Annotated in this window: 43 protein-coding genes, 1 other RNA gene and 2 pseudogenes; 10 read left to right on the top strand and 36 right to left on the bottom strand. The window is 55.3% G+C overall.

Annotation, left to right across the window (positions count from 1 at the left end; translation table 11 throughout):
* Positions 1–157: 157 nt before the first annotated feature.
* From ACSZO1_RS07985 to ACSZO1_RS08010, 6 genes are all read right to left on the bottom strand, one after another.
* Positions 158–790 carry a YitT family protein gene (locus tag ACSZO1_RS07985; RefSeq protein ID WP_437611280.1) on the bottom strand — a complete coding sequence of 211 codons (633 nt, stop codon included), beginning with the start codon at positions 788–790 and terminating at the stop codon, positions 158–160.
* A 5-nt stretch (positions 791–795) separates the two neighbouring features.
* Positions 796–1,272 carry a GNAT family N-acetyltransferase gene (locus ACSZO1_RS07990; protein ID WP_437611282.1) on the bottom strand — a complete coding sequence of 159 codons (477 nt, stop codon included), beginning with the start codon at positions 1,270–1,272 and terminating at the stop codon, positions 796–798.
* Positions 1,272–2,045, bottom strand: a complete 774-nt coding sequence (locus ACSZO1_RS07995; RefSeq protein ID WP_437611284.1) for an FCD domain-containing protein — start codon at positions 2,043–2,045, stop codon at positions 1,272–1,274. The genes ACSZO1_RS07990 and ACSZO1_RS07995 overlap by 1 nt, the downstream gene beginning before the upstream one ends.
* A 118-nt stretch (positions 2,046–2,163) precedes the next feature.
* Positions 2,164–2,481 (bottom strand): PTS sugar transporter subunit IIB, encoded by a 318-nt coding sequence (locus ACSZO1_RS08000; RefSeq protein WP_437611286.1) that lies wholly within the window; start codon positions 2,479–2,481, stop codon positions 2,164–2,166.
* 11 nt (positions 2,482–2,492) lie between these two features.
* Positions 2,493–3,920, bottom strand: coding sequence for a glycoside hydrolase family 1 protein (locus tag ACSZO1_RS08005; RefSeq protein ID WP_437611288.1), 1,428 nt, complete (start codon positions 3,918–3,920; stop codon positions 2,493–2,495).
* Between the two features lie 11 nt (positions 3,921–3,931).
* Positions 3,932–5,266: a PTS sugar transporter subunit IIC gene (locus ACSZO1_RS08010; protein WP_437611290.1), complete on the bottom strand. Its 1,335-nt coding sequence runs from the start codon at positions 5,264–5,266 to the stop codon at positions 3,932–3,934.
* 184 nt (positions 5,267–5,450) lie between these two features.
* On the opposite strand from ACSZO1_RS08010, the gene ACSZO1_RS08015 reads away from it, so the two are divergent.
* On the top strand, positions 5,451–5,777 hold the full coding sequence (locus ACSZO1_RS08015; protein WP_437611292.1) for a PTS lactose/cellobiose transporter subunit IIA: 327 nt from the start codon (positions 5,451–5,453) through the stop codon (positions 5,775–5,777).
* Positions 5,778–5,826: 49 nt separating this feature from the next.
* On the opposite strand, the gene lysA is transcribed toward ACSZO1_RS08015, so the two are convergent.
* On the bottom strand, positions 5,827–7,080 hold the full coding sequence (gene lysA / locus ACSZO1_RS08020; protein WP_437611294.1) for a diaminopimelate decarboxylase: 1,254 nt from the start codon (positions 7,078–7,080) through the stop codon (positions 5,827–5,829).
* A gap of 115 nt (positions 7,081–7,195) precedes the next feature.
* On the opposite strand from lysA, the gene ACSZO1_RS08025 reads away from it, so the two are divergent.
* Positions 7,196–8,116 carry a LysR family transcriptional regulator gene (locus ACSZO1_RS08025; protein WP_437611297.1) on the top strand — a complete coding sequence of 307 codons (921 nt, stop codon included), beginning with the start codon at positions 7,196–7,198 and terminating at the stop codon, positions 8,114–8,116.
* Here ACSZO1_RS08025 and ACSZO1_RS08030 read toward each other — a convergent pair.
* A complete protein-coding gene (locus ACSZO1_RS08030) occupies positions 8,113–9,276 on the bottom strand; it encodes an MFS transporter (RefSeq protein WP_437611300.1) in 1,164 nt (387 codons plus the stop codon). The genes ACSZO1_RS08025 and ACSZO1_RS08030 overlap by 4 nt on opposite strands.
* 498 nt (positions 9,277–9,774) lie before the next feature.
* Between ACSZO1_RS08030 and ACSZO1_RS08035 the strand changes: the two genes are divergently transcribed.
* A complete protein-coding gene (locus ACSZO1_RS08035) occupies positions 9,775–10,401 on the top strand; it encodes a serine protease (RefSeq protein ID WP_437611302.1) in 627 nt (208 codons plus the stop codon).
* Positions 10,402–10,438: 37 nt separating this feature from the next.
* Here the strand turns inward: ACSZO1_RS08035 and ACSZO1_RS08040 are convergent, their stop codons facing one another.
* The 7 genes from ACSZO1_RS08040 to xerD form a co-directional block, all read right to left on the bottom strand.
* Entirely contained in the window at positions 10,439–11,134 is a 696-nt protein-coding gene (locus ACSZO1_RS08040; RefSeq protein ID WP_437611304.1) for an aspartate/glutamate racemase, read from the bottom strand.
* Positions 11,134–11,655 (bottom strand): cupin domain-containing protein, encoded by a 522-nt coding sequence (locus tag ACSZO1_RS08045; RefSeq protein WP_437611306.1) that lies wholly within the window; start codon positions 11,653–11,655, stop codon positions 11,134–11,136. The genes ACSZO1_RS08040 and ACSZO1_RS08045 overlap by 1 nt, the downstream gene beginning before the upstream one ends.
* Before the next feature lie 276 nt (positions 11,656–11,931).
* Positions 11,932–13,455 (bottom strand): lysine--tRNA ligase, encoded by a 1,524-nt coding sequence (gene lysS / locus ACSZO1_RS08050; protein ID WP_437611308.1) that lies wholly within the window; start codon positions 13,453–13,455, stop codon positions 11,932–11,934.
* 9 nt (positions 13,456–13,464) lie between these two features.
* Positions 13,465–14,563, bottom strand: a protein-coding gene (gene prfB, locus ACSZO1_RS08055) for a peptide chain release factor 2 (protein WP_437611310.1) whose coding sequence is annotated in 2 segments (ribosomal slippage) — positions 13,465–14,487 and positions 14,489–14,563 — 1,098 coding nt in all. Because the reading frame shifts where the segments join, the coding sequence is not laid out codon by codon here.
* A 376-nt stretch (positions 14,564–14,939) separates the two neighbouring features.
* A complete protein-coding gene (gene recJ, locus ACSZO1_RS08060) occupies positions 14,940–16,670 on the bottom strand; it encodes a single-stranded-DNA-specific exonuclease RecJ (protein WP_437611312.1) in 1,731 nt (576 codons plus the stop codon).
* 6 nt (positions 16,671–16,676) lie between these two features.
* Entirely contained in the window at positions 16,677–17,381 is a 705-nt protein-coding gene (dsbC, locus tag ACSZO1_RS08065; protein ID WP_437611314.1) for a bifunctional protein-disulfide isomerase/oxidoreductase DsbC, read from the bottom strand.
* A 27-nt stretch (positions 17,382–17,408) separates the two neighbouring features.
* Positions 17,409–18,323, bottom strand: a complete 915-nt coding sequence (xerD, locus tag ACSZO1_RS08070; RefSeq protein WP_437611316.1) for a site-specific tyrosine recombinase XerD — start codon at positions 18,321–18,323, stop codon at positions 17,409–17,411.
* Between the two features lie 85 nt (positions 18,324–18,408).
* Between xerD and fldB the strand changes: the two genes are divergently transcribed.
* Positions 18,409–18,927, top strand: a complete 519-nt coding sequence (gene fldB / locus ACSZO1_RS08075) for a flavodoxin FldB (protein WP_437611318.1) — start codon at positions 18,409–18,411, stop codon at positions 18,925–18,927.
* Positions 18,928–18,986: 59 nt separating this feature from the next.
* Here the strand turns inward: fldB and ACSZO1_RS08080 are convergent, their stop codons facing one another.
* A complete protein-coding gene (locus ACSZO1_RS08080) occupies positions 18,987–19,391 on the bottom strand; it encodes a protein YgfX (RefSeq protein ID WP_437611320.1) in 405 nt (134 codons plus the stop codon).
* Positions 19,372–19,638, bottom strand: a complete 267-nt coding sequence (gene sdhE / locus ACSZO1_RS08085; protein ID WP_437611322.1) for an FAD assembly factor SdhE — start codon at positions 19,636–19,638, stop codon at positions 19,372–19,374. The genes ACSZO1_RS08080 and sdhE overlap by 20 nt, the downstream gene beginning before the upstream one ends.
* A gap of 234 nt (positions 19,639–19,872) precedes the next feature.
* Here sdhE and ygfZ point away from each other — a divergent pair, with 234 nt between their 5' ends.
* Entirely contained in the window at positions 19,873–20,853 is a 981-nt protein-coding gene (ygfZ, locus tag ACSZO1_RS08090; protein WP_437611324.1) for a tRNA-modifying protein YgfZ, read from the top strand.
* Positions 20,854–20,905: 52 nt separating this feature from the next.
* On the opposite strand, the pseudogene trhA reads toward ygfZ, so the two are convergent.
* The 8 genes and pseudogenes from trhA to ACSZO1_RS08130 form a co-directional block, all read right to left on the bottom strand.
* A pseudogene (trhA, locus tag ACSZO1_RS08095) lies at positions 20,906–21,558 on the bottom strand (PAQR family membrane homeostasis protein TrhA).
* A gap of 197 nt (positions 21,559–21,755) precedes the next feature.
* Positions 21,756–24,629: an aminomethyl-transferring glycine dehydrogenase gene (gene gcvP / locus ACSZO1_RS08100; RefSeq protein ID WP_437611326.1), complete on the bottom strand. Its 2,874-nt coding sequence runs from the start codon at positions 24,627–24,629 to the stop codon at positions 21,756–21,758.
* Positions 24,630–24,782: 153 nt separating this feature from the next.
* Positions 24,783–25,169, bottom strand: coding sequence for a glycine cleavage system protein GcvH (gene gcvH, locus ACSZO1_RS08105; protein ID WP_437611328.1), 387 nt, complete (start codon positions 25,167–25,169; stop codon positions 24,783–24,785).
* Between the two features lie 29 nt (positions 25,170–25,198).
* Positions 25,199–26,296 (bottom strand): glycine cleavage system aminomethyltransferase GcvT, encoded by a 1,098-nt coding sequence (gcvT, locus tag ACSZO1_RS08110; protein WP_437611330.1) that lies wholly within the window; start codon positions 26,294–26,296, stop codon positions 25,199–25,201.
* Between the two features lie 590 nt (positions 26,297–26,886).
* A complete protein-coding gene (ubiI, locus tag ACSZO1_RS08115) occupies positions 26,887–28,089 on the bottom strand; it encodes an FAD-dependent 2-octaprenylphenol hydroxylase (protein WP_437611332.1) in 1,203 nt (400 codons plus the stop codon).
* Between the two features lie 13 nt (positions 28,090–28,102).
* Positions 28,103–29,281: a 2-octaprenyl-6-methoxyphenyl hydroxylase gene (gene ubiH, locus ACSZO1_RS08120; protein ID WP_437611334.1), complete on the bottom strand. Its 1,179-nt coding sequence runs from the start codon at positions 29,279–29,281 to the stop codon at positions 28,103–28,105.
* Entirely contained in the window at positions 29,278–30,600 is a 1,323-nt protein-coding gene (gene pepP, locus ACSZO1_RS08125; protein ID WP_437611336.1) for a Xaa-Pro aminopeptidase, read from the bottom strand. The genes ubiH and pepP overlap by 4 nt, the downstream gene beginning before the upstream one ends.
* A gap of 186 nt (positions 30,601–30,786) precedes the next feature.
* Positions 30,787–31,371: a YecA family protein gene (locus ACSZO1_RS08130; protein ID WP_437611338.1), complete on the bottom strand. Its 585-nt coding sequence runs from the start codon at positions 31,369–31,371 to the stop codon at positions 30,787–30,789.
* Between the two features lie 172 nt (positions 31,372–31,543).
* On the opposite strand from ACSZO1_RS08130, the gene zapA reads away from it, so the two are divergent.
* The 3 genes from zapA (at position 31,544) to ACSZO1_RS08145 (ending at position 32,757) form a co-directional block, all read left to right on the top strand.
* On the top strand, positions 31,544–31,873 hold the full coding sequence (gene zapA / locus ACSZO1_RS08135) for a cell division protein ZapA (protein WP_437611340.1): 330 nt from the start codon (positions 31,544–31,546) through the stop codon (positions 31,871–31,873).
* Positions 31,874–31,913: 40 nt separating this feature from the next.
* Positions 31,914–32,097, top strand: a non-coding RNA gene (gene ssrS, locus ACSZO1_RS08140) — 6S RNA.
* Between the two features lie 66 nt (positions 32,098–32,163).
* The gene (locus tag ACSZO1_RS08145) at positions 32,164–32,757 is read left to right on the top strand and encodes a 5-formyltetrahydrofolate cyclo-ligase (RefSeq protein WP_437611342.1); all 594 of its coding nucleotides are present in this window, start codon (positions 32,164–32,166) and stop codon (positions 32,755–32,757) included.
* Positions 32,758–32,817: 60 nt separating this feature from the next.
* Here the strand turns inward: ACSZO1_RS08145 and serA are convergent, their stop codons facing one another.
* Together serA and rpiA are read right to left on the bottom strand one after the other, a co-directional pair.
* Positions 32,818–34,056 carry a phosphoglycerate dehydrogenase gene (gene serA / locus ACSZO1_RS08150; RefSeq protein ID WP_437611344.1) on the bottom strand — a complete coding sequence of 413 codons (1,239 nt, stop codon included), beginning with the start codon at positions 34,054–34,056 and terminating at the stop codon, positions 32,818–32,820.
* A 291-nt stretch (positions 34,057–34,347) separates the two neighbouring features.
* Positions 34,348–35,007 carry a ribose-5-phosphate isomerase RpiA gene (rpiA, locus tag ACSZO1_RS08155; protein ID WP_437611347.1) on the bottom strand — a complete coding sequence of 220 codons (660 nt, stop codon included), beginning with the start codon at positions 35,005–35,007 and terminating at the stop codon, positions 34,348–34,350.
* Positions 35,008–35,129: 122 nt separating this feature from the next.
* Between rpiA and ACSZO1_RS08160 the strand changes: the two genes are divergently transcribed.
* On the top strand, positions 35,130–36,032 hold the full coding sequence (locus tag ACSZO1_RS08160) for a LysR family transcriptional regulator ArgP (protein ID WP_437611349.1): 903 nt from the start codon (positions 35,130–35,132) through the stop codon (positions 36,030–36,032).
* 262 nt (positions 36,033–36,294) lie between these two features.
* On the opposite strand, the gene ACSZO1_RS08165 is transcribed toward ACSZO1_RS08160, so the two are convergent.
* From ACSZO1_RS08165 to tkt, 7 genes are all read right to left on the bottom strand, one after another.
* A complete protein-coding gene (locus tag ACSZO1_RS08165) occupies positions 36,295–37,020 on the bottom strand; it encodes an oxidative stress defense protein (protein WP_437611351.1) in 726 nt (241 codons plus the stop codon).
* A 128-nt stretch (positions 37,021–37,148) separates the two neighbouring features.
* Positions 37,149–37,772: an arginine exporter ArgO gene (argO, locus tag ACSZO1_RS08170; RefSeq protein WP_437611353.1), complete on the bottom strand. Its 624-nt coding sequence runs from the start codon at positions 37,770–37,772 to the stop codon at positions 37,149–37,151.
* Positions 37,773–37,902: 130 nt separating this feature from the next.
* Positions 37,903–38,775 carry a small-conductance mechanosensitive channel MscS gene (gene mscS, locus ACSZO1_RS08175; protein WP_437611355.1) on the bottom strand — a complete coding sequence of 291 codons (873 nt, stop codon included), beginning with the start codon at positions 38,773–38,775 and terminating at the stop codon, positions 37,903–37,905.
* A gap of 189 nt (positions 38,776–38,964) precedes the next feature.
* Complete coding sequence (fbaA, locus tag ACSZO1_RS08180) at positions 38,965–40,044, bottom strand: class II fructose-bisphosphate aldolase (RefSeq protein WP_437611357.1); 1,080 nt, start codon at positions 40,042–40,044, stop codon at positions 38,965–38,967.
* Between the two features lie 100 nt (positions 40,045–40,144).
* The gene (gene pgk / locus ACSZO1_RS08185; protein WP_437611359.1) at positions 40,145–41,308 is read right to left on the bottom strand and encodes a phosphoglycerate kinase; all 1,164 of its coding nucleotides are present in this window, start codon (positions 41,306–41,308) and stop codon (positions 40,145–40,147) included.
* A 51-nt stretch (positions 41,309–41,359) separates the two neighbouring features.
* A complete protein-coding gene (gene epd, locus ACSZO1_RS08190) occupies positions 41,360–42,379 on the bottom strand; it encodes an erythrose-4-phosphate dehydrogenase (RefSeq protein WP_437611361.1) in 1,020 nt (339 codons plus the stop codon).
* Positions 42,380–42,868: 489 nt separating this feature from the next.
* A complete protein-coding gene (gene tkt / locus ACSZO1_RS08195; RefSeq protein ID WP_437611363.1) occupies positions 42,869–44,860 on the bottom strand; it encodes a transketolase in 1,992 nt (663 codons plus the stop codon).
* A gap of 292 nt (positions 44,861–45,152) precedes the next feature.
* Here tkt and ACSZO1_RS08200 point away from each other — a divergent pair, with 292 nt between their 5' ends.
* Positions 45,153–45,905 carry a M48 family metallopeptidase gene (locus ACSZO1_RS08200; RefSeq protein ID WP_437611365.1) on the top strand — a complete coding sequence of 251 codons (753 nt, stop codon included), beginning with the start codon at positions 45,153–45,155 and terminating at the stop codon, positions 45,903–45,905.
* Positions 45,906–46,050: 145 nt separating this feature from the next.
* Here the strand turns inward: ACSZO1_RS08200 and speB are convergent, their stop codons facing one another.
* On the bottom strand, positions 46,051–46,977 hold the full coding sequence (gene speB, locus ACSZO1_RS08205; protein ID WP_437611367.1) for an agmatinase: 927 nt from the start codon (positions 46,975–46,977) through the stop codon (positions 46,051–46,053).
* A gap of 202 nt (positions 46,978–47,179) precedes the next feature.
* Positions 47,180–47,416 (bottom strand): annotated as a pseudogene (locus ACSZO1_RS08210) (lysozyme inhibitor LprI family protein); the annotation flags it as partial.
* Positions 47,417–47,642: the final 226 nt, after the last annotated feature.

Below are 47,642 nucleotides of genomic sequence, written 5' to 3' on the forward strand. Positions count from 1 at the left end.
TTATCGGTAGTTAACCCTTCCTCCTACACTCTCCACAATCATGTCCGAGCGTTGCACTTATTATCTGAATTCGCGAATCACGGTATCAGTCAGCAAGCGTTATGACTGAACCGCGAAATAAAAGCAGAAACTATCTATCGTGTGACTCCGTCAATCCTCACGCCCCGGTATATCGCCCCGGCTTATGCCATTTCAGCAGCATCGCGTTCATCGCCACCGCACTGAGAATCGACCATAGCAGCAAGCCGCCAGGCACTTTCACCAGCGCCACCAGGAAGACAATCACATCCAGCGCCATCTGCGTTTTGCCCGCATTGACGCCATACACTTTCTGTCCCCACAGCGTAATCACCCCGGTGCCTCCCACTGAGGCATTGTGGCGCGCCAGGCACAGGATGCCCATACCAATCACCGTGCCGCCCACCAGCGAGCAGAACAGCGGATGGATATAGCTGATGGTCAGCAGATGCGGGATCAGCAGCGAGGCAGCCATCAGGGCGATATTGACCAGCAGGGTTTTAAAGGTGAATGCGCTGCCCATTTTCCACCACGAAAAGGCCATAAACGGGATATTCACCAGAATAAACAGATAGCCAATCGGCATCTCGACAAACCACGACAGCAGCAGCGCAATGCCCGCCACGCCGCCCGTCACCATACCGGAAAAATGCAGCATATTGAGGCCGACGGAAATAAACATCACGCCGAGCGCCAGCCCGTAGATATCATCGACAGTGGTGTGGGAAACCGGAGACGTAATGATCCCCGGTGGAGTATTTTTATCAGACATACCGTTTACGCTTTGCTCGCGTTAGCTCGAATGTCCATATGATACAGGCGGACGGGCTTGTTCGGATAGTCCAGCGCATCGCCTATGTAGCGCCAGCCGAAACGTTCGTAGTAATCGCTGAAAGAAGCAAACAGATACAGGTCGGGAAACTGACGCGCCTGACACCAGCCAATCACATGCTGCTGCAGCTGTTCGCTGAGTCCGCGGCCACGATACTCCTGCGCCACATACAGCGACGCCAGCCACGGAAACAGATCCTGGCGGCTAATCAGATCGCAGCGCCACGCCCCCACCGTGCCCGCCAGCCGTTCACCGTCCAGCGCAATAAAAGTCATCGGTAAGTCGTCACCACGCAGGCAGCTGTCGATGGTGCTGGCGAAGAAGTCACGATGGTTATCGCCATCAAATGCCTGCCACAGCCAGTCGATCACCTGGTCACGGTGTTGCGGTGCCTCTGCCAGTGAGAGAATGCGCAGCGTCATCAGACCTGTTTCCCCTGGAAAATCGGCACCGATTCAAACAGATAGCCGTCAAAATCTGGCGCATCGGCGTCAGAAAGTTCCAGCAGCGCATTTTTGACGTTTTCCAGATGTTGCCACATCGCCTGCCATGACCCCATGACATCGCGACGGCGCAGCGCCGCAAGAATGGTCTGACGATCGCCCAGCCACTTCAGCCGGTAGCTGCGGCTCTCTATCTGGCTGCGCAGTTGCTGCCACAGCGGGCTGTTATCGTGGTGACGCCAGATGCTGGTCACGGTATCGAGCAGCATCTGATTCTGCGTGGCCCCGGCCAGCAGCAGGTGAAACAGCCGGTCGTTTTCCTGGCTGTAATCGTTGGTGGCAATCGCTTTTTGTTCCTGTTCGAGGGTTCGCTTCAGGTTCTCGATATCCGCTTTGGTGGCCATTTTCGCGGCAAATGCAGCGATATTACTTTCCAGCAACTGGCGCGCCTGCAGCATCTCAAACGGGCCGACATCGCTGCGGAAAAAGGCTTCCTCTTCATCACTGCTTTCCGACGGGATACGCACCACATACACGCCAGAGCCCTGACGAATATCCACGGTGCCTTCCAGCTCCAGCATCAGCAGCGCTTCGCGCACAATGGTACGGCTGACACCCCAGCTTTCAGCAATATTGCGCTCCGTCGGCAGACGGGAACCCACAGGGTAGTGCCCGTCGATAATCTGCTGGCGCAGATTGTGTCCAATTTCCTGATACTGTTTCTTCTCTTGCGGCGCTGCGCCCTTGTCCACGAAATCACCTTTAAGCCATTGACGATGTTAATAATATCATCGAGCGGATGGCGCGCCTGACGGCCTGATTAAGCGAGCCAGCACACGGGTGCTGGCTCTGCTGCGACGATATGCGCCGCTAGTGTACCAAAGCCAGCGCCTGATCGAGTACTTTCGCGCCGTTGAGCGTGCCATAAGCGACGGAATCAATGACCGCAATCGGGATAGAATAGCTGTCGGTCAGTTTACGGTTCTCATCCAGTTTGAAACGCACCTGCGGCCCAAGCAGCACCGCAATGACATCGCTGCTGTAATTGCTTAATTCATCACGCAGTTCCTGCTCCGGGATGGCGTAAATTTTAAACTCAAGGCCACGGTTCGCCGCCTCTTTTTCCATGCGCGTCACCACCATCGACGTCGACATCCCTGCAGCGCAGGCGAGTATGATTCGTTTCATCAACAGACTCCTTATTTCCATTCATCGTCAATTGTCAGCGTCAGCTGACGGCTGTCACGCAGCTGGCGATACCACCCGGCGGACTTTTTCATCCGCCGCTGACGCTGGTTGTCCAGATCAATTTCAATTAAGCCATAACGGTTTTTAAAGGCGTTCATTGGCGACACATTGTCGGTAAAGGCCCACAGCATATAGCCGTGACAGTTGGCGCCATCCTCACGCGCGCGCAGTGTCTGATACAGATGCTCGGCAATAAACGCGATGCGGTAATCATCCTGGATTTCGCCTTCGGCATTTTTGAACTGCGCTTCATTTTCAATACCCATGCCACTTTCAGCGACAAACCACGGCACATTGCCGTACTCATTTTTGATGCGCATCGCCATGTCATAAATAATCTGCGGCTGAATCTCCCAGCCGCGCGATTTATTCATCCGCCGTCCCGGTAGCTCAAAATGATCATAGTAGTAAGCGGGATGGAATGGCGTGTCCGGATGCCAGGCGCGTGACGGCGCTTTCACCCGGTGCGGATAGTAGAGGTTAATCCCCACTTCATCGACGCGGTACTGCGCAATCAGTTTCAGCTCCTCTGCCGTGTAGTCCCACTGAACCTCATGCTGTTGCAGCAGCGCGATCAGTTCTGCGGGATACTCTCCCTTAATCGCCGGATCGAGAAACACGCGGTTATAAAACAGATCGTACATCTGCGCCGCCTTCACATCGTGCGGCGCACTGGAACGCGGATAAGTCACTTCCGGATTCAGGATTGTGCCGACGGTGCCGGTGTAACCTTTGTCACGGAACAGTTTCACCACTTTCGCCGTCGCCAGGTTTTTATGGTGATTCCACTGCATCCACTTATGGGTGTTCTGCTCATACGGCCAGCGCAGCGCATCAAGATAGACGCGGGTCTGTACCACAATCGGCTCATTAAAGGTGAACCAGCGCGTCACCTTGTGCGCATAGCGGGCGAACACCTGCTCCGCATAGCGCACATACAGTTCCACCACCTTTTTCGATCCCCAGCCGCCGTACTGTTCCAGCAGCACGGCGGGCAGTTCGTAATGCTCCAGGCACAACATCAGCTCAATGCCCTGACGCTGCATTTCATCGATCAGGTTGTCGTAATACTGCGCATACTCTTCATCAACGACGACGTTTTCATAGTCGGTGAGAAAGCGTGACCAGTTAATCGAAGTACGATAGTGGGTCAGCCCGGCGGCTTTCATCAGCGCTACATCCTCTTTGTAGCGGTTGATAAAGTCGGTGGCCCCTGCCGGGCCATAGCCGTTATGCCAGACGTGACGATCGTTCTGATACCAGGCATCCAGATACGAATCCTGCCCCGGCTTTTTGCCGCTCCAGCCTTCGGTTTGCCAGGCAGAAGCCGCTGCGCCAAGGATAAAATTGTCCGGGATACGGAGGATTTTAATACTCATCGTCACTCCTGTTAGTTTTGCGCCGTTTCCGGTTGCAGGGCTTTCTCTTCAGCCGCCTGCGCACGACGTGCCGCAATTTTCACAAACGGCAGGTAGATCAGCACCGACACCACAATACACACCATCTGGGTGAATACCGCGCCCATAGAACCGGCGGTCGACAGCCAGGCGTTAATGATCGGCGGCGTGGTCCACGGCACCATCACCACTGCTTTACCGGCAAAGCCGGTGACGGTCGCGAAGTAGCCAATCGAACCGGTGACCAGCGGGGTGATAATAAACGGGATAGCGAGGATCGGATTGAGCATCACCGGCATACCGAAGATCACCGGTTCGTTGATATTGAACAGACCGGGGCCGAACGACAGTTTGGCGATTTCGCGCATCTCTTTGCGTTTGGTGGCAATCATCACCGCCGTCAGCAGGCCGATCGTCAGGCCAGAGCCGCCAATGCTCATATACACATCCCAGAATGGCATGGTGATAATATTTGGCGCTTCCTGACCTTTTTCGAAGGCGTTCATATTGACCAGAATCGCCCCCAGCAGCAGCGGTTCGCGAATCGGTTTAATCATCTGGTTGCCGTGAATACCAATCACCCAGAACAGTTGCGCGACAAACATCAGCAACAGAATGCCCCACAGGCTCTGCACCACCGATTCCAGCGGCTGCTGCACCACTTTGTACACCGCATCGTAGAGATACATGCCGGTAACGCGATGGAAAATAAAGCCGAAAGTGGCAATCGCGGAAACGGTGATAATCGACGGGATCAGTGCCGAGAATGACGCGGAAACATTCGGTGGCACGGTATCCGGCATTTTGATTTTCAGGCCGTTCACGTTCTCCAGCCGGCAGTAAATCTCCACCGACAGAATGGCGATAAACATGCCCAGGAACAGGCTCTTGGTATCAGAGAACTGTTTTGCCAGCACATCGGTCACCAGATGCATCTGGCCGTCCACCATCATCTGTAATGTGGTCGGCGTAACAGAAATAAAGCAGATAATCGCTAACAATCCGGGAAACAGCGTCTTAATGCCGTTAATTTTTCCCAGTTCGATACCGATCAGGAATACCGCGCCAATATTCAGGAAACTGAGCGTGGCGTAGTTAATACTGGTGGTAATGGGCTTCAGTTCAGCCAGAAAGGCGAGCGAGGAAAAACTCGCCAGGCCGTTTTTCGGGTCCAGCACCATATTGGCGATCAGCACCGAAAACGCGCCGACAATAATCACTGGCATCAGGGTAATAAACGATGCCTTGATCGCCATGATATAGCGATAGCTATTGAACTTAGTGGCGAAACTGCCCAGAGAGTCAATCAGACGATCCTGTAGAGACATGGGTCATACCTCAAAGTAGTAGGGTCAGCATCCCGGTATTTGTTTACTGGTGATATTCCGTTCACCTGGTATACCAAAATCAACTATTACGACTTATTTTTCTGTGATTCACATCCCGGAATGCTGTTTTGGTATTCCTGTAGGATGAATTAACATAATTTGGCATACCAATATCGAGGTGAATATGGATTTCGAACAAATCATGATGGAGCTGCTGATCAATGCGGGCGAAGCGCGATCCCATGCGATGAGCGCGATTCAGTTTGCCCGCAAACGGGAATGGCAGCAGGCGGATCAGGCGTTACAGGCTTCTGTCGAGGCAGCCAAAGGGGCACACCGTATCCAGACGCAGCTGATTGGCGCCGATGAAGGGACTGGCAAAGTGCCGGTCACGCTGATTATGGTGCATGCGCAGGATCATCTGATGAACGCCATGCTGTGCCGTGATCTGGCGGAAGAGATTGTGCTGCTGCGTAAAGAGGCGTTTGGCGGCCTGGAAGCCAGAGGGTAGAGACGACGGGCGCAGCATGCTGCACCCGTGTTGTGTGGCTGGCAGCGGCTTAAATCTCCAGCGCCAGCAGCTCAGCGTAAGTCTGACGACGGCGAATTTCGCGCGCCTGACCGTTTTCCAGCAGCACTTCCGGCAGCAATGGACGGGTGTTGTAGTTGGATGACATCGACGCGCCATAAGCACCGGTATCATGGAACACCAGATAATCGCCGACCACCACCGCCGGTAATGCGCGGGTTTCCACCTTGCCGCCTTCCTGCTGGGTAAAGACATCACCGGATTCACACAGCGGTCCGGCCACTACCGTCTCCACCGTGTTCTGCTCGTCCAGCGGACGATCATCGCCAGCAATGGCGGAAATATGGTGATAGCTGCCGTACATTGCCGGACGCATCAGATCGTTGAACCCTGCATCCACCAGCACAAAGTGGCGGCTGCCCATCGCTTTAACCGCGCGAACCTGAGAAAGCAGCACGCCCGACTCCGCCACCAGGAAGCGACCCGGTTCCAGTTCCAGCTTCACCGCATGACCGAGATGCGCGGCAATACGCTCACGCGCACCATTCCACAGACCGTAATAGTGTTCGGTATCAATCGCTTCTTCACCAAAGTGATACGGAATCGACAGGCCACCACCGGCGGAGATCGCTTCCAGATCCTGGCCGAAACTCACCACCTGGTTCACCATCGCATCGCACACCTGCTCCAGATGACCGTAATCCACCCCGGAACCGATATGCATATGGATACCCACCAGTTGCAGGCCGTACTGCTGGATTGCCGCCAGCGCCAGCGCTAAATCACTGTGCCAGATACCGTGTTTGCTGTTTTCGCCACCGGTATTGGTCTTCTGGCTGTGACCATGACCAAAGCCCGGGTTCACACGCAGCCAGACACGGTGACCAGGCGACACCGCACCCAGCTGATGCAGCATATCGACCGAACCGGCGTTGACCGGGATGTTCAGTTCCGCCACTCTTGCCAGGGTCGGCGCATCCAGCACATCGGCAGTAAACACAATCTCATCGCCACCCGGCTGATAACCTGCCGCCAGCGCGCGCTCAATTTCACCCAGCGACACGGAATCGACATACACGCCAGCCTGACGCATCAGACGCAGAATATGAATATTCGAGCAGGCTTTCTGCGCAAAGCGCACCACATCAAATTGCTGCAGTTGCGCGATACGCGCCTGAATAATGGCAGCGTCGTAAACCCAGACCGGGCAGTCATACTGGCGCGCCAGTGGCAGCAGGTTCGCGCGGGTCAGCGCGGTTTCGGTGTTATTGAGTGGGCGTGGCATGGTGATCCTCCTGATGTTATGGCCTCATTACGCCACAGGCGGACTTTGCTGAAAAATATCTGTTTAATGGCAGTCTATGCAAATATGATATGGCTATGACTGACAGGAGCAGAGCATGGCAACTATCACGCTGCGCCATATTGAGATTTTTCACGCGGTCATGACCAGCGGCAACCTGACGGAAGCGGCGGCGATGCTGCATACCTCTCAGCCGACAGTGAGTCGTGAACTGGCACGTTTTGAAAAGCTGACTGGTCTGCAACTGTTCCAGCGCGTGCGCGGACGTCTGCATCCCACAGTGCAGGGATTACGCCTGTTTGAAGAGGTGCAGCGCTCCTGGTATGGCCTCGATCGCATCATCGATGCCGCGGAGGGGTTGCGCCAGTTCCGCCAGGGCGAGCTGTCCATCGCCTGCCTGCCGGTCTTTTCCCAGTCGCTGCTGCCGCTGCTGTGTCAGCCCTTTTTGCAGCGCTATCCTGACCTCAGCCTGAATATCATTCCGCAGGAGTCGCCGCTGCTGGAAGAATGGCTGTCGGCACAACGTTATGATCTCGGACTCACCGAAACCACCATGACGCCGGCAGGCACCGACAGAATTGAGCTGCTGACGCGCAATGAAGTCTGCGTGTTGCCGCAGGGGCATCCGCTGGCTCAGCGTCGCGAGCTGCGGCCGCAGGATTTCGCCGGGGAAAACTATATCAGCCTGTCGCGCACCGACAGCTATCGCCAGTTACTGGATCAGCTGTTTGCCGCCCACGGCGTGCAGCGGCGCATGGTGATGGAAACCCATAGCGCCGCGTCAGTGTGTGCGATGGTACGGGCGGGGGTAGGCGTGTCAGTAGTGAATCCGCTGACGGCGCTGGATTACGCAGACAGCGGTGTGGTTATCCGCCGTTTCAGCCTCGATGTACCGTTTACCGTCAGCTTAATCCGGCCACGCCATCGCCCGGCGTCGGCGCTGGTAGAGGCGTTCAGCCAGCATCTGCAACAGCATATCGATCTGTTCAGTCAGCGCCTGGATGCTCTGCTGGCTTAAGCGCAGGCCGCCTGCGTTTGCGCGCGTGAACCACGGAAGGTGATCAGGCAAATCACCAGACCAATCACCGCCAGTACCGCAGCGGCCACTGGCACCGCCGTCAGGCCATAACCACCGTCGATCACCGCCCCACCGACCCAGGCACCCAGCGCGTTGCCGACGTTAAACGCCGAGATATTCAGCGTCGACACCAGGTTTGGTGCATCTTTGCCGTGGCGCACCACATTAATCTGCAGGCCTGGCACAGTAGCAAAGGTCGCCATCGCCCAGATAAACAGCGTGATTTCCGCCAGCAGCAGTCCGTGGCTGGTCCAGCTGAACAGCAGCGAAGTGATGGCAATCAGCGTGAAGCTGAGGATCAGACTGAACGAAACGCGCCAGTCCGCCAGTTTACCGCCGATGATATTCCCCACCGTCAGACCGCCACCAATCAGGAACAGCGTCCAGCTGACACCGCGATCGCTGATGCCAGTGACATCCAGCAGCAGCGGTGCAATATAGCTGAACAGGGCAAACATTGCCGCGGCGAAAAAGACCGTCATCGCCAGGGACAGCCACAGCTTGCCGTTCGCCAGCGCACTGATTTCGCTCGCCAGATGCACCGGTTTTTCATCTTTATTCACCGGCAGGCTGACAATCAGGCCGATAAACGCCAGCACGCCAATCACTGACACGCCCCAGAAGGTGGCACGCCAGCCAAACAACTGACCAAACCAGGTGCCCAGCGGCACGCCCAGCACGTTCGCCAGCGTCAGGCCGGTAAACATCAGTGCCACTGCGGATGCCTGTTTGCCGGGCGCAACCAGGCTGGCGGCCACCACCGCGCCAATGCCGAAGAACGCGCCATGACACAGCGCGGTGATCACACGCGCCAGCATCAGCAGGTTATAGCTGTACGCCAGCGCACAGAGTATGTTGCCGACAATAAAGATCGACATCAGCAGCACCAGCGTGCGCTTACGTGGCAGTCTGGCGGTCAGCAACGCCATAATCGGCGCACCAATCGCCACCCCCAGCGCATAGCCGCTGATCAGCCTGCCAGCGGAAGGAATCGAGACCTGCAGATCATTCGCCACTTCGGGCAATAATCCCATAATCACAAACTCTGTGGTGCCGATAGCGAACGCACTGAGCGCCAACGCCAGCAATGAAACAGGCATACCATATTCTCCAAAATAAAATTTTTACTTCTGCAGGTAGGGGATTATTCCGAAAACACTGACGTTTTGACGCCATTATTGATCAAAGTCGTTATTTGACCGCTGTCACACTGCTATTAATAGCACAGCCGATCTCACTGTTATACCCCGCATGGAGCAAGGGACTCTTGCCGTACACGCAATAATCTCTCTCAGCATCGTCAGGATGACGCTTCAGCCTGCAGTGGTCCTGAATAGCAGGCTAATGAAATTTTTGTTCTGATATCTGTTCTAAACTTTATTGAATCTTAACATTCCAGACTAAGATTGATCTCAGTTTTGTCGTTTTAGGAGCAGAAGCCTTGAGATGGCGGTTGATATGATTACGCTCTTATCCGTGCCATATCGCAAATTTTTTGCGTGGGTGACCGTAAAGAAAGCTTTTTCACCGCCGATAACTTGTACATGAAGTGACCTGGCAAACCATGACTTTGCCTGATATTAGGGTCGGGAGACAAAATGCGACGGGCGATCCCCCTGGTGCTGTTATTCCTGAGCGGCTGCTCAGTAGGACATTATGAGTACAGCAGTGAGGCTGAAAAAAGAGTGGATATGACCGTCACGGGCATTCCGACCGTTATGGGGCTGGGAACCCTGGGGACAACGATTCCCCTGACCGCAAAGTACAGCCTGACCGCCGCCCATGTGGCGAAATTTTCGATGTATAAAGTCAAGGCCTGGCATCCTGAATGCGACTTAGCAGTGGTGTATCACGACAACAGTGAAAGCAACCTGCCGCCGCGTTTTCGTAATGGCAACATTGGCGATCGCGTCAATCTGTATGGTTACAGCTTTATCTCCGCGATGCCAGTGGCGTCCAGCGGCACCAACCTGATTAATACCGGGCTGGAGAATAGCTGGAACAAACTGAGTTGTGTCGTCGTCGCAGCAGATGCTGGCGTGGTGCAGGGTATGTCTGGTGGCGCGGTATATAACGCGTCAGATGACAGTATCGGCGGCGTGATCGTGGGTTACAGCAAAGAGATCAACGACAACACGACCGGTAAAACGCTGTACAAAGATGTCGCACTGTATGTGCCATATTCACGCTTTAAAGACTGGCTGGAGAACGCCATCAAATCTTAACCGCCCGGCGGCCCGGGCGTCACGCTGCGCGGCAGACTCAGTCCGCCAGCATAAATTCCACCGCGCTGCTGGCATGGATTGCCGCAGTATCAAACACCGGCAGTACACTCTGTTCCTCGCTTAACAGCAGGCCGATTTCGGTGCAGCCAAAGATCACCCCTTCTGCCCCCTGCGCTTTCAGTTCAGCGATAATCTGCTGATAATATTCGCGGGATGCGGCGGTAAATTGCCCGACGCAGAGTTCATCAAAGATAATCTGGTTAATTTTCTGTCGTGCGGCATCATCGGGCACCAGAGTTTCGATGCCTGAGACGCTGCTCAGGCGGCCGCGATAAAAATCCTGCTCCATGGTGTAGCGCGTGCCCAGCAGCGCAACACGCGTCATGCCACGCTGCTGAATCGCCTGTGCCGTAACATCGGCGATATGCAGGAACGGCAGATCGCACTGTTGCTCAATGGCATCTGCCACTTTGTGCATGGTGTTCGTGCACAGTACAATGCCCTGCGCGCCTGCCGCTTTCAGCGCCAGTGCAGCGTCCGCCAGCATCTGTCCGGCCTTCTGCCATTCGCCGCGCGACTGACACAGCTCAATCTCATGGAAATCGACGCTGTACAGCACCAGTTTCGCCGAGTGCAGGCCGCCCAGCTGTTGTTTGATACCTTCGTTGATCATCCGGTAGTAAGGAACGGTGGATTCCCAGCTCATCCCGCCAATCAGACCCAGTGTTTTCATTATTTATCCTTGTTATCTGCCTGCTGCAACGCATCCGGCAAGCCATTGTGGGGACCAAACTGCTGTTCAGGCACATCATGCCAGCGATCTTCGCGTGTTGCTTCATAGACCGGGTTTTTCGGGTAATAAATGCGATTTTCCGCTTTGCGCGTTTCACCGATCACCAGCAGGCGCACTTCCTGTTCGCTGTTATTCATAAAGGTGTGGCAGATGCCGGTACCGGCAGGAAAAGCAACGGCATCACCGGGTTGCAGGGGAATCAGCTCACCATTAATCCAGGCATCGGGCTGACCTTCCAGTACATAAACAAACTCTTCCTCCGCACTCTCGGCATGCGGATAAGATAAACGACGCCCCGGCAACAGCCGCTCATGGTGAATGCCAATGCGTGTCAGACCAAGGCGATAACCCAGCGGCGCACCAATTGCCATCAGCTCATCGCTGTCCGCATAATGTGAGTTGTCTTCACCTTCCAGCTCACGCCAGTGGCGGATAAATTCAGGACGGGGTGTATTCTTCACAGGATGGGCTCCAGTACCATGTGCCGTTGTCTCGTAAAATGCCATCACCGTTCTGGCTATACTGACACGCTCCGTGTCGAATTCTGTAAGCGGTGAATGTCGCATTGCCAAAGCATTAACCAGCGTGCGTAAGTTAATATTATTGTCATTCATCCTTTTCCTCCCTGAATACTCAGCCGTTCCCCACACTAAGCCGAACCACAACAAAAGACCATTAAACAGACAAAAAAAACGGCCAGCATCATGCTGACCGTTTTTCATTACGCCATGCGCAGATTACTTGCTGCCAGGACGCAGCGCCGGGAACAGGATCACGTCACGGATAGTGTGGCTGTTGGTAAACAGCATCACCATACGGTCTATACCAATGCCCAGACCCGCGGTTGGCGGCAGGCCGTGCTCCAGCGCGGTGACGTAGTCTTCGTCATAGAACATCGCTTCATCATCACCGGCATCTTTCGCATTTACCTGCTGGGCGAAACGCTCAGCCTGGTCTTCTGCATCATTCAGCTCGGAGAAGCCGTTACCGATTTCACGGCCGCCGATAAAGAACTCGAAGCGGTCAGTGATTTCCGGGTTCACATCGTTACGACGTGCCAGTGGTGACACTTCTGCCGGGTATTCGGTGATAAAGGTCGGCTGGATCAGATGGCTTTCTGCGGTTTCTTCGAAGATCTCAGTTACCACACGGCCCAGGCCCCAGCTCTTCTCGATTTTAATGCCGAGAGAAGTGGCGATGGCAGACGCTTTGGCGAAATCGTCCAGATCCGCCAGATTGGTTTCCGGACGGTATTTCAGGATCGCTTCTTTCATCGTCAGTTTTTCGAACGGCTTGCCGAAGTCAAACTCCTGCTCACCGTAAGGCACGAAGGTGGTGCCCAGCACGTCCTGCGCCAGGGTGCGGAACAGGCTTTCAGTCAGTTCGATCAGATCTTTGTAATCCGCATACGCCATATAGAGTTCCATCATGGTGAACTCAGGGTTGTGGCGCGGGGAAATACCTTCGTTACGGAAGTTACGGTTGATCTCAAATACGCGATCAAAACCACCAACCACCAGACGTTTCAGATACAGCTCTGGTGCAATACGCAGGTACATATCGATGTCCAGCGCATTGTGATGGGTGATAAACGGACGTGCAGACGCACCGCCAGGGATCACCTGCATCATTGGCGTTTCCACTTCCATAAAGTCGCGGCCGACCATGAACTGGCGAATACCGGCCATGATCTGCGAGCGCACTTTAAAGGTGTTGCGTGATTCGTCGTTAGCGATCAGGTCAAGGTAACGCTGACGGTAACGGGTTTCCTGATCCGCCAGGCCGTGGAATTTGTCCGGCAGCGGGCGCAGTGCTTTGGTCAGCAGGCGCAGTTCAGTACAGTGGATCGACAGTTCACCGGTTTTGGTTTTGAACAGTTTGCCGCGTGTGCCGAGGATATCGCCCAGATCCCACTTTTTGAACTGCTCGTTGTACTCGCCTTCTGGCAGGTCGTCGCGTGCCACATACAGCTGAATGCGGCCCCCCACGTCCTGCAGGGTGACGAATGACGCTTTACCCATAATGCGGCGCGTCATCATACGGCCTGCGACGCTGACTTCGATATTCAGCGCTTCCAGCTCTTCATTTTCTTTGCCGTCAAATTCAGCGTGCAGCTGATCTGAGATACGGTCACGGCGGAAATCGTTAGGAAACGCCACGCCGTTTTCACGCAGCGCGCTAAGCTTCTCGCGACGTACTTTCAGTTCGTTGTTAAGCTCAACGGCGGCTTCAGCCGCGCCCTGCGGTTGTTGTTCAGACATGTCGGTTCCTTATAAACCTGCTTTCAAACTTGCTTCAATAAATCGATCCAGATCGCCATCCAGCACCGCCTGGGTATTACGTGTTTCCACGCCGGTACGCAGATCTTTGATACGTGAATCATCGAGAACGTAAGAACGAATCTGGCTACCCCAGCCAATTTCAGACTTGTTGTCTTCCATCGCCTGTTTCTCAGCATTTTTCTTTTGCATCTCAAGCTCGTACAGTTTCGCCTTCATCTGTTTCATCGCCTGATCTTTGTTTTTATGCTGTGAACGGTCGTTCTGGCACTGGGTTACCGTCCCGGTTGGGATGTGGGTAATACGCACCGCAGATTCGGTACGGTTAACGTGCTGACCACCCGCGCCGGAGGCACGGTAGACATCGATACGCAGGTCTGCCGGGTTGATGTCGATATCAATATCGTCATCCACTTCCGGGTACACGAATGCCGAGCTGAATGAGGTGTGGCGACGGCCGCCGGAATCGAACGGGCTTTTACGTACCAGGCGATGGACGCCGGTTTCAGTACGTAACCAGCCGAAAGCGTAGTCGCCGCTGATGCGCAGCGTGGCGGATTTGGTGCCCGCAACTTCACCTTCAGATTCTTCGATGACTTCGGTTTTGAAGCCTTTGGCTTCCGCCCAGCGCAGGTACATACGCACCAGCATGCTGGCCCAGTCCTGTGCTTCGGTGCCGCCGGAACCGGCCTGGATATCGATGTAGCAGTCGGCGCTGTCGTATTCGCCGGAGAACATACGGCGGAATTCCAGTTCGGCCAGTTTCTTATCCAGCACGTCGAGTTCAGCGACGGCTTCATTAAAGGTGTCTTCGTCGTCCGCTTCGACCGCCAGTTCCAGCAGGCCTTCAACATCTTCCAGGCCCTGCGACATCTGGTCGAGGGTTTCAACAATCGCTTCTAACGCGGAGCGCTCTTTACCCAGCGCTTGTGCGCGCTCAGGTTCGTTCCAGACGTCTGGCTGTTCCAGTTCCGCGTTAACTTCTTCTAAGCGTTCTTTCTTGGCATCGTAGTCAAAGATACCCCCTAAGAACGTCGCTGCGCTCAGTGAGGTCCTGAATACGGTTTTTGACCGGATTAATTTCAAACATGATTAGGAATCTTTCTTTGAGAATGTCTGTAATGTAACGGGGCAGTTTAACCGAATTATGGCGCAGTTTGTAGCAGCAATAAGCAGCTTCGGTCGTGAACGGGGAATCACTTTGGGTTCAGTGTCTGCCGGGGCGCTTTGGGTTCGGTGTTTGCAGGGGCGCGTTAAGTTCAGAGCCTGCTCAGGGAACACTGTCAGCTCCAGAAAGTCGCTTTTCGCCATCCATGGCCGCTCGGCCCGCGCCGTCCATGGCGCGGGACGCTTTCCTCCGCTGACCGTGTTCCCTGAGCCTTAAGCTAATGAGTTGCTGTCAGGAGCACCGTGCTTCGTGCTTCGTGCTTTGAATTTATGAGACGTCGCAAGGCTTGTCATGCAGTTCACTGCGGCCAGAGATGTTCAATAATCAGTTGCACATTGCGGTTGCCGCGAAACTCGTTCACATCCAGTTTATAGGCCAGCTCGACCTGTTTAACGCTCGGGTCGGGCCACAGGGTGGTGTCGATATTAAAGGCAATGCCATCCAGCAGCGGACCGCCGCCCAGCGGTTCAATCATCACTTTCAGGTGGCGCTCGCCCACCAGCCGCTGCTGCAGCAGTTTAAATTTGCCATCGAAGATCGGCTCCGGGAATGCCTGCCCCCACGGCCCCGCTTCACGCAGCAGTTCCGCCGTCGCCAGCGTCAATTCCTGCGCCGCCAGCTCGCCGTCGGACCAGATAACGCCCTGCAACGCATCAGCATCCAGCCACTCGCCCACCAGATCGGCGAAACGCTGACGGAATTCATCAAAACGATCTTCCTCCAGCGATAAGCCTGCCGCCATCGCATGGCCGCCAAATTTCAGGATCAATCCCGGATACAGTGAATCGATACGCTCCAGCGCGTCACGCATATGCAGGCCAGAAACCGAACGTCCTGAGCCTTTCAGTGTGCCATCGCCTGCAGGGGCAAAGGCAATCACCGGTCGGTGAAAACGCTCTTTCAGCCGCGAGGCCAGAATACCCACCACGCCCTGATGCCACTCGGGGTGGTACATGGCGATACCCAGCGGCAGGTTTTCGCTGCTGCGTTCCAGCTGGTCGCAAAACACCAGTGCTTCCGACTGCATGCCCTGCTCAATCTCTTTGCGCGTCTGGTTCAGTGCATCCAGCTCGTGCGCCAGCATGCGCGCCTGGCCGACATCCTCACACAGCAGCAGCGCCACCCCCACGGACATATCATCGAGGCGGCCAGCAGCATTCAGCCGCGGACCAAGGGCAAAACCGAGGTCGCTGGCCGCCAGCTGGCGCGCATCACGGCCGGAAATTTCCAGCAGTGCGCGAATTCCCGGACGACACTTCGCCGCGCGAATACGGCTCAGCCCCTGCCACACCAGAATGCGGTTGTTAGCATCCAGCGGCACCACATCGGCAACAGTGCCCAGCGCCACCAGATCGAGCAGTTCCGCCAGATTGGGAACGGCGATGCCCTGCTCAAACCAGCCCTGATCGCGCAGATGGGCGCGCAGCGCCAGCATCAGATAAAAGGCGACGCCAACACCCGCCAGCGAGCGCGAGGGAAATTCACAGTCAGCAAGGTTGGGATTGACGATAGCTTCGGCGTCAGGCAGCGTTTCACCAGGCAGGTGGTGGTCGGTAATCACCACCGGAATACCCTTTTCGTGCGCGCAGCTGACGCCCGCCAGCGATGAAATACCGTTATCGACGGTCACAATCAGTTCTGCACCGCGCGCCGCCGCCTGCTCCACCACTTCCGGGCTCAGACCGTAGCCATCTTCGAAACGGTTCGGCACCAGATATTCGATATGACGCCCGCCCATGCTGCGCAACGCCAGCACCGTCAGCGCCGTGCTGGTAGCACCATCGGCGTCGAAATCACCGACGATCATGATGCGCTTCTGCGCGACCAGCGCCTGGTGCAGGATCTCTGCGGCACGCTGAATACCGCTTAACGAATGAAAAGGCAGCAGATTTTTTGCACCGCGATCCAGTTCACTGGCCTGTTGCACGCCGCGATGGGCATACAGGCGGCGCAACAGCGGATGCAGATCCGCAGGCAGTTGCGCCATACCCGCCGCCTCACGACGGCGGAGTTGAGTTACATTATTCACTGAACGTTAGCCACCACTTTTCTGGCTATCAAGCAGCTGTTTCAGCTCTTGTGGTTTCTGGTAACCCGGCACCATGCCGCCGTTGTCCAGCAGAATGGCTGGCGTGCCCTGAATGCCATACAGCACGCCGAGTTTGTAGTGTTCCGCCAGGTTGATTTTGCACTCAATTGGCGATACGGCGTCACCCTTCATCGCCGCATCAAACGCTTTATTACGATCGGCTGCGCACCAGATAGACTTCATCGCTTTTTCCACCTGACCGTTGACGCCCTCACGCGGGAACGCCAAGTAGCGCACGGTGATGCCCAGCGCATTGTAGTCGCTCATCTCTTCATGCAGCTTACGGCAGTAACCGCAGGTGATATCGGTAAACACCGTCACCACATGCTGCTCTTTCGGCGCTTTGTACACGATCATCTCTTTGCTCAGCGCTTCAACCTTTTTCTCCAGCAGCTTGTTGGTGACGTTGACCGGACGCGCGCCGCTGACGTCATACAGTGGACCCTGGATAAACTGTTTGCCATCTTCCGTGACATACAGCACGCCGCTTTCGGTTAACACCGTTTTGGTGCCCGGCAGCGGTGAAGGCTGAATATCAATCTGCTCTAATCCGAGCTTTTTCAGCGAATTAACAATGGCAGCATCATCGGCGTGGGCAATGCCCGACACGGACGCCATCAACAGTGACAGCAGCACAAAACGCTTCTTCATATTTATCCTTATCGTCACATCCGCCTCTCAGGCTCGCGGGTGGTGTTTTTCGTGTAACTGGCGCAGCCGCTCGGTGGCGACATGCGTATAAATCTGGGTGGTCGACAAATCACTATGGCCCAACAGCATCTGTACGACACGCAAATCCGCGCCGTGGTTCAGCAGATGCGTGGCGAAGGCATGACGCAACACATGCGGCGATAACTTTTCACTGTCGATACCCGCCAGCGTCGCATAATACTTAATCCGATGCCAAAAAGTTTGTCGTGTCATCTGCTGCGCACGGTTGCTGGGAAACAGCACGTCGTTCGTCTGGCCGTTCATCAGCCACGGACGGCCATACTCGATAAACTGCTCAATCCAGTACACCGCTTCTTCTCCCAGCGGTACCAGACGCTCTTTATTGCCTTTACCGATCACCCGCACCACGCCCTGGCGCAGACTGATATCGCTCAGGGTCAGGCTGACCAGCTCGGTAACGCGCAGCCCGGTGGCATACAGCAGTTCCAGCATCGCTTTATCACGCAGTTCAATGGGTTCTTCGGTACTGGGGGATTGCAACAGGCGATCCACCTGCGCTTCGCTGAGATCTTTCGGCAGGCGCTGCGGCAGTTTCGGAGCGGCGAGCAGCGCACTGGGATCATCCTCACGCTGCTTTTCACGGTACAGATACTGGAACAGACGGCGCATGGCACTCAGCAGGCGCGCAGAGCTGCTGGCTTTGTAGCCACCCTCCACCCGCTCGGCAAGAAAGGATTGTAAATCGGCTGCGTCGGCAGTCAGCAGCGTGCGATTGTGGTGCTGCAGCCAGCCCGCCAGCGCCTGCAAATCCAGGCGATAAGACGCCAGCGTGTTCTGCGCCAGGTTACGTTCAATCCATAACGCATCCAGAAATAGCTCGATTACATCAGTATCCTGCACGGCCGCCTCATCACCTTCCATCGTTCTGCACTGTTGCTCATTATGCCTGATCCATGGCCGATTCTGATACAATCGGCCGAATGGTATCAAAAAGAGTTGTCTTTGTATGAAAATTGGCCTGTTTTACGGCTCCAGCACCTGCTATACCGAGATGGCGGCGGAGAAAATCCGTGATTTTATTGGCGAAGAGTTAGTCACGCTGCATAACGTGAAAGACGACTCTCCGGCACTGATGGAGCAGTATGATCTGCTGATCCTCGGCATTCCTACCTGGGATTTTGGTGAATTACAGGAAGACTGGGAAGCGATCTGGAATGATGTCGCCGGGCTGCAGCTGCGTGGCAAGATTGTTGCGCTGTATGGCATGGGTGACCAGTATGGTTACGGCGAATGGTTCCTCGATGCGCTGGGTATGCTGCACGACCTGCTGACACCGATGGGCGTGAAGTTTGTCGGTTACTGGCCGCTTGAGGGCTATGAATTCACCAGCGCGAAACCGCTGACCGCCGATGGCAAACAGTTTGTCGGCCTGGCGCTGGATGATGTCAATCAGTTCGAAGAGAGCGACGAGCGTATCGCCCAGTGGTGCGAGCAGATTCTGACCGAAACGGCGGAACTGCTGTAATACACCACATCAGCGGGCATGAATCCATCATGTCCGCCATTAGCTCTGCAGGCAAGACGCTACTGCGACGTCTGCGTCAGCAACAGCTGACGCAATTGCCGCCATTCGGCTTCATCCATGCTGTCGCGTACCAGCCACAGCCACTCACGCTGCCCCTGCGGATTTTTCAGTACCAGCAGCATCGCCTGTTTCAGCAGAAAAGGGCGTCGGCTGAGACACCACTCCTGCTGCCGCCAGCGTACACGGCGCGCGGACAGCAAGGCAATCGCCCCTTCACGGCGGCGAATACGGCGCTGACTGCGCACACTCTCCAGCACCACCAGCGTCAGCAGCACAATCCACACCAGCGTGTAATCTGGCGGCCAGGGCGCCAGCAGCAGCAGCAGGATCACCGCGCCGTGCAGTAACAATGACAGCCACTGCGCCCGCCAGGAAACCCGCAGATCAGATTGCCACAGGACCACGGGCTTTATTTCTCTGCTGGATCAGTTTCACCATGCGTTGCAGCTCAGGATCGGCAGGCTTACCGTGGTTCATCAGCCAGTTGAACAGATCCGGATCGTCATTCTCCAGCAACTGAATAAACACCCGCTTATCGTTGTCGCTTAACGAGTCATACTCATATTCGAAAAACGGCATAATCGAGATATCCAGCTCGCGCATACCACGGCGGCAAGCCCAGTGAATTCGTGCCTTATTATTAATATCCATATTCTCAGCCATTAAATTAGCGAAACATGGCCGCTAGTGTAGCGCTTTTTGCGCAAATTACGCGATAGCCAGATGTGCCGGGTGCGGCATAACAAGCAAAGCGCCACCACCACCCGCAGGGTTAACACGCGTTTTGTGCCGCTGGCGGGCAAAACTGGTTGCAATGCAGGTCGGCTCTTTTAACATGGATACCATTGTTGATGGTTTTTGGATTCTCCATTTCAGGACAGAACTATGCCAACCTTTACTTTACCGCCGCGTCAGCCTGTTGCCTCTGCACGCCTGCCCCTGACGCTGATGTCGCTCGAAGAGTGGGCGCTGACGACCGTGCAGGGTCAGGACAGTATCAGCTATCTGCAGGGCCAGCTGACGCTGGATGTGGCGATACTGACGGCAGAACAGCATTTCCTCGCCGCCCATTGCGATGCCAAAGGGAAAATGTGGAGTAACTTACGCCTGTTCCATCGCGGTGAAGGGCTGGCTTATATCGAACGCCGTAACCTGCGTGATGTGCAGATCACCGAGCTGAAAAAATATGCCGTGTTCGCCAAAGTGACCATCGCCGCTGACGATCAATCCGTTCTGCTCGGTCTGGCCGGTTTCCAGGCACGCGCAGCGCTGGCAAGCCTGTATGAACAGTTGCCGGATGCCGAAAACCCGGTGGTGCAACAAAATGACAGCACGCTGTTGTGGTTTGCTCATCCTGCCGAGCGCTTCCTGCTGGTAACCAGTGAGGAACAGGCGCAGGCAATTCAGCAGAAACTGGCCGGTGAAGCGCAGTTCAATGACAGCAAACAGTGGCTGGCGCTGGATATTGAAGCCGGTCTGCCCGTCATCGATAGCGAAAACAGCGCCCAGCTGATCCCGCAGGCCACCAATTTGCAGGCACTGGATGCCATCAGCTTTAAAAAGGGCTGCTATACCGGCCAGGAGATGGTGGCACGCGCTAAATTCCGCGGCGCCAACAAACGCGCGCTTTACTGGCTGGCGGGCAATGCCAGCCGGGTGCCAGTGGCGGGTGACGCGCTGGAGTTGCAGCTGGGAGAAAACTGGCGTCGTACCGGTACGGTACTGGCGGCAATTCAGCTGAATAATGGTGACGTCTGGGTGCAGGTGGTGCTGAACAACGACCTGGAAGCCGACAGCATCCTGCGCGTGCAGGGTGATGAAGGCGGTAAACTGAGCGTGCAGCCACTGCCTTACACTCTCGATTAATCCTTCTTGTGCGGACGCCGTCTGGTGTCCGCACCCACTTCGTCTGCCGTCGTTAACTCACATAGAAGTAGATCGCCACAAAGTGGCACAGGCAACCGCCCAGCCAAAACCGTGCCAGATCGCGTGATTAAACGGGATGCGCTTTGAGGTGTAGAAGATCACCCCGAGGCTGTAGACAATACCGCCTGCCGCCAGCAGCCAGACACCACCTGCAGGCAGCGTGATGGCCAGCTGATAAATCACAATTAGCGACAGCCAGCCCATCAGCAGATAGGTGGTCAGCGATAGCGCCTTAAAACGGTGGGCAAACAGCAGCTTAAACACAATGCCCACCAGCGCCAGACTCCAGATTACGCCCATCAGCCAGTGCGCCAGCGGCGATTTCAGCCCCACCAGCAGAAACGGGGTGTAGGTGCCGGCAATCAGCAGATAAATGGCGCAGTGATCGAGTTTTTTCAGCCAGTATTTCGCCCCCTGATGGGGAATGGCGTGATACAGCGTGGAGGCGAGGAACAGCAGGATCATACTGCCGCCATAGATGCTGTAGCTGGTGATCGCCATCGCACCCGCGCGCATATCCAGCGCCTGATCGAGCAGCAGCACCAGACCAATAATGCCGAAGATGCAGCCAATGCCATGGCTGATGCTGTTGGCGATCTCTTCCGCCAGGGAATAACCTTTTATCGCCAGCGCGTTATTCGTCATAAAAACGATTCTCCTGTCAGGGACTGCTGCATATTTGCACACAGCCTAACTGAGAATTTTTTCAGTGTACAGTTGTAAGCTGAAATTTAATCTTTCAGTGGCGGGGAAAACGTGATGAGTAATGAAACGGACGGGGACGAACATCTCCTTCCCCCGCTGACGGGGGAAGGAGGATGGGGGAGGGGACAGTACGGAGATTACAGATAATCAGAAATCGGTACGCAGGAGCAGAACAGGTTACGGTCGCCAAACACATCATCAAGGCGCTTCACTGTCGGCCAGTATTTATTCTCGCTGCCCGCCGGGAACACTGCCAGTTCGCGGCTGTAAGGATGCCCCCACTCGCCCACCATTTCTTTCTGCGTGTGCGGCGCATTCACCAGCGGGTTATCTTCCGCTGACCACTCGCCATCCGCCACACGATCGATCTCCATGCGAATCGCCAGCATCGCATCGATAAAGCGATCCAGCTCCAGCTTGCTCTCCGACTCCGTCGGCTCCACCATCAGTGTGCCCGCCACCGGGAACGACATGGTTGGCGCGTGGAAACCGTAGTCAATCAGACGTTTGGCGATATCCAGTTCGCTGATGCCGGTCTGCTCTTTCAGCGGACGAATATCCAGAATACATTCGTGCGCCACACGGCCATCGCGACCGCTGTACAGCACCGGGTAGGCCGACTGCAGACGACGGGCGATATAGTTGGCATTGAGGATCGCCACCGAACTGGCCTGTTTCAGCCCTTCCGCGCCCATCATACGGATATACATCCAGCTGATTGGCAGAATCGAGGCGCTGCCGAATGGCGCGGCGGATACCGCACCCTGCTCCGTCAGCATGCCATCAATCTGTACCACGCTGTGGCCTGGCACAAACGGCGCCAGATGCGCTTTCACGCCAATCGGTCCCATGCCCGGGCCGCCGCCGCCGTGTGGAATACAGAAGGTTTTATGCAGGTTGAGGTGTGAAACATCCGCGTCGATATAGCCCGGCGTGGTGATCCCCACCTGCGCATTCATGTTTGCGCCATCGAGATACACCTGGCCGCCAAACTGATGCACGATCTGGCACACTTCGCGGATCGTCTCTTCATACACGCCGTGCGTGGACGGATAGGTCACCATAATGCAGGAGAGCTGCTCACCTGCCTGCTCCGCTTTCTCACGCAGATCGTGCAGATCGATGTTGCCCTGCTTGTCGCAGGCCACCACCACCACGCTCATGCCCGCCATCTGCGCTGACGCCGGGTTGGTGCCGTGCGCAGAACTCGGGATCAGACAGATATGGCGTCCCGCTTCATCACGGCTTTCGTGATAACGGCGGATCGCCAGCAGGCCAGCATATTCGCCCTGCGCGCCGGAGTTCGGCTGCATACACAGTGCATCATAGCCTGTCAGCTGCACCAGCCACTGCGACAGCTGACCAATCATCTGCAGATAACCGCCTGCCTGCTCTGCCGGGCAGAACGGATGCAGTCCGGCAAACTCCGGCCAGGTAATCGGGATCATTTCCGCCGCAGCGTTCAGTTTCATGGTGCAGGAACCGAGCGGGATCATCGCCTGGTTCAGCGCCAGATCTTTGCGTTCGAGGCTGTGCATATAACGCATCATCTCGGTTTCGCTGTGATAACGGTTAAAGACCGGATGGCTCAGGATCGCCTCCTGGCGCAGCAGCGCGGCAGGCAGCGATGTCTCACTCGCCACGATCTGCGCGTCCAGTGCATCGATATCCAGCCCGTGATCGTCACCCAGCAGGATCGCCAGCAGTGCCACCACATCGTCACGACTGGTGGTTTCATCCAGCGTAATACCCACTGCATGATGAATATCGGTACGCAGGTTGACGCCAAAGCTCAGCGCGCGTGCCAGCACCGCAGCTTTGTCAGCCACTTCCACAGTAATGGTGTCGAACCAGCGCTGATGACGCAGCGTCAGCCCGCCCTGGCGCAGACCGGCCGCCAGAATATCGGTCAGACGGTGGATACGTCCGGCAATGCGTTGCAGTCCTGCCGGTCCATGGTACACCGCATACAGACCCGCGATATTCGCCAGCAGGACCTGCGAGGTACAGATATTGGAGTTGGCCTTTTCACGGCGGATATGCTGTTCACGGGTCTGCATCGCCATACGCAACGCCGTGTTGCCCGCGGCATCACGCGACACACCAATAATACGGCCCGGCATCGAGCGTTTGTGTTCGTCACGGGCGGCAAAGAAGGCCGCATGCGGACCACCGTAGCCCATCGGCACGCCGAAACGTTGCGCAGAGCCGAAGACGATATCCGCGCCCTGCTTGCCAGGTGCTTCCAGCAGAACCAGCGACATAAAGTCCGCCGCCACACTGACCACCACTTTACGCTGGTTTAATTCGGCAATCAGCGCCCGGTAATCATGCACTTCGCCAGTCGTTCCCACCTGCTGCAGCAACACGCCAAACACTTCCTGATGATCCAGCGCTTTTTCGGCACTATCCACCAGCACTTCAAAACCAAAGGTTTCTGCGCGGGTGCGCACCACGTCGAGTGTCTGCGGATGAATATCATCAGCAACAAAGAATTTATTGGCGTTTTTCAGCTTGCTGACGCGCTTTGCCATCGCCATCGCTTCCGCCGCCGCAGTGGCTTCGTCCAGCAACGATGCGGAGGCGATATCCAGACCGGTCAGATCCAGCGTCAGGGTCTGGAAATTCAGCAGCGCTTCGAGACGGCCCTGTGATACTTCCGGCTGATACGGCGTATACGCGGTGTACCAGCCCGGGTTTTCCAGCATATTGCGCAGGATAACCGGCGGGGTTAACACCGGGGTGTAACCCATGCCGATGTAGGATTTATACAGCTGGTTCTGGCTGGCAATGGCTTTCAGCTCCGCCAGCGCCTGATGCTCAGTCAGCGCGTCGCCAATCGCAGGCGGGCTGGGTAACTGAATGTCGGCAGGCACAATCGAGGTAATCAGTTCGTGCAGAGAGCTGGCACCAATGGCGTTCAGCATCGTTTGCTGCTGCTCCTGCGAAGGACCGATATGGCGCTCGATAAACGCACCGGTGTGTTCAAGCTGGCTGAGAGTCTGAGTCATTAGCGGTAAATCCTGCATCGGGCATTGAAATGGGATATTCCCTCCCCGCGGTGCGAAGGAGGGGCTGGGAGGGAGAACGAGTGACAGAAGATCGAAGTCATTGGCTCCCCCATCCCGACCTTCCTCCGCTAACGGAGGAAGGGGTATTCACGGTTACTCTTCGATTGACGCTTTATACGCATCGGCATCCAGCATCGAATCCAGTTCAGATTCGTCGCTGGCTTTGATTTTAAACAGCCAGCCGTCACCATAAGGTTCGCTGTTGACCAGCTCCGGTGAACCTTCCAGCTCTTCGTTAACCGCAATGATTTCACCGCTCAGTGGCGCATAAATATCAGATGCGGCCTTCACAGATTCAGCCACCGCACAATCATCGCCAGCGGCGAAGGTCGCACCAACTTCAGGCAGGTCAACAAACACCATGTCGCCCAGCAGCTCCTGTGCGTGCTCGGTGATCCCCACGGTGTAGCTGCCGTCGGCTTCTTTGCGCACCCACTCATGGCTGTCGCGGTATTTCAGTTCATTTGGCACATTGCTCATCGGCCACAGTCTCCAGAAAAATAAAGGGATTACAGCGCGACCGGCTTACCGGCACGCACAAAAACAGGTTTCGTTACCCGCACCGGCATTTCGCGGTTGCGGATTTGCACAATCGCATGGTCGCCGATGCCGTCCGGCACACGTGCCAGCGCAATGCTGTAGCCCAGCGTCGGAGAGAACGATCCGCTGGTGATCACGCCTTCATGGATATTGCCGGCGTCGTCGCTAAACCGGACCGGCAGCTCGTTGCGCAGTACGCCTTTTTCGGTCATCACCAGCCCGACCAGTTTTTCGCCGCCTTTCGCACGCTGAATTTCCAGCGCTTCACGGCCAATAAAGTCTCGATCTGCCGGTTCCCAGCTCACCGTCCAGCCCATATTGGCGGCCAGCGGAGAAATGGTTTCATCCATCTCCTGGCCATAGAGATTCATCCCTGCTTCCAGTCGCAGGGTGTCACGCGCGCCAAGGCCAGCCGGTTTCACACCCGCTGCCAGCAGCTGTTGCCAGAAATCCACCGCCTGCGTCGCTGGCAGGGCAATTTCGTAACCCGCTTCACCGGTATAACCGGTGGTGGCGATAAACAGTTCGCCCGCCTGCACGCCGAAGAACGGCTTCATGCCCGCAACCGCCTGGCGCTGCGCGTCATCCAGCAGACTCTGCGCTTTCTGCTGCGCATTCGGCCCCTGAACAGCGATTAACGCCAGATCGTCACGCTCCTGCAGTTCCACGCCATAAGGCGCAGCATGTTCGCTGATCCACGCCAGATCTTTTTCTCGGGTTGCAGAGTTGACCACCAGACGGAAGTACTCTTCGCTCATAAAGTAAACAATCAGATCGTCGATTACGCCACCTGATGCATTCAGCATGCCGGTGTACAGCGCTTTACCTGGCTGGGTGAGTTTGGCGACATCATTCGCCAGCAGATAGCGTAAAAATTCGCGGGTGCGTGCGCCGCGGAGATCGACAATGGTCATATGGGAAACATCAAACATACCAGCGTCAGTGCGCACCGCGTGATGTTCATCCAGCTGTGAACCGTAGTGCAGCGGCATCATCCAGCCATGAAAATCCACCATGCGGGCGCCGCAGGTTTGATGTTGTTCGAACAAAGGAGTCTGCTGAGTCATATCTGTCCTGTGCCTGAGCGAGAAGTTCGTCGATTCACGCGCGCATACGTACGGCAAATGGCGCAACGCAAACGTTACCTTTACCTGAAAGTTACCACTGAATGTGCGGATTAACCATAAGCTATACGAGGGCGAAATGCGGTTGCACAATGACGAGGCACGATCACTATTCAGAATTTTTCACTACAAAACCGCGCACCAGCACACATAACTGACAGATAAATGATAACCTGTCAGATTAATTATCAGCTAATGGTGAAGGCGAGATAAAAAATGACTTTGTAAAAACCGCATTCGCATGAAAAAAAATAATGCCAATTGACAGGTAAAATTAGAATATTTCAAATACGCACCAAAATGGGGCGCGGAGTGAAAATGGGGAATTTGGGAGGAATGCGTCGGCAGAAAAACCGTCTTACCGCCATCACCGACCAGATCCCCTCCCCCATAAAATGGGGAGGGCCAGGGAGAGGGGGCCAGCGATTCGGGAGTGGAGTCGTTTGCTCCCCCATCCCAACCTTCCCCCGCAAGCGGGGGAAGGGGCAAAACGGTGTCCCTGCCTCATCGCAGCAGGATTAAGAATCAGGCGTTTATTTCAGCCATTCAGGAAGGTCGTGCAGCCCCATCGCCTGTTTCAGCAGGCGCGGTTTGACGCCAGGCAACGCATCCGCCAGTTTCAGTCCGACATCACGCAGCAGTTTTTTCGCCGGATTGTCACCGGCAAACAGTTCACGGAACCCCTGCATACTCGCCAGCATCAGCGCAGCGCTGTGCTTTCTGCTGCGCTCGTAACGGCGCAGATAGAGATGCTGACCGATATCTTTCCCCTGCTGATGCAGACGCTTAATCTCGCCAATCAGCTCTGCGGCATCCATAAAACCGAGGTTAACGCCCTGCCCGGCCAGCGGGTGAATGGTATGCGCGGCATCGCCCACCAGTGCCAGACGGTGCGCAGCAAAACTGCGCGCATAGCGTCCCATCAGCGGGAAGCTCTGGCGTTCGCTTTCCACGCTGCACAATCCCATGCGCATATCAAACGCCACTGACAGCTGCTGGTTAAACAACGCTTCAGGCATCGACTGCAAACGGCTTGCCTCCTGCGGTGGCAACGACCAGACAATTGAGCATAAATGCGGGTCGCTGAGCGGCAGAAACGCCAGAATACCATCGCCATGAAACACCTGACGCGCCACGGCATCATGCGGCTGTTCGGTACGGATATTGGCCACCAGCGCGTGATGCTCGTAGTCCCAGAACGCCAGCGGGATATCGGCTTTATTACGCAGCCATGAATTCGCGCCATCCGCCGCTACCAGCAGACGTGCACTCATCATCGAGCCATCTTCCAGTGTGACAAACGCTTCGTTGTCGCCAAACGCCACCTGTTGCAGCTGAGCCGGGGCAATCAGTGTGATATCGCTGTGCTGGCTGGCCTTCTGCCACAGCGCCTGGTGGATCACCTGGTTTTCAATAATATGGCCGAGATGTGATAACCCCTGCTGTTCATCATCAAAGGCAATATTGCCGAAGCTGTCACGATCCCATACCTGCATCCCGTGATAAGGGCTGGCGCGCAGTGCGAGAATCGCTGACCAGACGCCGAGATGTTGCAGCAGGCGTTCACTGGCGGCGTTAATCGCCGAGACACGCAGCGCAGGCGGCGCGTCTGTACTGATCTGGTGTGGCGGCGTTTTTTCCAGCACCGCAATACGTAACCCGCTGCCCTGCAATCCGCACGCCACCGCCAGGCCAACCATACCGCCACCGGCGATCACTACGTCATATGTTTGCATGAAAATCCTCTTATCAACGCTTCACCCAGCCGAGCGTACGTTCGGCCAGCAGGTTGCGCATCAGCGGTAAATTGTCCATTGCCATCAGGCCAAGGCTGCGTCCCACCACCAGCGGTGCGTAACGGTTGGCGAACAGACGCACCAGCCCATCAGTAATGCCAATGGTGGCCCGGCGATCCGGCTGACGACGCTGCTGGTAGTGTTGCAGTACGGCAAAACTGCCGACATCCTGCTGCTGGCGCTGCGCCGTTGCCAGCGTTTCAGCCAGCGACATCACATCACGCAGGCCAAGGTTGAATCCCTGACCGGCAATCGGATGCAGCGTCTGCGCGGCATTGCCCACCAGCGCCAGACGATGGCTGATATGTTGGGTGGCGGTCTGCAACGCCAGCGGATAGCTGACGCGCTGCCCCACCTGAGTAAATTTGCCCAGTCGCCAGCCAAATGCGCTTTGCAACTGACGTAAAAATTCATCATCGCTCCAGCTGTCCACCTGCGCCTGTTGCTCGCGCGGGTGACACCAGACTAAGGAGCAGCGGCCTGCAGACATCGGCAGCAGCGCCAGTGGGCCATGCGGCGTAAAACGCTCAAAAGCACGGCCATCGTGTGGCAGCTGGGTGGAGACGTTGGCAATCACCGCCACCTGCTGGTAATCCTCACTCTGCCACTGGATGCCACAGGAGGCGGCCAGCGGTGAGCGCGCGCCATCTGCCGCCACCAGTAACGCAGCATCCAGCTGCTCGCCACTATCAAGGGTAACACTGACCTGCTGCTTGCTGCGGCTGACCTGCTGTACCGTCGCCGGACAGCGCAGCGTTACGCCGGGTGCCTGTTTCAGCAGCGCAAACAGCCGCTGGCCGATGTCGTGCAGTTCCACCACATTGCCCAGCGCCGCCACGCCATAATCCTGCGCCTCCAGCGACACAAAGCCAGCATGTCCGCGATCGCTGACATGCACACGTGTAATCGGCGTCGCACAGTCCTGCAGCGCAGGCCAGAGATTAATCGCCGCCAGTTGCTGGCTGGTACCTTCCGCCAGCGCGATAGCACGGCCGTCATAGCCGGGATGACGACGATCGCCTGGCGCACTGGCCTCAATCAGTGTCACCGGCAACTGGCCTTGTGACAGGTGGGAGATCGCCAGCGCCAGGGTGGCGCCAGTCATACCGCCACCGGCAATAAGAATACTCATCGTGCGTTTGCCGCCGCCATCAGCGCTTCAATCGCATCCGCGTCTTTGACCACGCTGTCGGTCAGATTCTCGTTACCCTCAGCGGTAATCACGATATCGTCTTCAATACGGATACCAATGCCGCGGTACTCCGCTGGCACATCAGCATCCGGCGCGATATACAGACCCGGCTCCACCGTCAGTACCATGCCGGGTTCGAGAATACGACCGCGATCAGCAGTACCGTAGTGGCCGACATCATGCACATCCAGTCCCAGCCAGTGGCTCAGACCGTGCATATAGAATTCGCGGTGGGCGTTATCGGCAATCAGTTGATCGACCTCGCCTTTCATCACGCCCAGTTTCACCAGGCCGGTAACCATAATGCGCACCACTTCGTCATTGACGTCGCGAATGCTGGTGCCCGGGCGGAACAGTTCCAGCGCACGGTATAACGACGCCAGTACGATGTCGTAAATCGCCCGCTGTGGCGCCGTGAATTTGCCATTCACCGGGAAAGTACGCGTGATGTCACCGGCATAGCTGTGGAACTCGCAACCGGCATCAATCAGCACCAGATCACCATCACGCAGCGGTGATTCATTTTCGGTGTAGTGCAGGATGCAGCCGTTTTCGCCACCGCCAACAATAGTGTTATACGACGGGAAGCGGGCGCCATGGCGGTTAAATTCGTGCTGAATTTCCCCTTCCAGCTGATATTCATACATCCCCGGACGGGCTTTCTGCATCGCACGGGTATGTGCCAGCGCACTGATTTTTCCCGCCTGACGCAGAATGTCCAGCTCTTCTTCCGATTTGAACAGACGCATCTCATGCCCCCACGGACGCCAGTCGGTCAGCGTTGCCGGTGCGCTCAGATTTTGCCGGAAACCGCGGCGCAGCTTTTCCAGCGCGCCAAACACAATCTGATCCGCTTCGTCATACAGCCCCTGCGCGTGGTACACCACATCCAGGCCATTCAGCAACAAATGAAGCTGCTGGCGGATATCATCCCACGGCAGAGCGCGATCAACGCCCAGTTTTTCCGGTGCCGCATCCTGACCCAAACGACGGCCAAACCAGATCTCGGCGCTTTTATCACGTACGCGGTTAAACAGCACGCTGTGGTTGTGTGTCTCATCGCTTTTAATCAGCACCAGCGCCGCTTCCGGCTCGTTAAAACCGGTGAAGTACCAGAAATCGCTGTTCTGGCGATAAGGATATTCGCTGTCGTTGCTGCGGGTGGCTTCTGGCGCGGCGAAAATCACCGCCGCACTGCCCGGCGCCATTTTGGCTAACAGTGCCTGACGGCGCTGCAAAAACGCGGAAAGATTAACCACAATACGGCTCCCTGTTGAAAATGAGTGGCGCTGATGGCCTGCAATACAACCGATATACCCTAAATAATTCGAGTTGCAGGAAGGCGGCGACGCAGCGAATCCCAGGGAGCTTACATGAGTAAGTGACCTGGGTGAGCGAGGAAAGCCAACGCATCTGCAACTTGAAGTATGACGGGTATAATAAGTTTAGTGTAAGGTCGGTTTCTTGATCTCAACCGCCGTTGGCGTCGGGCGGGCAAAGGTTTCATGGCACAGCAACGCCGCCACGCGCACGTACTCAATTACCTCTTCCAGCGACTGTTCCAGCTCTTCCTGGTCTTCATCTTCGTCATAACCCAGCTGAGCAATGGTACGCAGGTCGTCAATCGCTTCACCCGCTTCGCCCGCTTCGCCCTTCACTTTATCCAGTTTCGGCTGAGTGACACCCAGCCCCAGCAGGAAGTGGTTCACCCAACCCGCCAACGCATCGGCGCGGTCAAACACCGAGCTGTCGTCAGCGGGCAGGAACAGCTGAAACAGGAAATCATCATCTTCCAGCGCATCGCTAATCCCCTGATGCAGTTGCTGTAGTGGCTGTGACAGGGTTTGCGAGAAGGCCATGCCTTCGTTCGTCAGGTCATGTACCAGCGTCTGCCAGCTGCGATCCTGATTGCCGCCGCAGAGAATTCCGCTGATTAAGCCGTGCATTTCCGCTGGCGTCATCCCAACGCCCTGCTGTGTTAACGCGGAGGCCAGAGCATCATAGCCCGGCATAGAGTTCTGGATAGACATACGCATTCATCGTCGTTGACAGGATTAGTTCGTGTTATGCTACCACCAGGTGCCTTGCCGATTCCAGAAAGGGCTTGTTTCTTCTGTTTAGGGTAGCTATAGTGGCGCCCCTCCCAAGCCCTTGAGTGGTAAGGGTGAATTTGCGGGCGTAGTATTCAGTCAGGAAGGTGGCATGTCTGCACAACCGGTAGATATTCAAATTTTTGGCCGTTCATTACGGGTAAATTGTCCGCCTGAACAGCAAGATGCGCTGAACATGGCGGCACAGGACCTGAATCAACGGTTGCAAGATTTAAAAGTTCGCACTAGAGTCACAAATACTGAGCAGCTGGTATTCATTGCCGCGTTGAATATTTGTCATGAACTGGCGCAGGAAAAAGTCAAAACACGTGACTATGCCGCCAACATGGAACAACGCATTCGCATGTTACAGCAGACCATTGAACAGGCATTACTTGAGCAAGGTCGCATAACTGATCGCCAGGGTGCAAAGTTCGAATAACACTTCATGGTTAACTGTGGTACAGTGACGGTGAAGTAAATTTTCTCTGAGATGTTTGCAAGCGGGCCAGTCCCCTGAGCCGATATTTCATACTTACAGAGTGTGACGCTCCGTAACCTGTGAGCATGCTCGGTTCGTCCGAGAAGCCTGATGGTTGCGACGGCATACTCACCTTGAACCAAGGGTTCAAGGGTTACAGCCTGCGGCGGCATCTCGGAGATCACCTTCTTTTCTTAACGGTCATACCGTTTCTGCCCTCGGGCAGCAAAACCAGCCATCACGAGTTCCCTATGACATCTTTCACACTGTTTGATCGTCAGGATATTCGTACCCATGTGCGCCATCTGCGCCGCGCGCTTAGCGACGAACAACAACAACAGGCAGCCGAACTGGCCGCTGAACATGCGCTGAATTTTCTCCCGATTGCTCAGGCACAGCGTATCGCACTGTTTCTCTCCGTCGATGGTGAACTGAATACCCGTCCCCTGATTGCCCACCTGTGGCAGCAAAAAAAGCAGCTGTACCTGCCGGTATTGCACCCTTTTGCCCGCGGGCAGCTGATGTTTCTGCGCTACGACGAACATACCGAGCTGCAGCCAAACCGGCTGCGCATTCCGGAACCGCCACTGGATATCCGCAATCTGCTGCCGCTGAGCGAGCTGGATGTGGTACTGATGCCGTTAGTGGCATTTGATAGTGAGGGCAACCGGCTGGGAATGGGGGGCGGTTTTTATGACCGTACCCTGCAGAACTGGCAACAGTATCGGATGCAACTGGTAGGATTCGCCCATGACTGTCAGCGGGTGGAACAATTGCCAGTGGCGCGCTGGGATGTCCCGCTGTCAGCGATGATCACGCCGGGCAAGTTGTGGCAATGGCCATAAACACAAGCAGAGATCGGGTGTGATAAAACAAGGGAGCCTTTCGGCTCCCTTGTTGCGCCATCAGTACAGCAGACGCGCGCGGATGGTGCCAGGAATCGCCTTCATCAGTTGCAGCGCTTTATCCGCCACATCCTGCTCTGCGTCGATATCAATCACCACATAACCCATCTGCGGAGTCGTCTGCAGATACTGGGCGGCAATGTTGATGCCCTGCTCAGCGAAGATCTGGTTAATCGCAGTCAGCACACCAGGACGGTTTTCATGGATATGCAGCAGACGGCTGACGGCTTCACCATGCAACGGCAGCGACGCTTCCGGGAAGTTAACCGCGGTCAGGGTTGAACCGTTATCGGAATATTTCGCCAGTTTACCGGCCACTTCAATACCGATATTTTCCTGTGCTTCCTGAGTAGAACCGCCGATATGCGGGGTCAGGATCACGTTATCAAACTGACACAGCGGCGAGTTGAACGGATCACTGTTGGTCGCCGGCTCGGTCGGGAATACGTCGATTGCCGCACCAGCCAGATGCTTATCTTTCAGCACCGCGCACAGTGCCGGGATATCCACCACAGTACCGCGTGAGGCGTTAATCAGCAGTGAACCGGGTTTCATCAGCGCCAGCTCTTGCGCGCCAATCATGTTCTGCGTGGCGACCGTTTCCGGCACATGCAGGCTGACCACATCGCTCATGTTCAGCAGGTCAGAAAGATGGCGCACCTGCGTGGCGTTACCCAGCGGCAGTTTGTTCTCGATATCATAGAAGAACACGTGCATGCCCAGGCTTTCCGCCAGCACGCCCAGCTGCATACCGATATGGCCGTAGCCAATGATACCCAGCTTCTTGCCGCGTGCTTCGTAAGAGCCTACCGCCAGTTTATTCCACACGCCGCGATGAGCTTTGGCATTCGCTTCCGGAACACCGCGCAGCAGCAGCAACAGTTCGCCAATCACCAGTTCGGCAACGGATCGGGTATTGGAGAAAGGCGCATTGAACACCGGAACCCCACGTTTCGCTGCTGCAGTCAGATCGACCTGGTTGGTGCCGATACAGAAGCAGCCCACTGCCACCAGTTTTTCCGCCGCGGCGAAAATCTCTTCGGTCAGATGGGTACGCGAACGGATGCCAACAAAATGCGCATCACGGATGGATTCTTTCAGCGATTCGCTGTCCAGCGCGCCTTTATGAAATTCGATATTGGTATAGCCTGACGCGCGCAGATTTTCCAGCGCGCTCTGGTGGACACCTTCCACCAGCAGGAATTTAATCTTGTCTTTCTCCAGTGATACCTTTGCCATTTCCCGACCTTAATTTTGCAGACAGATGTAACTGATATACCCGAGGTATAAGCCAGCCTTCTGTCAAAATATCAAAAAATACGCTGGCGGCAATACAAACGATTGCCTTGCCCCCAGCACGGCGGCATCGTCAGACAGCACAATGTAACAGATTATAGCGATTCGCTTCACCCGGGCAGAATGAAGGTGCAACAGGCCTCACTTATGTGACATAAGTCACCAAATTTAACCTGTTGAAGAAAAGATATTTTTTAGCAGTAAATAACTGCCGGCGCCGCCGCGCCGGACAGATCATTTTTCGATAGTTTTGACGCCATCTGGCGTGCCAATCAGCGCCACATCCGCGCCACGGCTGGCGAACAGCCCGACAGTGACGACACCGGGAATCGCATTGATCGCTTTTTCCAGCGCAATCGGGTCAAAAATCTGCAGATTATGCACATCAAGAATAATGTTGCCGTTATCGGTCACCACATTCTCGCGGTATTGCGGCAGGCCACCCAGTTTCACCAGCTCACGGGTCACGTGCGCACGCGCCATCGGGATCACTTCCACCGGCAGCGGGAATTTACCCAGCACGTCGACCTGTTTCGAGGCATCGGCAATACAGATAAATTTGTCGGTAACCGCCGCGACAATCTTCTCACGCGTCAGAGCCGCACCACCGCCTTTGATCATATGCATCTGCGGGTTGATCTCATCCGCGCCATCAACATAAACCGCCAGCGAGTCCACTTTATTGAGATCGAATACATCAATGCCTAAGCTGAGCAGCTTAGCGGTTGAGGCTTCAGAACTGGAAACCGCGCCCTCAATCTGATCTTTTATCGTGGCCAGTGCATCAATAAAGTGTGAGGCGGTCGAGCCGGTGCCAACACCTACTACGGTTCCGGGCTGTACGTATTTTAGTGCGGCCCAGCCAACTGCTTTTTTCAGTTCATCCTGCGTCATGATATGTTTAAAGCCTCAGCTGCATTGAAGTGCCTTAGTATAGATTGATCGCTTAGGTCAGGGCAAAAGCCAGATTTTGTGGCATAGTGCTGGCATCCCACCTGAAGGAGAAGACAACCACAATGAAACGCCCGGACTACAGAACGCTTCAGGCGCTGGATGCGGTGATCCGTGAGCGCGGTTTTGAACGCGCCGCACAAAAATTATGTATTACCCAGTCTGCCGTATCGCAGCGCATTAAACAGCTGGAAAATATGTTCGGCCAGCCGCTGCTGGTACGTACTGTTCCGCCACGCCCGACGGAGCAGGGGCAGAAACTGCTGGCTCTGCTGCATCAGGTGGAACTGCTGGAAGAGGAGTGGCTGGGTGATGAACAGGGTGGCACCACCACCCCACTGCTGCTGTCACTGGCGGTCAACGCCGACAGTCTGGCAACCTGGCTGTTGCCGGCGCTGAAAGATGTGCTGAGCGATTCGCCGGTGCGTCTGAACCTGCAGGTGGAAGATGAAACCCGCACCCAGGAGCGTCTGCGTCGTGGTGAAGTGGTGGGCGCGGTCTCCATTCAGCCGCAGCCGCTGCCGAGCTGTCTGGTCGATCAGCTGGGTGCGCTCGATTATCTGTTTGTTGGTTCGAAAGAGTTTGCTGAACGTTATTTCCCGAATGGCGTCACCCGCTCGGCACTGCTGAAAGCACCTGCAGTCGCCTTCGACCATCTTGATGATATGCATCAGGCGTTTTTACAGCAGAACTTCGATCTGTCACCGGGCAGTGTGCCCTGCCATATCGTTAACTCGTCGGAAGCCTTTGTGCAGCTGGCACGGCAGGGATCGACCTGCTGTATGATCCCGCACCTGCAGATCGAAAAAGAGCTGGCAAGTGGTGAGCTGATTGATCTGACACCGGGGCTGTTGCAGCGTCGTATGCTGTACTGGCACCGCTTTGCGCCGGAAAGCCGCCTGATGCGCCGGGTGACTGATGCACTGTTGTCGCATGGCCATCGTGTTCTCAGACAGGATACGGAATAAAAACAGTGCGCCGGTTTTGTTGTCAGACGACTCATCAGGTCAAAGCACAAAGCACCTGAAACCGTGCAGCAACAAATCAGTTCAAGGCACAGGGAACACGGTTAGCGGAGGAAAGCGTCCCGCGCCATGGACGGCGCGGGACGAACGCCCATGGATGGCTGCTTTTGCGTCTTGCCGGAGCTGACCGTGTTCCCTGGGCAGCCACGAGACTAAAAGCGACGCTCCCGAGCTTTAAGCTGATTCGCCGCTGTTAAGCAAGAAATTACGGATTTCGCTGGATCTCAAACACCACATCCACCTGATCATCAAAGTGAATGCTCTGCTGTTCGTAAGTCTGCGCCGCCGAGGTCATCGGCGCGGCATCGGTCGTTTTAAACATCCGCGCCACCGGCATCGGCTGATAATTGGCAACATGATAGCGAATGCTGTAAACCGGCCCCAGCTTCGCGTTAAAGCCCTCGGCCAGTGCCGCCGCCTGCTTCGTTGCGTTCTCGATCGCCGCTTTACGTGCCTGATCCTTATACGCATCCGGATTCGCCACGCCCAGCTCGACTGAACGGATCTCATTCAGACCCGATTTCAGCGCGCCATCCAGCAAATCATTCAGCTTATCCAGCTGACGAACGGTAACCTGTACCTGACGCACCGCCTGATACCCTTTCAGCACCGATTTCCCCTCTTTGGTGTAATCGTATTCCGGCTGGGTACGCAGGTTGGCAGCATTGATATCTTTCTTCTCAATACCATTTTTTTGCAGCAGATCGAAATATTGCTGCACACGGCTATCAGCCTGTTTCTTGGCTTCCGCCGCATCTTTTGCCGACACATTCACTTCAATCGCCAGCGTGGCGATATCCGGTGTGGCATCGACCGTCGCCTGCCCGGAAGTGACCACATGAGGCCCTTCCGGCAGCTCAGCGGCCTGAGCAAACAGCGGTACAGTGGCGGTTCCCATCATGGCGGCCAGCGCCAGCGCTTTCAATTTCACCTGAAGTCCTCCCTGAAGACAATTAAATCTGAGTCAGCATAGCGCAGAGCATCATTCGCCTGTATGCGTGCTGTTCTGAGTTTTGATTGTGGCAAAAGTTCTGGCGCGGTGCGCGGCTATACAGAGATTTACGCAAATCCTGCCAGCCCCTGCTGCGCCAGTTTAAACGCAATAAACCACATCACGGCACCAACCAGCAGATTGATAATGCGCTGTGCTTTACCCGTGCGCAGTACGGGTGACAGCCAGGAGGCCAGCAGCGCGAGGCCAAAGAACCAGAGAATCGACGCGCTGATAGTGCCCATGGCAAACCAGTAACGTGCCGCCTGCGGCAGCTGCCCCCCCAGGCTACCGAGCACGACAAAGGTATCGAGATACACATGCGGATTCAGCCAGGTCACCGCCATCATGGTGGCGACAATGCGCCAGCGGCTGTGTTGCATCACCACTTCAGACGACAGTTCAATATCACCGCTAAACGCGTTACGCAGCGCCCCCCAGCCATACCATAGCAGGAATGCCACTCCACCCCAGGTGACCAGATTCAGCAGCAGCGGCGACTGATTGAGCAATGCGCTGCCGCCAAACACCCCGGCGCAGATCAGAATAATATCGCTCAGTGAGCACAACCCGGCAGTCATCAGGTGATACTGACGCCGTACTCCCTGATTCATCACAAAGGCATTTTGCGGACCGAGAGGTAATATCAGTGCAGCACCTAATGCAACACCCTGAAAATAAACTGAAAACACCTGTAACGCCCTCATTGATAGTCATTCTGCGGGCAAGTGTATCCCGGCGGGATTATTAGCGGAAATTGAAAGAATTAATGGTCTATCAGAAGGGCTAATGGCGGGCTGATGCCCGCCACGGTGTTGCAGATTACTCAGCGTCAGCCTGTTGCTGCGCAGCTTTGCTGTGATGGAGATGCACATCCATCTGCGGATAAGGGATACCGATCCCTTTGCTGTCCAGCGCCTTTTTAAAGTTCGCCATCAGATCCCAGTAAACATCCTGCAGATCGCTGCTGTTGCTCCAGCAGCGCACAACGAAGTTTAATGACGATGCAGCCAGCTCATTAAGGCCGATCTGGATGCCACGATCCTGCAACACACGGCTGTCGGCTTCGACGACGCTGCGCAGCAGCTGTTTCACTTCATCCACATCGGCATCGTAGGCGACGCCAATAATAAACTCGTTGCGACGTACCGGCTCGCGCGAGAAATTAACAATATTGCCGGCAATAATTTTACCGTTTGGCACCACCACCATCTTGCCATCTGCCGAACGCAGCGTGGTAGAGAAGATCTGCACATTCAGCACCGTGCCCATCACGCCACCGAGATCGACAAACTCGCCGGTACGGAACGGACGGAAGGTGACCAGCAGCACGCCCGCAGCCAGGTTAGACAGCGAGCCCTGCAATGCCAGACCAACCGCCAGACCGGCAGCACCCAGCACCGCAATCACTGACGCGGTTTGTACGCCCACGCGCCCCAGCGCGGCAATCAGCGTAAAGGCGATCACACCATAGCGCACCAGCGCCGAGAGGAAATCCGCCACCGTGGCATCAATGCCCCGCGCCCGCAGCACTCTGTTCACCCCATTGGAGATAACGCGTGCCACAATCATCCCGACAATAATGATCGCGATGGCTGCGACGATATTTACCGCATAGCTGAGCAGCAGCGCCTGGTTGCGCACCAGCCAGCCATCGGCATTGTTAATGCCATCAATTACATTTAAATCTTCCATTTATCAGCCCTGTAGTGAATCCCCGATGGGAAATGACAACAATATTGCCCGCGAAGTGCGGCAATCCATCACCCTCAAGGGTAAACAAAAAACGCTGACGTCGCCAATAAGCGCAGAATTTCCTTACATTTTTCTGCCGCGCAGGCATAAAAAAAGGCCCCGCAGGGCCTTTATTAACAACACGATCGCTTACAGCGTGTCGACGTTGTTCAGTTCTTTAAACGCCTGCTCCAGACGCACTACCATGGATGCCTGTGCGCTGCGCAGCCATACACGTGGGTCGTAGTATTTTTTGTTTGGAGAATCAATGCCTTCCGGGTTACCCAGCTGGCCCTGCAGGTACGCTTCGTTCTTTTTGTAGTACTGCAGAATACCGTCCCAGGTTGCCCACTGAGTATCGGTATCGATGTTCATTTTGATCACGCCGTAACCGATAGACTCTTCGATTTCTGCCGCAGAAGAACCGGAACCGCCGTGGAAGACGAAGTCCAGAGAGTTCGCTGGCAGACCGAATTTCTCGCTGACGTATTTCTGAGAATCACGCAGGATGGTCGGGGTCAGTTTCACGTTACCTGGTTTGTAAACACCGTGTACGTTACCGAAAGAGGCCGCGAGGGTGAAGCGTGGGCTGATCGCGTTCAGTTTTTCATACGCGTAAGCCACGTCTTCTGGCTGGGTGTACAGTGCAGAAGCGTCCATATGGCTGTTGTCCACGCCATCTTCTTCACCGCCGGTGCAGCCCAGTTCGATTTCCAGCGTCATGTTCAGTTTCACCATGCGCGCCAGGTATTTCGCACTGATTTCGATGTTTTCTTCCAGAGACTCTTCAGACAGGTCGATCATGTGAGAAGAGAACAGCGGTTTGCCGGTCGCTGCGAAGTGTTTTTCACCCGCATCCAGCAGGCCGTCGATCCACGGCAGCAGTTTTTTCGCGCAGTGGTCGGTGTGCAGGATCACCGGCACGCCATATAGTTCTGCCATCTGATGCACATGGTGTGCGCCAGCGATAGCACCGGCAATTGCCGCGCCCTGTGGTTTGTCAGTTTTGAAACCTTTACCGGCGATAAATGCAGCACCGCCGTTAGAGAACTGAACGATAACTGGCGCTTTTACTTTTGCAGCCGCTTCCAGAACAGCGTTAATGGAGTCAGTACCCACGCAGTTAACTGCTGGCAGAGCGAATTTGTTTTCTTTCGCTACCTGGAACACTTTCTGTACGTCATCACCGGTGACAACGCCTGGTTTTACGAAATCAAAAATTTTAGACATGCTTTTTGTCCTGTTTCGTTGGCCGTATCAAAAAACGGTTCGGTTACGCCTGCTGTCAGGCGCGAAATTCAGGCGGAACCCCGAGGTTCCGCCGCGAAAATTACTGCTTAGCGCGCGCTTCCAGCATGGCTACTGCTGGCAGTTTTTTGCCTTCCACGAACTCAAGGAATGCACCGCCACCGGTAGAGATGTAGGAAATTTTATCTTCGATGCCAAACAGGTCGATAGCGGCCAGGGTGTCGCCACCACCAGCCACAGAGAAGGCTGCGCTGTCGGCAATCGCGTTCGCTACGATTTCAGTACCTTTACGGAAGTTCGGGAATTCGAACACGCCAACCGGGCCATTCCACAGAATGGTTTTGGCATCTTTCAGCAGTTTCGCCATCGCCAGTGCAGTTTCGTCGCCGAAGTCCATAATCTCTTCGTTATCCTGCACTTCGCTAACTTTTTTCACGGTTGCTGGCGCAGTTTCAGAGAATTCCGTGCCAACACGGGAGTCAACCGGTACCGGAATACCGTACTGATCACGCAGGCCTTTTGCTGCTTCAACGAAGTCTGGCTCGTACAGGGATTTACCGACGTTGTTATCAATCGCCACGAAGGTGTTCGCGATACCACCACCGACAATCACGGTGTCCGCGATTTTCACCAGCGAGTTCAGCACGTCGAATTTAGTGGAAACTTTAGAACCACCGACCACCGCAACCAGTGGACGCTCAGGGTTAGACATCACTTTGCCCAGCGCTTCCAGCTCTGCAGACAGCAGTGGACCGGCACAGGCAACAGGGGCGAATTTGCCCACGCCATGGGTGGAAGCCTGCGCACGGTGCGCAGTACCGAAGGCATCCATCACGAACACGTCGCACAGGGCGGCGTATTTTTTGGACAGTGCTTCGTCGTCTTTCTTCTCGCCTTTGTTAAAGCGGACGTTTTCCAGAACCACCAGTTTGCCTGCGGTCAGCTCAACGCCATCGAGGTAATCTTTTGCCAGGCTGACATTATCAGCGCCCAGCTTGTCTTTCAGGTAGTTAACAACCGGCAGCAGAGAGAACTCTTCGTTGTACTCACCTTCTGTAGGACGACCCAGGTGAGAGGTAACCATCACTTTCGCGCCCTGTTTCAGCGCCTGTTCGATGGTCGGCAGAGACGCACGAATACGCGCATCAGACGTAACTTTACCTTCTTTAACTGGCACGTTTAAATCCGCGCGGATCAGAACACGCTTACCAGCAAGATCCAGATCGGTCATCTTAATTACAGACATGGTGAACCCTCTCGTTGATTCTCATAAGTTTTGCCAGACGCAGTCCGCGTCTTACCTGAAACCGCTTGCGGCCATTGCTAACGTGGTGTCGAGCATCCGGTTAGCAAAGCCCCATTCGTTGTCGCACCAGACCAGTGTCTTAATCAGGTGCTGACCGCTGACCCGCGTTTGCGTGCCGTCCACAATGGCACTGTGCGGATCGTGGTTAAAATCAATTGAGACTAACGGTAATTCCGTATAGTCAACTATACCACTAAATGCCCCTTCTGACGCATCCCGCAGCAGGGCGTTAACCTCGCTGGCGCTGACGGCGGCGCTGACGCTGACGCTCAGATCAATCGCCGTCACATTTATCGTTGGTACGCGTACCGCGATGGCTTCAAAACAGTCGCTAAATTTCGGAAAAATTCGGCTAATCCCGGCAGCCAGGCGCGTATCAACCGGAATAATTGACTGACTGGCGGCGCGGGTACGGCGTAAATCAGGATGATAAGCGTCAATAACCTGCTGATCATGCATCGCGGAGTGAATGGTGGTCACGGTGCCTGATTCAATGTTAAAGGCGTCATCCATCAGCTTAATCACCGGAATAATGCAGTTGGTGGTGCAGGAGGCGTTGGAAACAATGCAGTCACTGGCCTGCAGCGCCTGCTCATTGACGCCAAACACCACGGTCGCGTCCAGATCATTACCGCCCGGGTGAGAGAACAACACCTTTTTCGCCCCGGCACAGATATGTGCTTCGCCATCAGCCCGGCTGCCGTAGATGCCGGTGCAGTCGAGCACCACATCCACATCCAGTTCGCCCCATGGCAGGTCCGCTATCGCCGCCTGATGCAGGATGCGGATGGTATCGCCACCCACGGTAAGCAGATCGCGTTCCTGGCGCACATCCAGCGCAAAACGGCCGTGGCTGGTGTCATATTTCAGCAAATGCGCCATGCCCGTAGCATCCGCCAGCTCATTGATGGCGACCACGGAGATCTCAGCCCGACGTCCGGTTTCATACAATGCACGCAGTACATTGCGCCCGATGCGGCCAAAGCCATTTATTGCAACGCGAACGGTCATATTACCCCTGCATCCGAATTCCCCTTTTTCGACTGTCGCCAGACTGAACCAGACGACACCATTTGTACAGGGAATTCTCACCGCCCAAACTCTGTGCTGAAAGCCTACATTCACTCTCAACTGAAACGCTTCAGCTAGAATAAATGAAGTCAGGAATAGCGGGAATGATGGCGATCAATTTCGCTGCTGAATATTAGATCCACATCACAAAATTGAACAAAAATCGGTTATTACTGGAGGAATAATTACGCACAAGACAGGTAACGAAAGGCAGACAGTAAATTCAGATGGTGTTGACCCGGAAATGTCATCTTGCAGGCACCACAGAACAATCCCCTCCCCCATAAAATGGAGGGAGGGTCAGGGAGCGGGAACGAGTGGCACGGAGCCGCAAGTTCCCCCATCCCAGCCTTCCCCCATGTTATGGGGGAAGGGGCTGTACTGTGACAGTATTTAAGGGCAGCGTACGCTGCCCTTAAATCAACGCGATTACAGCAGCTCTTTCGCTTTAGCAACCACGTTATCAACGGTAAAGCCAAACATCTCGAACAGCTGCTCCGCAGGTGCAGACTCACCGAAGCTGGTCATGCCAATCACTGCGCCGTTCAGACCGGTGTACTTATACCAGTAGTCAGCAATGCCCGCTTCGATAGCGATACGCGCGCTAACCGCTTTCGGCAGAACGGCTTCACGGTAAGCGGCATCCTGCTTGTCGAACGCATCAGTAGACGGCATGGAAACCACGCGCACTTTACGGCCTTCGGCAGTCAGTTTGTCGTATGCGGCAACCGCCAGCTCAACTTCAGAACCGGTAGCGATCAGGATCAGCTCTGGCTGACCCGCGCTGTCTTTCAGCACGTAAGCACCGCGTGCCACGTTAGCCAGTTGCTCAGCAGTACGATCCTGCTGCGCCAGGTTCTGGCGGGAGAAGATCAGTGCAGTCGGGCCGTCGTGACGTTCGATAGCGTATTTCCACGCGACCGCAGACTCAACCTGGTCACACGGACGCCAGGTGCTCATGTTCGGGGTCACACGCAGGCTGGCCAGCTGCTCAACCGGCTGGTGAGTCGGGCCATCTTCACCCAGACCGATAGAGTCATGGGTATAAACCAGCACCTGACGAATTTTCATCAGCGCAGCCATACGCGCAGCGTTACGCGCATATTCGACAAACATCAGGAAGGTCGCGGTGTATGGCAGGAAACCGCCATGCAGCGAGATACCGTTGGCGATAGCGGTCATACCGAATTCGCGCACGCCGTAATGGATGTAGTTACCCGCCAGATCTTCGTTAATCGCTTTTGAGCCAGACCACATGGTCAGGTTGCTCGGCGCCAGGTCAGCAGAGCCGCCCAGGTATTCTGGCAGCAGCTTACCGAACGCTTCGATAGCATTCTGAGACGCTTTACGGCTGGCGATTTTCGCCGGGTTAGCCTGCAGCTGCTCGATAAATTTCTGCGACTCTTCCTGCCAGTTGGCTGGCAGTGCATTCACGCTGCGGCGTTTGAACTCAGCAGCCAGTTCCGGGAACGCTTTAGCGTAAGCCGCGAACTTCTCGTTCCACGCGTTTTCTTTCGCCTGGCCAGCTTCTTTTGCGTCCCACTGTGCGTAGATGTCCTGTGGAATGACAAACGGTGCGTGTTCCCAGCCCAGCTGTTTACGAGTCAGTTCAATCTCTGCATCACCCAGCGGTGCGCCGTGAGAATCGTGAGTGCCCGCTTTGTTTGGTGAACCGAAACCGATCACGGTTTTGCACATCAGCAGTGAAGGTTTGTCAGAAACGGTTTTCGCTTCTTCGATAGCCGCTTTGATGGCGTCCGCGTTATGACCGTCAACACCACGCACGACGTGCCAGCCGTAAGACTCGAAACGTTTCGCGGTGTCGTCAGAGAACCAGCCGTCAACATGACCATCGATAGAGATGCCGTTGTCGTCATAGAACGCCACCAGTTTGCCCAGCTTCAGCGTACCCGCCAGTGAGCAGACTTCGTGCGAGATACCTTCCATCATGCAGCCGTCGCCCATAAACACGTAGGTGTTATGGTCAACGATGTCATGGCCTGGACGGTTGAACTGGGCTGCCAGCGTACGTTCTGCAATCGCAAAGCCCACGCCGTTAGCGATACCCTGGCCCAGCGGGCCGGTAGTGGTTTCCACACCTGCGGTGTAGCCAAATTCCGGGTGGCCTGGAGTTTTCGAGTGCAGCTGGCGGAAGTTTTCCAGCTCTTTCATCGGCAGATCATAGCCAGTGAGGTGCAGCAGGCTATAAATCAGCATGGAGCCGTGGCCGTTAGACAGAATGAAACGGTCGCGATCCGCCCACTGTGGGTTGGTCGGGTTATGGTTCAGATAGTCGCGCCATAACACTTCAGCGATATCCGCCATACCCATAGGGGCACCCGGGTGACCAGATTTGGCTTTTTGCACCGCATCCATACTGAGTGCGCGAATAGCGTTGGCAAGCTCTTTACGAGAAGGCATGTTCTACTCCAGTTCGGAAATAATTCACTCCGCCTTCTCTAACATATTGTAATTCATCAGTTATCAGGCGAAGCGGGGGGAAACTCGCCAATCAATGTACATGAAAAACAGGTGAAATGTACATGGCGGATTGTGCAAAAAACCCGGCGCGTTTTGCGCTTTGCGGCCTTGTCTGCTATGCATTTGCTTACTGACGGGTTATAAAAAAACCTCTTCGACAAACACCCTGCTCGCTGCGTTTTTTTCAGGTGTTTGTTTTTATTAGCTTGTTACCTTAATGGGATGAAATGGAATGAAAATTCGTACCTCGCTGATGGCGCTGAGTGTCGCCACTTTACTTGCTGGTTGTCAGAATCTTGATACCAACACGTTAATGCAGTCCGGCGCCCAGGCGTTTCAGGCGGCAACGCTGAGTGATGACCAGGTAAAAGAGCTGAGCAATAAATCCTGCCAGCAGATGGACAGTGAAGCGCAAATCGCCCCTGCCAGCAGTGAATACGCCAAACGCCTGGCGAAAATCTCCGCCGCACTGGGCGACAATATTAATGGTACGCCAGCCAACTATAAGGTCTACCTGACTAAAGATGTCAATGCCTGGGCGATGGCGAATGGCTGTATCCGCGTCTACAGCGGTCTGATGGATATGATGACCGATAACGAAGTGGAAGGCGTGCTGGGTCATGAAATGGGCCACGTGGCGCTGGGCCATACCCGTAAAGCGATGCAGGTAGCTTATGCCACTACAGCCGCACGTACTGCGGCTGGCGCAGCGGGCGGTATCGCGGCATCACTGTCGCAGTCGCAGCTCGGTGATCTGGGTGAGAAGTTAGTGAATGCGCAGTTCTCCCAGACGCAGGAGTCACAGGCGGATGATTACTCGTTTGATCTGCTGAAAAAACGCGGCATTAACCCGAATGGCCTGGTGACCAGCTTTGAGAAACTGGCGAAGCTGGAAGGCAGCCATCAGAGCAGCATGTTTGACTCGCATCCCTCTTCGGAGTCACGCGCGCAGCATATTAAAGATCGCATCGCTGCCGGGAAGTAATGACCGCGGCTGGCATCACCGTTTTGATCCCCTCCCCCATAAAATGGGGCAGGGTCAGGAAGGGGGAGCAAGCAACAGCGAGCTGGCGTCGTTAGCTCCCCCATCCCAACCTTCCCCCGCTTGCGGGGGAAGGCGCGGAAAAACCTTATACTCCTTTATTCACTGCCTGCACATGCAGCATATCCAGCGCCAGCGTAGCCGCCGCCAGTGAGGTGAGATCGGACTGATCGTAACCTGGCGCCACTTCCACCAGGTCCATACCGACAATATTCAGCCCCTGCAGGCCACGCACCAGTTTCAGCGCTTTGTCTGACGTCAGGCCACCAATCACTGGCGTACCCGTCCCCGGTGCATGAGCCGGATCAAGGCAGTCGATATCAAAGGTCAGGTACACCGGCATATCACCCACGATCTGCTTCACCTGAGCCAGAATATCGTCCACACCACGATCGTTAACCTGCGCGGCATCCAGCACGTTGAAGCCGAGGGACTTATCGAACTCGGTGCGAATACCAATCTGTACTGATTTCGTCGGGTCGATCAGACCTTCTTTCGGCGCATGGTGGAACATGGTGCCATGATCAAAGGTTGGGCCGTTGGAGTAAGTGTCGGTATGCGCATCGAAATGCACCAGCGCCATCTTGCCAAAGGTTTTCGCATGCGCACGCAGCATCGGCAGTGAAATGTAGTGGTCGCCGCCAAAGGTCAGCATACGTTTACCGTTCGCCAGCAGTTTCTCGGCGTGCGCCTGCAGCTTGTCACTCAGATCCTGAGAATCGCCAAACGCATACACCAGATCGCCGCAGTCAATCACTTTCAGACGCTCACGCAGATCGAAATCCCACGGGTAACGGCACCCTTCCCACGCCAGGTTAGTCGAGATCTGACGAATCGCGCCCGGACCAAGGCGGCTGCCTGGACGGCCCGACGTGGCGGCATCAAACGGCACACCGGTGATTACCCATTCCGCATCAGAGTCATACGGCTGGAAGTTAACCGGGAAACGCATAAAACCAAAGGCATTGGATACCAGAGAGTTATCGTACTGGTTGCCCAGGGTGTTGTAAGTCATTGTGCTGTCCTCTTGTTTTCCATCATCGGCATAATCCGATGCCTGGCTCTAAGCTTTAAGGTATAGATGAAAAAAATCCCCTCCGCGTCGTTAGCCCGACGAGGAAGGGATTGATTGCGGCCAGATTCTACATCATCTGCGGCAGATTTTATCACGAATCATCAAAACCACCCAGCCAGGGTCTGATCACCAACGCACCACTTTAACCTTCCATGTTGGTACTATTTCTCAGGCGATATAAATCGAGTGTTTTGTCACGCGTAATATTCATTCTGGCTTCAGCCGCAGTTACCCCCCATAACGTGCCTTCCTGCTGGCGATAAAAAGAGGCTATCGCGGTTAAATATTTCTCTTTATATTTCACCCATTCGACCTGCGATGATTTCATATTTTTTTTGAACTTATCATCCTGACCGTTCATCAGCAACTTGTATTGCTGATTAAGGAAGGTGCGATTTAATCGGTGGGGTTCAGTGGAGTCCTTAGCTGTATTAGCCTTACCTTAGCTGAGCTGTATTATCTCTCTGTAAAACGTATACGATCACTTTGTACTGGTGAATATTTGGCCTTTATTATTCAATGAATGGCAAAGGGCGGATTCAAGTTCGAAGTGCAACGCTAAGCCGCCTGTCTTAACTCTGCAAAGACCACTGAAGGCTGCCGGA

Origin of the sequence: Erwinia sp. V71, from assembly GCF_965644245.1 — a bacterium.
In the GTDB taxonomy this organism is placed as follows: domain Bacteria; phylum Pseudomonadota; class Gammaproteobacteria; order Enterobacterales; family Enterobacteriaceae; genus Erwinia.

Coding starts and splice junctions, on each gene's coding strand:
- ACSZO1_RS08015 (WP_437611292.1), top strand. CDS start 5,451: ATGGATTTCGAACAAATCATGATGGAGCTGCTGATCAATGCGGGCGAA.
- ACSZO1_RS08005 (WP_437611288.1), bottom strand. CDS start 3,920: ATGAGTATTAAAATCCTCCGTATCCCGGACAATTTTATCCTTGGCGCA.
- ubiH (WP_437611334.1), bottom strand. CDS start 29,281: ATGAGTATTCTTATTGCCGGTGGCGGTATGACTGGCGCCACCCTGGCG.
- fldB (WP_437611318.1), top strand. CDS start 18,409: ATGAAAATTGGCCTGTTTTACGGCTCCAGCACCTGCTATACCGAGATG.
- ubiI (WP_437611332.1), bottom strand. CDS start 28,089: ATGCAAACATATGACGTAGTGATCGCCGGTGGCGGTATGGTTGGCCTG.
- ACSZO1_RS07990 (WP_437611282.1), bottom strand. CDS start 1,272: ATGACGCTGCGCATTCTCTCACTGGCAGAGGCACCGCAACACCGTGAC.
- ACSZO1_RS08010 (WP_437611290.1), bottom strand. CDS start 5,266: ATGTCTCTACAGGATCGTCTGATTGACTCTCTGGGCAGTTTCGCCACT.
- sdhE (WP_437611322.1), bottom strand. CDS start 19,638: ATGGATATTAATAATAAGGCACGAATTCACTGGGCTTGCCGCCGTGGT.
- zapA (WP_437611340.1), top strand. CDS start 31,544: ATGTCTGCACAACCGGTAGATATTCAAATTTTTGGCCGTTCATTACGG.
- gcvP (WP_437611326.1), bottom strand. CDS start 24,629: ATGACTCAGACTCTCAGCCAGCTTGAACACACCGGTGCGTTTATCGAG.
- tkt (WP_437611363.1), bottom strand. CDS start 44,860: ATGCCTTCTCGTAAAGAGCTTGCCAACGCTATTCGCGCACTCAGTATG.
- epd (WP_437611361.1), bottom strand. CDS start 42,379: ATGACCGTTCGCGTTGCAATAAATGGCTTTGGCCGCATCGGGCGCAAT.
- ACSZO1_RS08030 (WP_437611300.1), bottom strand. CDS start 9,276: ATGCCTGTTTCATTGCTGGCGTTGGCGCTCAGTGCGTTCGCTATCGGC.
- dsbC (WP_437611314.1), bottom strand. CDS start 17,381: ATGAAGAAGCGTTTTGTGCTGCTGTCACTGTTGATGGCGTCCGTGTCG.
- ACSZO1_RS08145 (WP_437611342.1), top strand. CDS start 32,164: ATGACATCTTTCACACTGTTTGATCGTCAGGATATTCGTACCCATGTG.
- xerD (WP_437611316.1), bottom strand. CDS start 18,323: ATGGAAGGTGATGAGGCGGCCGTGCAGGATACTGATGTAATCGAGCTA.
- lysA (WP_437611294.1), bottom strand. CDS start 7,080: ATGCCACGCCCACTCAATAACACCGAAACCGCGCTGACCCGCGCGAAC.
- fbaA (WP_437611357.1), bottom strand. CDS start 40,044: ATGTCTAAAATTTTTGATTTCGTAAAACCAGGCGTTGTCACCGGTGAT.
- gcvH (WP_437611328.1), bottom strand. CDS start 25,169: ATGAGCAATGTGCCAAATGAACTGAAATACCGCGACAGCCATGAGTGG.
- gcvT (WP_437611330.1), bottom strand. CDS start 26,296: ATGACTCAGCAGACTCCTTTGTTCGAACAACATCAAACCTGCGGCGCC.
- ygfZ (WP_437611324.1), top strand. CDS start 19,873: ATGCCAACCTTTACTTTACCGCCGCGTCAGCCTGTTGCCTCTGCACGC.
- speB (WP_437611367.1), bottom strand. CDS start 46,977: ATGACTTACAACACCCTGGGCAACCAGTACGATAACTCTCTGGTATCC.
- serA (WP_437611344.1), bottom strand. CDS start 34,056: ATGGCAAAGGTATCACTGGAGAAAGACAAGATTAAATTCCTGCTGGTG.
- ACSZO1_RS08000 (WP_437611286.1), bottom strand. CDS start 2,481: ATGAAACGAATCATACTCGCCTGCGCTGCAGGGATGTCGACGTCGATG.
- ACSZO1_RS08130 (WP_437611338.1), bottom strand. CDS start 31,371: ATGTCTATCCAGAACTCTATGCCGGGCTATGATGCTCTGGCCTCCGCG.
- rpiA (WP_437611347.1), bottom strand. CDS start 35,007: ATGACGCAGGATGAACTGAAAAAAGCAGTTGGCTGGGCCGCACTAAAA.
- pgk (WP_437611359.1), bottom strand. CDS start 41,308: ATGTCTGTAATTAAGATGACCGATCTGGATCTTGCTGGTAAGCGTGTT.
- ACSZO1_RS08160 (WP_437611349.1), top strand. CDS start 35,130: ATGAAACGCCCGGACTACAGAACGCTTCAGGCGCTGGATGCGGTGATC.
- ACSZO1_RS08035 (WP_437611302.1), top strand. CDS start 9,775: ATGCGACGGGCGATCCCCCTGGTGCTGTTATTCCTGAGCGGCTGCTCA.
- mscS (WP_437611355.1), bottom strand. CDS start 38,775: ATGGAAGATTTAAATGTAATTGATGGCATTAACAATGCCGATGGCTGG.
- ACSZO1_RS08040 (WP_437611304.1), bottom strand. CDS start 11,134: ATGAAAACACTGGGTCTGATTGGCGGGATGAGCTGGGAATCCACCGTT.
- ACSZO1_RS08200 (WP_437611365.1), top strand. CDS start 45,153: ATGAAAATTCGTACCTCGCTGATGGCGCTGAGTGTCGCCACTTTACTT.
- ACSZO1_RS07985 (WP_437611280.1), bottom strand. CDS start 790: ATGTCTGATAAAAATACTCCACCGGGGATCATTACGTCTCCGGTTTCC.
- lysS (WP_437611308.1), bottom strand. CDS start 13,455: ATGTCTGAACAACAACCGCAGGGCGCGGCTGAAGCCGCCGTTGAGCTT.
- ACSZO1_RS08025 (WP_437611297.1), top strand. CDS start 7,196: ATGGCAACTATCACGCTGCGCCATATTGAGATTTTTCACGCGGTCATG.